Here is a 57,671-nt window from a genome sequence, read left to right on the forward strand (position 1 = left end):
ACCCGGCCCGCTCGGCGTCGGCCTTCTCGACGTCGGCCGCCAACGTGCCGAGGTAGAGCTGGATGACCTTGGGGTCGTCCATGAGCTCGCGGCCGGGGCCGCTGTGCGCGTTCGTGCCCTGGTCCAGCACGTAGGCGCGGTGGCAGATCTGCAGGCACCGGCGCGCGTTCTGCTCGACGATGACGATCGAGACGCCGGCCTTGTTGATCTTCCGCGTGCGGATGAACGTCTCGTCCTGCCGGACGGGGGAAAGGCCCGCCGAGGGCTCGTCGAGGAGGAGGACCTTCGGGTCCATCATCAGGGCGCGGCCCATGGCGACCATCTGCCGTTCACCGCCGGAGAGTGACCCCGCACGTTGCTTCCGGCGCTCGCTCAGCGTGGGGAAGATGTCGACGATCGCCTCGAACCGCTCCGCGAACCGCCGTGGGGCTTGGTACAGCCCCATCTGGAGGTTCTCCTCGATGGTCAGGGTGGGAAAGACGTTGTTGTTCTGAGGCACGAAGCCGATGCCGCGGCGCACGAGCGAGTCTGCGCGGTGGTTCTTGATGTCTTCCCCGGCGAGCGTGACCGTGCCGGAGCGAACCGTCACCAGCCCGAAGAGGGCCTTGAGCAGGGTCGACTTCCCCGCCCCGTTGGGCCCGATGATGCCGACGAGCTCGCCCGGGTGCAGGGCCAGGCTGCACCCGCGCAGGATGTCCACGCCGGGCAGGTAGCCGGCGACGACGTCCTCGGCGAGCAGCAGCGGCTCACCCACGGGGGCGCCCGCGTGCGGGCCGGTCGCAGTGACGGTGGTGCTCATCCGTGCCTCCTCAGTCCTCGAGCAGCGAGTCGTCGCCGAGGTCGGTGTCGTGGTGGGACCCGAGGTAGGCGTCGACGACCGCCTGCTCGTGCATCACGGTGTGGGCGGGGCCCTCCGCGACGATGCGGCCCTCGGCCATGACGACCACCCAGTCGGAGACGTGCCGGACCATGTGCATGTCGTGCTCGACGAAGAGGACCGTCATGCCCTCCTCCCGCAGCCGGGTGATGTGCCCGAGCAGGGACTGCGTCAGGGCCGGGTTCACGCCTGCCATGGGCTCGTCCAGCATGATCAGCTTCGGGTCGCTCATCAGCGCCCGGGCCATCTCCAGCAGCTTGCGCTGGCCGCCGGAGAGGCTGCCGGCGAAGTCGTCCTTCTTCGTGTCGAGCTTGAAGCGCTCGAGCAGCGTCATCGCCTTCTCGGTGATCGCCTTCTCGCGGGCGCGCCACAGCGTGGGCAGGAGGGCGACGGTGAACTTCTCACCCTGCTGCCCGGTGGCGCCCAGCCGCATGTTGTCCAGCACGGTCATCCGGTTGAGCGCCTTGGTCAGCTGGAAGGTGCGGACCATGCCGGCCCGGGCCGCCCGGGCCGCGCTGAGCTTCTCCGCGCGCTGTCCGTCGAAGCTCCACCGCCCCGTGTCGGCCTGGTCGAACCCGGTGAGCAGGTTGAACAGGGTGGTCTTGCCGGCCCCGTTCGGGCCGATGAGTGCGGTGATGGCGTTGCGGGCCACCTCGAGGTGCTCGACCTCGACGGCCTTGATCCCGCCGAAGCTCCGGGAGACGTCGTCGGCGACGAGGATGGGATCGGCCTTTACCGAGCCCGGGACCCGCTCCACGCTCGAGAAGTCCGGCGCCGGTGTCGCCGGCGCGGTCGGCTCGGTCTCAACGAACATTGATCGCCAGCTCCTTCTTGTCGCCGAGGATGCCTTGTGGTCGGAAGATGATCAGCAGCATGAGGGCGATCCCCACGAGGATCCAGCCGAAGGCCTCGATCTCCGCGACGGACATGACATCCTCGGGGACCACGGTGCGCATGATGCCCTTGATGAGCATCAGCGCTCCCCAGAAGAGCATCGACCCCAGGATCGGGCCGAACACGGTGGCCGCGCCCCCGAGCAGCAGGATGGTCCAGACCCAGAACGTGGTGGGTCTCCCCATCGAGTCGGGCTGCACCGCGCGGGGCAGCACGAACAGGACGCCGGCGAGCGCACCGAGCACACCGCCGATGACCAGGGACTGCATCTTGTAGGAGAAGACGTTCTTCCCCAGCGCCCGGACGGCGTCCTCGTCCTCGCGGATGCCCTTGAGCACCCGGCCCCACGGGCTCTTCATGAGCCGCCAGACCAGCAGGCAGGCGAGCAGCACCAGAGCCCACGCCACGATCCGCAGCCACCAGCTGTTGGAGGCGTTGAGCGCGTAGGTGAAGGGCCCGAGCGTGAACCGGCCGTCCGGGAACGGGGAGGCGCCGACGAACGTGTGCTTGAAGGAGTTGCCCAGCAGGCCGTTGGACGCACCGGTGACGTCCGACAGCGCGGTGGAGCGTCCGACGATGCGGACGATCTCCGCGGCGGCGATGGTGACGATGGCGAGATAGTCCCCGCGAAGCTTGAGCGTCGGGATGCCGAGGAGGACGGCGAAGACGACAGCGCTGGCCATGGCCGCCAGCACCGAGGCCCACAGGGGCCAGCCGGCGATGGTGGTGATGGCGAAGCCGTACGCGCCCAGGAGCATGAACCCCGCCTGGCCCATGTTGAGCAGGCCGGTGAGGCCGAAGTGCACGTTCAGCCCGATGGCGGCCAGCGCCAGCGCTGCGGTGGTCGGCGCGAAGAGCTCGCCGGCGACGTTGGTGAGCAGGTTTGCCCAGTCCATGTGGTCGATCCCTTCCGTTACCCGACCCGTTGCGAGCGGCCGAGGATGCCTTGCGGCCGGACCAGCAGCACGAGCACGAGGATGGCCATGGCGGCGGCGTAGCGCATGTCGCTGGGGATGAAGAGCGTGGACAGCTCGACGACGAGCCCGATCACGAGCGAGCCGACCAGGGCGCCGAACGCGGTGCCCAGGCCACCCAGGGTGACGGCCGCGAACATGAGCAGGAGCAGCGCCGTGCCCATGTTCCAGCGGGTCGCGCTGAAGTACAGGCCCAGCAGCACGCCACCCAGGGCGGCCAGCCCGGCGCCGGCCGTCCAGACCATGCGGACGATCCGGTCGACGTTGATCCCCGATGCGGCGGCGAGGGCGGGGTTGTCCGAGACCGCCCGGGTGGCGCGGCCGATCCGGGTGCTGGTGAGGGCGTAGCCGATGCCGCCGAGCACGACGATCGCGATGATGACCGAGACCAGCGACTGGATGGTCAGGCGCACCGGCCCGATCTCGATGATCTCCGGGTTGGAGGTGACGATGCGCAGCACCCCGCCGCCGGCGAAGAGGTTGAACGTGTACTGCAGGGCGAGGGAGAGCCCGATAGTCACGATGAGCTGCTGGACCAGACCCACCCCACGACGGCGCAGCGGCGCCCAGATCCCGCGGTCCTGCAGGTAGCCGGAGATCAGCCCGATGAGGACGGCGAGGGCCCCGGCGACGGCCAGCGGCATGCCGAGCGTCTGGGCGAAGAAGTACGCGAGCAGCGCCCCGAGCGTGACCTGCTCACCGTGGGCGAAGTTGCTCAGCCCGGTGGTTCCGTACAGCAGGGACAGGCCCACCGAGGCCAGCGCGAACAGCAGCCCGAAGATCAGCCCGCTCACGACGAGCTGGGCCACCCGGCCTGTCGTGGAGGCACCCGCCGCGGCGGCGGTCTCGGCGGAGACGGCCACGTCGCCGCCCCCCTCGGCGGTGCCCGGCTCGGCGACGCCGCCCTCACCGGCGTCGCCGCTCCCGGTCTCGGTGGGACCCGCCGACGAGGGAGTGGCACCGCCCCCGGTGGGGGCTCCGAGGGGGAACAGCGCCCCGGCGCTGCTGCCCAGCTCGGCGACGACCGTGCGCGGGTTGTTGGCGGGGTCGCGCAGCGTCTCCCCGGCCGGCAGGGTCGCGGGGTCGACCTCCACCGCGTACTCCCCGGCGGCGGTGACGGCGGCCGTCCACCGGCCGGTGGCGTCGGTGGTGGCCTCGACCGTGGCGCCCTCGCCGGTGACCCTCAGGACGACGCCGACGGCGGGTTCGCCGTCCGCGGTGCGGATCGTGCCGCCCAGGCAGCCGGTCGCGGCGTCCGGGACGCATGCCTCGGCCGTGGCAGCCGCCGCGTGCGGGGTCCACGGCGTCGGTGCGATCGCGAGAAGGGTGCCGGCGATCAGCACCAGGAGGAGCGCGAGCAATCCGGGTCGGGCATGGGTGGATGTGGCACCGGGTGTCACCGGCGGGCTCCGTCCTCTTCGACTATTCCGTCGCCCGGGCGGCCGGAAGCCGTCCGAGTGGTCGAGAGCCTAGAGGAGCGAACCCACAGAGTTGTAACCTTCGTCACACATGTTTGTCGTCGTGTCTGATTCGTGACCCACCACCGGTGTCGATGAGCATGCAGGTCAGGCGCGCCGTGCAGATGCGCTGGCCATCGTCGTCGAGCACCTGGATCTCGTAGCTGGCGATCCGGCCGCCCTCGTGCAGGGCCGAGGCGGTCCCGACGACGTGTCCAGCCCTCGCCCCGCGGTGATGGCTGGCGCTGACCTCGATCCCCACCGCCGCGCGCCCCGGGCCGGCGTGCACGGTGGCGGCGAGGGAGCCGAGGGTCTCGGCCAGGGCCGCCGACGCGCCGCCGTGCAGCAGGCCGGCGGGCGTGGTGTTGCCGGCCACGGGCATGCGTCCGACCACCCGCCCGGGCGCCGCCTCGAGGAGCTCGATGCCGAGACGTTCGGGAAGGGTGCCCGCGAAGGCGGCCTGAAGGCGTGGGAGGAGATCGTCCGTCATGTCGTCAGGGTGGCACGGCCGGGGGCCGGGCTGTGTCGGGGCGCAACGGTCGGGCCCCGGCAGCGCCGGGGCTCGGGTTAGCTCGGTCAGCCCTCGAGGCCCGCGTGACGCCGCTGCTCCTCGGGCGGCTCGAGCTCCTGGAAGAGCGTCACGGTCAGCCCGGCGGGGGAGTGGACGCGGGCGTTCAGCGACCGCCACGGCGTCTGCGTCGGTGGGGCGATGGGGGCCGCGCCGGCCGCGAGGAGCTCGGCGGTGCGGGCCGCGGTGTCGTCGACCTCGAGGGCGAGGCGGACGCGCGGGCCGTCCGGGGAGCCGGTCTCGAGCTCGTCCACCGCACGCCGGTGCGCGGTGTTGGCCAGCTCGAGCGTGGCCCGCCCGGCGTCCAGGATCACCACCCGTTCCCCGGCCGCTCCGTCGTAGGCGATCTCCTCGGCCATGCCGAGCACGTCCCGAAAGAAGGCCACGGCTGCGTCGTGGTCGTCGACCTCGACGACGAGCCGGAGCTGGCGGACGCGGCCCGCCGGCCGTGGCGCCGCAGGTGCGCCGGCCGCGCCTGGCGCGTCAGTCTCGTGGACAGGTCCAGGTTCGACGGGCACGGGTGCTCCTCGGAGACGGTGGTCAGTGCTGCTCCAGCGTGCCACCGGCGCGTCGCGGCGTCCTGGTCGTGCGGTGCCGTCGCGGGCCGCCCCCGGGGTCGAGAGCCACAATCCCTGCGGGCCGACGGCGGGCGGGCCTGTCGTCAAAGCCACCCTCCGGTGCAGCGAGGGCTGTGGGACGGTGTCGGTGGCGCGCCTTAGGGTGTCCTCCGTGACCGACAGCAACCCCGAGAGCCAGTCCCCCCGCCTCCTGCTCGTCGACGGCCACTCCATGGCCTTCCGAGCGTTCTACGCCCTGCCGGCGGAGAACTTCTCCACCAAGACCGGTCAGGTGACCAACGCCGTCTACGGGTTCCTGTCGATGCTCATCAAGCTGCTCGCCGAGGAGCAGCCCACCCACCTCGCGGTCGCGTTCGACGTCTCCGGCGGCACGTTCCGCACGGAGGAGTACGCGGAGTACAAGGGGACCCGCGAGGCCGCCCCGGCGCCGTTCCAGGGTCAGGTCCCGCTCATCCAGGAAGTCCTCCACGCGATGCACGTGCCGGTGCTGGAGAAGGCGAACTACGAGGCGGATGACATCCTCGCCACCCTCACCACCCGCGCCGCGGCCGCCGGCCAGGAGGTGCTCATCTGCTCCGGGGACCGGGACACCTTCCAGCTCGTCTCCGACCAGGTCACCGTGCTCTACCCGATCCGCGGCGTCACGAACCTCTCGCGGATGACACCCGAGGCCGTCGAGGAGAAGTACGGCGTGGGCCCCGCGCGGTACTCCGACCTCGCGGCGCTGGTGGGGGAGACCAGCGACAACCTCCCCGGGGTGCCGGGGGTGGGTCCCAAGACTGCCGCCAAGTGGGTGAACCAGTACGACGGCCTCGAGAACGTCATCGCCAACGCGGACCTCATCGGTGGCAAGGCCGGACAGAACCTGCGCGACAACCTCGACCAGGTGATCCGTAACCGGCGCCTGAACCGCCTGCTCACCGACCTCGAGCTGCCCGTGGGGGTGGACGACCTCGCCCGCCGTCCGCTGGACCGGGAGGCGGTCCACCAGGTCTTCGACTCCCTGGAGTTCGACGTGCTGCGGCAGCGGCTCTTCGAGTCGCTGCCCCAGGAGCAGACCAGTGAGCCCGCCGCGGGCCTCGACGTCGACGTCGTCCCGGTCACCAAGGTGGACGGCGGGTTGCCTGCCTGGCTCGACGCCCGCCGCGGCACCCTCCTCGGCCTTGACGTCACCGGCACCGCGGCGCAGGGCACCGGGGACGCGTGGGCGCTCGCGGTCGCCGACGGCGAGGGCACGGCGGTCACGATGGACCTCACGGCGCTGGATGAGACGGACGAGACCGCGCTGGCCTCGTGGCTCGCCGACCCGGCGTCCCCCAAGGCGTTGCACGAGGCGAAGAACGCCTGGCACGCCCTGGACGGGCGCGGCCTCACGCTCGATGGCGTCACGTTCGACACGGCGCTCGCCGCGTACCTGTGCTACCCGGACCAGCGCCGGTACGCCCTGCCCGACCTGAGCCTGCGTCACCTCAAGCGTGAGCTGCGCGAGGAGGATACGGACGACGGCCAGGGTGTGCTCGACCTGGAGGGCGAGAGCGCCGACAACCACGCCGGCGTACGGGCCAGCGCCGTGGTCGAGCTGGCCGGCGCGCTCGCCACCGAGCTGGCCGACCGGGGCGCCGACGCGCTCCTGGGCGAGCTGGAGCTTCCGGTCCAGCGGGTCCTGGCCCGCATGGAGAAGCACGGCATCGCCGCCGACGTGGCGAACCTCGAGGAGCTGCAGACCGGCTTCGACCAGGCCGTCGAGCGGGCCGCCGCCCTCGCGTTCGAGGCGATCGGCCGCGAGGTGAACCTCTCGAGCCCCAAGCAGCTCCAGGAGGTCCTCTTCGACGAGCTCGACATGCCGAAGACGAAGAAGACCAAGACCGGGTACACCACCGACGCCGACGCGCTGGCCGACCTCTACGCCAAGACCGAGCACCCGTTCCTCCAGCACCTGCTCGAGCACCGCGACCAGATCCGGCTGCGGCAGACGGCGGAGGGCCTGCTGCGGTCGGTCTCCCCGGACGGCCGGATCCACACCACCTTCCACCAGACCATCGCGGCCACGGGCCGGCTCAGCTCTACCGACCCCAACCTGCAGAACATCCCGGTGCGCACCGACGACGGCCTGCGCCTGCGGGAGGGCTTCATCGTGGGGGAGGGGTACGAGGCGCTGCTGACCGCCGACTATTCCCAGATCGAGATGCGCATCATGGCGCACCTGTCGGAGGACGCCGGGCTCATCGAGGCGTTCCGCTCGGGGGAGGACCTGCACTCCTTCGTCGGCTCCCGCGTGTTCGACGTGCCCACCGACCAGGTGACCCCCGCCCAGCGCAGCAAGATCAAGGCGATGAGCTACGGGCTGGCGTACGGGCTCAGCGCGTTCGGGCTCTCCCGGCAGCTCAAGATCGACGTCGCCGAGGCACGGGACCTCATGGAGGGTTACTTCGAGCGCTTCGGCGGTGTGCGGGACTACCTGCACGGCGTCGTCGGCGACGCCCGCAAGACTGGCTACACGCAGACGATCATGGGCCGGCGCCGCTACCTGCACGACCTCACCAGCGACAACCGGCAGCGCCGCGACATGGCCGAGCGCATGGCTCTTAACGCCCCGATCCAAGGCTCGGCCGCCGACCTCATCAAGGTCGCCATGGTCGACACCCAGCGGGCGCTGGACGAGCGCGGGCTTGGCTCACGGATTCTCCTGCAGGTCCACGACGAGCTGGTGCTCGAGGTCGCCCCGGGGGAGCGTGAGGAGGTCGAGGCCCTCGTCCGCGAGCAGATGGGCTCGGCGGCGCAGCTGTCGGTGCCGCTGGATGTCTCGGTCGGCACGGGCCGGTCCTGGCGCGACGCCGCCCACTGATCCCGGAGCGGCCCGGTCACCGAGCCGCCGTCGCTGAGCTGGTACGCGCGAGACGGCGGACGGCGGCCGGCCGTCCTTCGGCTCAGGCCGGCGCCGCGTCCAGGCGTACCGGACACCCGGTCCGGGCCGACTCGTACATGCCCAGGATCAGCGCCAGGGCGGTACGCGCCTCCGGCGTCCCTACCCGGGGTCGCGCCGACCCGTCGCCGCGCTGCCGCGCGCGCACCACCGCCACCAGCTCGTCCAGCTGACGCACGTGCGCCGGCCCGAGCCCACGCTCGTCGTCGGCCAGCCGGTCCGCCGTCGTCACCTGGTTCGCGGCGGCTCCGGACTCCGCCATCCGCACCTCGGGCGCGGCGCCGTCGGTGGCGTGGAGGAAGACGAGCTCGTCGTCGACGATGACGGCCGAGCCGCCGTCGCCGTAGACCCGGAGCGCGGAGTCGACCCCGGGGTACGCCGCGGTGGTGGCGTGGATGGTGGCGAGCGCGCCGGAGACGAAGCGCACCACGGCGACGGCGGTGTCCTCCACCTCGATGCGCTCGTGCGCGAGGGTGCCGGTGTAGGCGAAGACCTCCTCGGGCGTGCCCATCACCGAGAGCAGCAGGTCGATGATGTGCACCGCCTGGTTCATCGCCGCGCCCCCGCCGTCGAGGGCCCACGTGCCGCGCCACGCCCCCGAGTCGTAGTAGGACTGCCCGCGCCACCACGCGCACGACGCCGTCGCCGAGGTCAGACGCCCGAGACCGCCCGTGGCCACCTCGGCCGCCACGCGCTCGGCCGACCGGTCGAAGCGGTGCTGGGAGACGACGGCGACCACGTTGCCGGTGCGCCGTTCCGCCTCGACGATCCGGTCGGCGGCGGCGAGGCTCACGTCCAGCGGTTTCTCCACGAGCACGTGCTTGCCCGCCTCCAGCGCCGGGACCGCCCGGTCCGCATGGGTGCCCGACGGCGTCGCGACGATCACGACGTCGACGTCCTCGGCTGTGGCGAGGTAGCCGTCGAGGTCAGTGCTCCACGCCGCCCCATGCGTCGCGGCCAGCTCGCGCGCCGGGTCCGGCCGGCGGGCGACCACCAGACGCAGCTCCGCGTCCGCCGTCGCGGCGACGGCGTCCGCGAAGACCCGGCCGATCGCACCGGCCCCGACGATGGCGAATCCCAGAGGTCTCATGCCGTGATTGTGCACCGTTGGTGCCCGGGACCGTGCCGACCGGCAACGCGGCTGCCCAGGTCACGGGCGAGAGGAATGCCCTCAGGTGCGCCGGGTGCGGAAGATCGCGGTGCCCGGCAGCAGCGCCCCCCGCTCTGGCCCCCACCCGCCCCACACGTTGGTGTTGACGGCGGGCCACTCAGGCTCCACGAGCTCCTCGATGACCAGACCCGCGCCGACGACGTCGCGTACGTGGTCGGCGAACGTGCGGTGGTACTCGGCGTACAGCGGTGCCCCCGCGGCGTCGGTCTCCACGTAGGGGGTGCGGTCGAAGTAGGAGCGCTGCACGGTCAGCCCGTGGGCGGTCGGGTCGTCGGGGAAGGCCCACCGCACGGGATGGGTCACCGAGAACACCCAGCGCCCGCCGGGGCGCAGCACCCGCGCGACCTCGGCGTGCACGCGGTCGGCGTCCGGCACGAACGGGATCGCGCCGAACGCGGTGTAGGCGACGTCGAAGGAGGCGTCGGCGAAGGGGAGGTCGCGGGCATCGGCCAGGACGGTGGGCACGCTGATCCCGGTCACGGCATCGAGCTCCGCGGCCCGCTCCAGCATGCCGGCGGCGACGTCGGTGGCCACCACCTCCACGTCCTGGGCGCGCAGCCACCGCGCGCACTGCGCGGCCCCGGAGCCCACCTCGAGCACTCGCGATCCGCGAAGCTCCTCGAGCGGGCCGAGGAGATGCGCGTCGGCCTCCCGCAGTCCCTCGGGGCACCAGCAGAAGTCGGCGTCGCCGAGGAAGGCGCCGTGCTCGGCGAGATACTGGCTCGCTGCGTCGCTCCACCAGGCAGCGTTGGCCCGGGCGGCGGCTGCGGCGTCGACGTCGTGGTACCCGGCGCCTCCGACGGGAGGCTGGGGCGCGCTCATGCGGCAGACTGGAGTGCGGTCATGCGACCAGTGTGCGCCAGCGTGCGGCTGAGCCGGCCGCCAGGCGGTGACCGGTGAGCCGGCGGGTGACCGGTTAACCAGCGGGTGTGAGCCAGCCCTCGCCCGGAAGGGTCGGAGGTCGGTTGCCGGGGCGGAACCAGGCTCGGTAGGATCGCCTGCGGCGCACGTATGCCTCCGGGCTGCACCCGTCGAGCACGACCCATCCTGTCCGTACTATCCCTGTCCGCATCGGAGTCCATTCCTCAATGACCACTACTACGCCCACGCAGCCGACGTCCCCCCAGGTCGCCGTCAACGACATCGGCTCGGCCGAGGACTTCCTCGCCGCCGTTGACGCCACCATCAAGTACTTCAACGACGGGGACATCGTCGAGGGCACTATCGTCAAGGTCGACCGGGACGAGGTCCTCCTCGACATCGGTTACAAGACCGAGGGCGTCATCCTCTCGCGCGAGCTCTCCATCAAGCACGACGTCAACCCCGACGAGGTCGTCGCGGTCGGCGACCAGATCGAGGCGCTCGTCCTCCAGAAGGAGGACAAGGAGGGCCGCCTGCTCCTGTCCAAGAAGCGCGCGCAGTACGAGCGCGCCTGGAGCACCATCGAGAAGATCAAGGACGAGGACGGCGTCGTCACCGGCACCGTCATCGAGGTCGTCAAGGGCGGCCTGATCCTCGACATCGGTCTGCGCGGCTTCCTGCCGGCCTCCCTGGTGGAGATGCGTCGCGTCCGCGACCTCCAGCCCTACGTGGGCAAGGAGATCGAGGCGAAGATCATCGAGCTCGACAAGAACCGCAACAACGTGGTCCTCTCCCGTCGCGCCTGGCTCGAGCAGACCCAGTCCGAGGTCCGCTCGCACTTCCTGCAGACCCTGCAGAAGGGGCAGGTCCGCCCCGGTGTGGTCTCTTCGATCGTCAACTTCGGTGCGTTCGTCGACCTTGGCGGCGTGGACGGCCTCGTGCACGTCTCCGAGCTGTCCTGGAAGCACATCGACCACCCGAACGAGGTCGTCGAGGTCGGCCAGGAGGTCACCGTCGAGGTTCTCGACGTCGACATGGACCGCGAGCGCGTGTCCCTGTCCCTCAAGGCCACCCAGGAAGACCCGTGGCAGGCTTTCGCCCGCACGCACGCCATCGGCCAGGTCGTGCCCGGCAAGGTCACCAAGCTCGTCCCCTTCGGTGCGTTCGTGCGCGTCGAGGACGGCATCGAGGGCCTCGTGCACATCTCCGAGCTGGCCCAGCGCCACGTCGAGGTGCCCGAGCAGGTGGCCAAGGTCGGCGACGAGGTGTTCGTCAAGGTCATCGACATCGACCTTGAGCGTCGCCGCATCTCCCTGTCGCTGAAGCAGGCGAACGAGGGTGTGGACCCGGCCAGCGAGGACTTCGACCCGTCGATGTACGGCATGGCCGCGGAGTACGACGAGCAGGGCAACTACAAGTACCCCGAGGGCTTCGACCCGGAGACCAACGAGTGGCTCGAGGGTTACGACACCCAGCGCGAGGCCTGGGAGGCCGAGTACGCCCAGGCGCACGCCCGCTGGGAGGCGCACAAGAAGCAGGTCGCCGCGGCGATCGACGCCGACACCGAGGCTGCCGAGGTCGGCACCCCGGGTGCCGGGACCGCCGGTCCGACGTCCTACACCTCGGCCCCGGTCGAGGCGCACGGCACGCTGGCCTCGGACGAGGCCCTCGCTGCCCTGCGCGAGAAGCTCACCGGTCACTGAGCCGGCCCGCGGGTCTGACCCGCTGAGCACGTACGAGGCCCGTCGCCCCATCCCGGGGCGGCGGGCCTCGCCGTCTCCTCACCCTTCGCACCCTTCGCCCGCGAGATGTCATCTTTTCCGCGACATGTCAATGACATCTGATGGAGAAGATGACATCTCGCGGGTTGGGGGTGGGCGGCTACTCGGGCCGGTTCCCCGCCTCGCCGCCGAGTACGTACGGCGTGGTCACGCCCGCGTAGGCCAGGTGGGCCAGCATGCCGTCGGCGGCGTGCTGGAGGTTGTGGCAGTGGTCGAGCCAGATGCCGGGGTTGTCCGCGACGAACGCGACCTCGTAGGTCTCACCGTCGCGCACGTCGAGGGTGTCGGTCCACCACTGGCTGCCCGTGGACGGCACGCCGTCGCGGCTGAGGACCAGCACGTGGTGGCCGTGCAGGTGCATGGGGTGCACCGTGCCCGAGGAGTTCGAGATGGTCATGACGACCAGGTCGCCCTCCTCCAGCATGTACATCGGCACGTCCGGGTAGAGGTGCCCGTTGATGGTCCACCACAGGCCCGGCCGGCCGTCGACGAACCCCGGCCTGCGGCCGATCGCGTACTCGTAGCGCCGGTCCGCGGCCGCGGGGTCGAACGGCAGCGACGACGGCGTCCCGTAGGTCAGCAGGTCGACGACGGCGTCCGGGCCAGCTGTCGCGGGCAGACTCCCGGGGTCCTGGCCGCCCACCGCGACCGCCGCCCCACCGCCGGCGTGCAGGACGACGCCGTCGGCCGGGACCACCAGCCCGAGGTCGACGCGGCCCCCGCCGGGCACCGTGAACGCGACGTCGGTCAGCGGTTCGGGCCCGTCGACCTCGTGACCGTCGACGGCGAGGAGCCGGTACTCGGCGCCGGCCACCCAGACGTTCGTGGCGGCGCTGTCGGTGTTGACGACCCGTAGCCGCGCCTGGGTCCCGGCGACGAGTGGCACGTGGTGGGTGCGAGCGTGCCCCGCGATGGTGCGCACGCCGTCGTAGGTGTGCACCGGCAGCACCAGGTCCCCGGTGGCCATGGGTGCGTCGTCGGGCCGGACGACGACCGTCCCGAAGAGCCCGCCGACCACTTGCTCGTGGGAGACCTGGTGGGAGTGGTACCAGTACGTGCCGGCGTCCTCGACCACGAACCGGTAGACGTGCTCACCGCCCACCGGGACCGCGTCCTGGGTCACGCCCGCCACGCCGTCCTCCGCGTTGGGCACGTCGATGCCGTGCCAGTGGAGCGCGGCGCCGTCGGCGACCGACTCGTTGACGAGGGTCACCTCCACCAGGTCGCCCTGGGCGGCCTCGATGGTGGGGCCGGGCGACGTCCCGTTGACGGTGAAGCCCGGCACCCGCTCGCCGGACGCTAGCTCGATCGTCCCCGCACGCGCGGTCAGCGTCACGGCGACGTCGGGCGTGCCCTCGCGTGGCCCCGCGAGGTCCGGGACGGTGCGCTGGGCGCCGCCCGGTGCGACAGTGCCGGTGGCCCGGGCCGCGGCGCCCGCGGCCGGGGCTGCCGCGGCGACCTGCCCGTGGTGCCTTTCCGCGACGGCGCCGGCGCCTTCGTCGGGGCCGTGGGCGACGGCGGAGCCCCCGCCGTAGTCGGGGTAGCCCATGTCCATCACCGAGATCGTGCCGGGCACGAGCGAGGTCCACCAGGCAGTGCCGAGGACCGTCAGTACCACCACGAGGAGGAACAGTCCCCACGTCGCGGGCCGGCGCAGCAGCGAACGCCCGGGAGCACGGCTCACAGGGCGGCGGGCGCCCGGGCCGGGACCGTCGTCGCGCGCTGGTCGGCGCGGTGGGCGGCGCGGAACGCCAGCAGGGCACAGGTGAAGATGGCCAGCGCGTTGAGGCCGTGGAGGTAGCCCACGGACACCACCTCGAACGCGGTGAAGGCGAGCACCCACTGGAGCACGACGAGGGCGAAGGTGATGGCCGCCCACATCTTCGCCCCGCGGAAGCGGTTGAAGAAGGACGCCACGAGCAGGATCAGGCCGAGCGAGGCGACGACAATGGCGCCGTACCAGTGCAGCGCGGAGCCGAGGTTGTCCATGGGGTCGTAGCTCGAGTCGAGCACGCCGCCGCCCTCGACCATGTCGACGATCGTGAAGACGGCCAGTGCGATCGCCGCGGCCTGGGCGGCGACGCCCAGCGCGGTGAGAAGTGCGAATGCCTTGTAGACCGTACGCATGACTACCTCCGGGCAGCCCGCGGGGTCGGGGGACGACCCCTGACGGTGCGCAACGCTACGCCGCAGAACCGCCCCCCAACTGCCCCCAGTTGTGCGGGCTCAGACGTCCACCGAAGCGGTGCGGCGCGTACGCACCGGCTCCGCCTGCGCCGTGCGCCCCGCGGCGCGCGCAGCGAGCAGAGCCAGCGCGAAGATCGCGAGGGCGTTGGCGCCGTGCAGGATCCCGATGGCCGGGGTCTCGAAGGCGAAGATGCCGAAGGCCCACTGCAGCAGCACGGCGACGAACGTCCACGCCGCCCACGTCTTGGCGCCCGGGAAGCGGGTGAGGAACGAGGCGATCAGCAGCAGGATGGCGAGCGCGCCGACCACCATGGCACCCATCGAGTGGGTCGCGAGCCCGGGGTTGGCGAACGTGTCGTAGCTGGCATCGATGACCGTGCCGCTCTCCACCTCGTTGACCATGGTGAACACGCCGAACGCGATGGCGGCGGACTGGATGAGAACGCCGGCTGCGACCAGCACAGCGAGAACCCGGTAGACGGTGCGCATGGACCTGACCTCCGCTCGGGCACCCGATGGTGCCGTTTTGCGCGAACACTACGGTGCGGGGTGTTGCCCGAAACATCCCAGTTTGCTGGGAGGTGGCACCCCCCGAGTGCGCTGCGGCGTGCTGCACCGGGCACGATGAGCACCGACATCCGGCGGCCGAACCCGCGGCCCGTCCGACGGCCGAACCCTCGCCCGACCGCCGGACGTGAACGTCTACGCCAGGGAGGCGGTCAACGTGACCTCGGTGCCCTTGAGCGCCTGGCTGACGGGGCAGCCCTTGCTGGCGGACTCCGCGATCCGCTGGAAGTCCTCCGCGGAAATTCCCTCCACCTCGCCCTCCACGGTGAGATGGATGCCGGTGATGCCCTCGCCCGCGACGAAGGTGGCCTCCGCGGAGCTGCGCAGCTCTGCGGGCGGGGTGCCGTTCTGCGCGAGCTCGAGGGAGAACTGCTGCGCGAAGCACGTCGCGTGCGCGGCGGCGATGAGCTCCTCGGGTGAGGTGGTGCCGCCGCCGGACTCCTCCGCACGAGCCTTCCAGTTCACGTCGAAGGTCCCCAGCCCCGAGGTGTCCAACGAGGTGCGGCCGGAGCCGGAGAACAGGTCCCCGTTCCAGGTGGTGCTGCCCTTGCTCACGATGGGCGTCGGCATGGTTGCTCCTCCTTCGCAGCCCGGCTGGTCCGGGCCTGCTCGCGAACCTCCATCCTGCCCGCGCCTGCGCCCACCCGCAGCGTGACGGCCGGTTAAGGTCGGGGCATGACCGACGGCGCCGCTCCCGGCACGGCCACGCTCCCGCCGAGCCTGACCAGGCTGGATTCGGCCCTGCAGGTGGTCGGCGCCGAACGGTCGTACGGGTGAAGGTCGGGCTGACGGGCGGCATCGCCTCGGGCAAGAGTTCCGTGTCGGCCGAGCTCGCGCGCCTCGGTGCGGTGATCGTCGACGCCGACCAGATCGCCCGCGACGTGGTGGCGCCCGGCACGCCAGGACTGGCCGCGGTGGTGACCGAGTTCGGACCCGCGGTGCTGCTGCCGGACGGCTCCCTGGACCGGCCCGCCCTGGGGCGCCGGGTGTTCGCCGACCCGGCCGCGCTGCAGCGACTCGGCGCACTCACCCACCCGCTCGTGGCCCAGGAGAGCGCCCGCAGGCAGGCGGCCGCGCCGCCGGACGCGGTCGTCGTCCATGACGTCCCGCTCATCGTCGAGAACGGGCTCGCCGACAGCTACGACCTCGTCGTCGTCGTCGCCGCCGACGAGGCGGTGCGGCTCGAGCGGCTGGTGCGCGACCGGGGCATGTCCCGCGAGGACGCGCTCGCCCGCATCCGGGCCCAGGCCACGGACGAGCAGCGCCGCGCCGTCGCCGACGTGTGGCTGGACAACTCCGGCACGCCCGAGGAGCTGCTCGGCGCCGTCGGCCGCCTGTGGCGCGAGCTGCTGGCCCCGAACAGCACAGGCCCGGGCACCACCGGGCGTCCCTAGCGCGGTTCCGGCGGCGGCGCACCCTCTTGGCCGGGCCCCTGCGGCGTGGGCGGCTCGGCGAACGGCACCTCGGTGGGCACCACCGTGGCGGACCGGACCGGGCCGGGCCTGCGCCGCCGCAGGGGGTCGCGGCGCAGATCCACGTAGAGCGCCACGCACAGGCCGAGCATGATCAGCACGAACGGTGTCGAGGCCAGGATGGTGAACGTCTGCAGGGCGCCGAGCCCGCCGACGAACAGCAGGACGGCTGCGACGGCGCCGGTGAGGATAGCCCAGACGATGACCAACGGCGTCCACGGGGTGGTGCGCCCCCGGGAGGACAGCGTGCCCATGACCAGCGAGCCGGCGTCGGCCCCGCTGATGAAGAACACCGCCGTCAGGACCATCACGACCAGGGTGGCCCCCGTGAAGAATGGGTACTGGTTGAGCATCGCGAAGAAGCCGGCCGCCTCGCTGCCGGTGCCGGCGATGTCGACGCCGTTGTGCTGCAGGTTGATGCCGGCGCCGCCGAAGACCGCGAACCAGATCACGCTGACCCCGGTGGGGGCCAGGATCACGCCGAGGACGAACTCTCGGATGGTGCGCCCCCTGGAGATCCGCGCGATGAACGTGCCGACGAACGGCGTCCAGGAGATCCACCACGCCCAGTAGAAGATGGTCCAGCTGGCGAGCCAGTCGCCGCCGCCGAAGACGGCGGACTGGAGGCTCATGGGCACCAGGGTGGAGAAGTAGGACCCCAGCGACTGGGGCACCAGGTCCATGATGAAGACGGTGGGCCCGACGACGAAGACGAACACCAGCAGTACCGCGGCGAGGACGACGTTGGTGTTGCTCAGCCACTTGATCCCGCGCGAGACGCCGCTTGCCGCCGAGATGATCACGCCGACGGTCAGGATGCAGATGATGATCACCGGCGCGGCCGCGCTGGGGTTCTCCTCGAACTCCCCGGTGCGCAAAAGCGACAGGCCGGCCGCGATCTGGAGGGCGCCCAGGCCCAGCGACGTGGCGGACCCGAACTTCGTGCACAGGATCGCCAGGATGTCGATCGGCCTGCCCCAGCCCCTCTTCTCGATGCGCTCCTTGCCGAAGATCGCCTGGAACGGCGAGCTCATGAGATTGCCGCGTCCCATCCGGTGCGTGGAGTACGCCAGGGCCAGCCCCACGACGGAGTAGATGGCCCACGGGTGCAGACCCCAGTGGAAGAGGGTGTACGCCATGGCGGTCTCGGCCGCGTCCGCGCTGCCAGGCACCGAGTCGACGAACGGTGGGGGACTGGCCATGTGGGTGACGGGCTCGTAGACGCCGAAGAACATCAGGCCGATGCCCATCCCGGCGCTGAACATCATCGCGATCCAGGACAGCGTGGAGAACTCCGTCGCCTCTCCGGCGCGGGCGATCGGGATGCTCCCGAACCGCCCGAAGGCGAGCACCAGGGAGAACACGACGAAGGCGCTGGCCGCCAGGATGAAGGCCCACCCGAAGGTGGTGGTCACCCAGGTGAGGGCCGACCCGGCCACCTCCTCGACGGCATCGGTGAAGAGCACACCGAGCAGGCAGATCACGACGACCAACGCGACCGCGACGCCGAAGACGACCTTGTCGACGGACGCCCAGCCGCCCGGCCCGGAGTCCACCGGCAACGGGTCGGCCGGCGTCACCACCACGTGCTCGTCCGGTTGGTCGATGTCCATGGTGATCCCGCCTCTCGATCGGCCGGCGGACCTCGGGTCCGAGGACGCGTCGTCGGGACGGGCGACTGTGGCGGCACCGGCGGAAGTATGGTGGCACCCATGAACGGCGGCGGCGAGCCAGGGCTGGAGCACCACGACGGCGACACCGGGCGTATCCGTCTGGGAGGTCGCGGCGTGCTGCCGAAGACCGACCTGCGGGTGTCGGCCTACGTCGAGTGCGACGCGGCGAACGCGGCGATCGGCGTGGCGATGGCGGCCGCGCCGCTGCCCCGGGACGTCGCCACGATGCTGGTGAGCGTGCAGAACGACCTGCTCGACCTCGTCTCGGACCTCGGGGTGCCCGCCGTCGGGGCGCAGCCCGTGCAGTGCCGGATCGTGCCTGCTCACGTGGAGCGGCTGGACCGCGCCGTCGGATACTTCGCCGAGCAGGCCGGGGACCTCAGCGGCATGGTGCTGCCCGGCGGCACGGTGGGTGCGGCCCTGCTGTACCAGGCCCGGGCGGCGGTGCGGCGCGCGGAGGTGGCGGTCTGGCGGGCGATCGAGGCGCACCAGGACGACGTCAACCGGGACATCGGCCGGTACCTCAACCACCTGTCCACGCTGCTGTTCGTCATCGCCCGCGGCGCCAACGCCGAGATGGGTGACGCGGCGTGGGTGCCGGAGTTCTCCGTGCGGCCCGCACCCGAGGCCTCGGACGGCGAGGCCGCAGGCGGCCACTGAGGTCGCCGTCACCGCGCCGTGGGTCCAGGTGTGGCCCAAGGTTGGTTGGGGTAGCCTCACTAATGACTGCGACGGAAGGGGTTGAGCCTCGGCGATGGCTGCGAACCAGGCGCGGGACGGCGTGCTGCAGCGCCACGGCGTCGTGGAGCGCGATGCGGCCCTCGAGCGTGAGGTCGCGGACGACATCCATGCCGCGTTCGTCTCGGTCCTCCGGTGGGCGAGCCGCTCCGCCGTCCGCGGGCGGTTGTGGGCCGACGGCGGGGTCGAGCTCACGCCCACCGACGCGTGGCTGCTCGAGGCGCTGGCCACGCACAGCCCCATGCGGGTGACGATGCTCGCGACCTGGCAGGGCGTGGACAAGTCCACCGTGACGCCGCAGGTCCGCCGGCTGGAGCAGGCGGGGCTCGTCGACAGGCACCGCGACCCCGTGGACGGGCGCGCCTCCCTGCTCACCCTCTCGGCCGCCGGACGCGAGGTGCGTGAGCGGGTGCGTGCCGTCGGCGGCGACGTCCTCTCCGAAGGCATGGCCGACTGGACCGAGAGCGACCGTCGGACGTTTGCCCGGCTGCTCGGCCGTTTCGCCCAGACGCTCGACGGCGGGCCTCGCCGGGAGGCGGCCGCCGCTGGTCCGGCAACAGGCGCGCACGCGGACTGACGTCCGCCAGTAGTCGCGCACGCGGACCGACGTCCGCCGGTAGCAGACCGGGCGCCTGCGTGTCTGTGGGGCGACGTACCGTTGACACATGCGCCCAGTGACCGACCTGCAGCGTTCGGTAGCCCCCTTCGAGGTGATCTCGGAGTACACCCCCTCCGGTGACCAGCCCACCGCCATCGCCGATCTCACCGAGCGGCTGCGCGCGGGTGAGAAGGACATCGTGCTCCTCGGCGCCACCGGCACCGGCAAGTCCGCGACCACGGCGTGGCTCGTGGAGCAGGTACAGCGCCCCACGCTCGTGATGGCGCCCAACAAGACTCTGGCCGCCCAGCTCGCCACGGAGTTCCGCGAGCTGCTGCCGAACAACGCGGTGGAGTACTTCGTCTCGTACTACGACTACTACCAGCCCGAGGCGTACATCGCCCAGACGGACACGTACATCGAGAAGGACTCGTCCATCAACGACGAGGTCGAGCGGCTGCGGCACAGCGCCACCAACTCCTTGCTGACAAGGCGCGACGTCGTCGTCGTCGCCTCGGTCTCGTGCATCTACGGCCTCGGCACCCCGCAGGAGTACGTCGACCGGATGGTCCAGCTCCAGGTGGGGCAGCAGGTCGACCGGGACGAGCTGCTGCGCCACTTCGTGTCGATGCAGTACACCCGCAACGACATGGCGTTCACCCGCGGCACGTTCCGGGTGCGGGGGGACACGATCGAGATCATCCCGGTGTACGAGGAGCTCGCCATCCGCATCGAGCTGTTCGGGGACGAGATCGACGCGCTCAGCACGCTGCACCCGCTCTCCGGGGACGTGGTGCGCACCGAGGAGGCGGTGCACCTGTTCCCGGCCACGCACTACGTGGCGGGGCCGGAGCGGATGGAGCGCGCGATCGGCGGCATCGAGGCAGAGCTCGCCGAGCGGCTCGACGAGCTCGAGCGGCAGAACAAGCTGCTCGAGGCCCAGCGGCTGCGTATGCGCACCACGTACGACATCGAGATGATGCGCCAGATCGGCACCTGCTCAGGTATCGAGAACTACTCACGGCACATCGACGGCCGCGGAGCCGGCACGGCACCGAACACGCTGCTCGACTACTTCCCCGAGGACTTCCTCCTGGTCATCGACGAGTCGCACGTGACCGTCCCGCAGATCGGGGCCATGTACGAGGGCGACATGTCCCGCAAGCGCACTTTGGTCGACTTCGGTTTCCGGCTGCCCTCCGCGATGGACAACCGGCCGCTGCGGTGGGAGGAGTTCCTCGAGCGGATCGGCCAGACGGTCTACCTCTCCGCCACTCCGGGGCCCTACGAGCTGAGCCAGTCCGACGGCGTGGTCGAGCAGATCATCCGGCCCACCGGCCTCATCGACCCCGAGGTGGTCGTCAAGCCGACCAAGGGCCAGATCGATGACCTTCTCGGCGAGATTCACGACCGGGTCGAGCGCGACGAGAGGGTGCTGGTGACCACCCTGACCAAGAAGATGGCCGAGGACCTCACCGACTACCTGCTCGAGCGGGACGTGCGCGTGCGGTACTTGCACTCCGACGTGGACACGCTCCGCCGCGTCGAGCTCCTGCGCGAGCTGAGGCTCGGGCAGTTCGACGTGCTCGTCGGGATCAACCTGCTGCGTGAGGGCCTCGACCTGCCGGAGGTGTCCCTCGTCGCGATCCTGGACGCCGACAAGGAGGGTTTCCTGCGCTCGTCCACGTCGCTGATCCAGACGATCGGCCGCGCCGCCCGCAACGTGTCGGGCCAGGTGCACATGTACGCCGACACCATCACGGCGTCGATGGCGCAGGCGATCGAGGAGACCACCCGCCGGCGCGAGAAGCAGGTGGCCTACAACACCGAGCACGGCATCGAGCCCACCGCCCTGCGCAAGAAGATCGCGGACGTCACCGACATGCTCGCCCGCGAGGACATCGACACCGCCGAGCTGCTCGAGGGCGGCTACCGCGGCTCGGGCAAGGGTGCCGGTGCGAAGGACCGCCGTAAGGCCGGGGAGGGCGTGCGGGAGAAGCTCGCCGGTGCGGCGGCGAGCGATCTCGCCGAGCTCATCCAGGACCTCTCGAGCCAGATGCACGCCGCCGCCGAGGAGCTGAAGTTCGAGCTCGCGGCGCGGCTGCGCGACGAGATCGCCGACCTGAAGAAGGAGCTGCGGCAGATGGCCGCCGCCAACTCCTGACCGGAGTCCAGTCTGATGACGCGGGTGCCGGTCTGCGGGGGATGTCCGGATCTGCGACTTCGGTCACCACGCCGGGTCGGGGTATCGCGGCGGCCCCGTCCGTGCCGTATTGTGCTGGCAGCGGAGGGGAGTATTCCCCCAACAGTGGTGCCGTCATCACGGTGGGTGACGCAGCTCGCTCGGTACCACCGGCCCGGACCATGGCGGTCATCCACCCCAGGTACCGGTGGATCGTCCCGCCCGCCCTGGCGGAAGAGACCTCCGGTACTCGGCCCTACGTACCGGAGGAAAAGACGTGGAAGTCCACGCAATTGGCTGGATCGCCCTCGCAGCGGTGGTCGTCGTCCTGATCACCATCGACATCGTCGGGCACGTCAGGACTCCGCACGCACCGACAATTCGCGAGGCTGCCCGCTGGACGACGTTCTACGTCTCCCTCGCCATCGTGTTCGGCCTGATCCTGTGGGCCATCTACGGCGCGCAGTATGCCGGGGAGTACTTCGCCGGGTACATCACCGAATACAGCCTCTCGGTGGACAACCTCTTCGTCTTCATCATCATCATCGGCGCCTTCCGGGTGCCGCGAGAGTTCCAGCAGAAGGTGCTCCTCTCCGGCATCATCATCGCGCTGGTTCTGCGCCTGATCTTCATCCTCGTCGGCGCCGCCGTGATCGCGAACTTCTCCTGGGTCTTCTACCTCTTCGGCGCATTCCTGCTCTACACCGCCTGGTCGCAGGCTCGCCAGGGCACCGACGCTCCGTCCGAGGAGGACGAGACCTACCACGAGAACCCCGTCGTGCGGCTGATCCGTCGTGTCATGCCGGTGACCGAAGGCTTCGTCGGCGACAAGGTGGTGCACCGCGCCCACGGCAAGACCTTCATCACGCCGCTCCTGATCTGCATCTTCGCCCTGGGCACCGCCGACCTCATGTTTGCGGTGGACTCGATCCCCGCGGTGTTCGGTCTGACCAAGGAGCCGTACATCGTGTTCGCGGCCAACGCGTTCGCGCTGCTCGGCCTGCGCCAGCTCTACTTCCTCATCGACGGCCTGCTCGACAAGCTCGTGTACCTCCACTACGGCCTCGCGGCCATCCTGGGGTTCATCGGCGTCAAGCTCGTCATCCACGCCCTGCACGAGAACGAGCTGCCCTTCATCAACGGCGGCCAGAACTGGGACGCTATCCCCGAGCCGACGATCATCATCTCTCTCGCGTGGATCCTGGGCGTGCTTGCGCTCGTCGTGGTCACCAGCCTCGCCAAGAACAAGAAGGACGCCCGCCTGGCGTCCGCGGAGCGCGCCATCGCCGGAGCGCCCGCCGGCACGCAGCCCCACACCATCCCGCCGGTCGACACGACGCACCGGCCGGCGACGGACGACACCGGCGCCGGTTCCCACGCCACCGGGCCGGGGGAGACCGACCCCGCCGGCGACGACCGGACGATCGCCCACACGGCCGACTGAGCCGACAGGCCCCACCTCCCGGCCCGCCCCTCGCCACCGCGAGAGGCGGGCCGGCTTGCTTGACGGGCAACCTCCTGGGCACCCGGCGGGGCCTGCCCCGGGCGCCCGGGTGACGGCCAGTAGCATCGGCGAGCGTGAGTACTCTCGACGACGCGGCCCGGGACGGTGGCGCCCTGCGGGACGCGGCCGACGACGCGGAGCGCGCGACTGAGATCGTCCGCTCCCTCGAGCGCGGGCTCGCGATCATCCGCGTCTTCGACGCGGAGCACCCGCGCCTGACCCTGAGCATGGCGGCGGCGCTGTCCGGCATGCCCCGTGCGGGCGCGAGACGCGCGTTGAACACCCTCGTGGAGCTGGGGTACGCCGGGCAGGACGGCCGGGACTTCTACCTGCGCCCGCGCCTCCTCGAGCTTGGCTTCGAGCTCCTGGCCGATCTGACGCTCGCGGACGTCATCACCCCACACCTGCAGGCGCTGTCCGGGAGGCTGGGGGAGTCCGCCTCCGCCTCGGTCCTCGACGGTGGCCAGATCGTCTACATCGCCCGGGTGGCGACCCGCTCCATCATGCGGGTGCACATCCGCACGGGCACCCGGTTCCCCGCCGAGTCGACGTCCATGGGCCGGGTGCTCCTCGCCTCTCGGTCCGCGGAGTGGCTCGAAGGGTTCATCTCCTCGGTGCGCGTCGAGCGTCGCTCGGCGTACACCACTACCGACACCGGCCAGCTCCGGGCCGTCCTCGCGGGGGTCCGGGAGCAGGGATTCGCCCTGGTCGACCAGGAGCTAGAGGAGGGACTGCGCTCGCTCGCCGTGCCCGTGCACGGCCGCGAAGGGCGGGTGGTTGCCGCGATCAACGTCGCCACCGCCGTCGTACCGGGCCGCGCCGACGACATGGTGGCGCGCGTGCTCCCCGAGCTTCGCCGCGCGGCGGAGGCGATCGACGCCGATCTGCGCCCCTTCGCGCACATGGACACCTGAACCGCACGGACGTGAGCGGGTCGCGGCCCCGGTGCCTTGTCCGCCCCCCGGGTGTCGGTGCGTAGAGCGAACAGCCCTGGGGCAGAATGGGGCGAAGGTCACCCGCATCGTCGGGCCGATCAAACCGCCTTCGCGATCGCGCGGAGCGTGGACGATCCCGCGGAGGTTGCCGTGTTCGACGACGAGCTGTTCGGCTACGGTCCCGGCGGCGCGGATGCCGACCACCGCGTCGTGGTCGACGACGCCGCCGTCGTCGCCGCCATGCTGCGCGCCGAGGTGGCCCTGCTCCGTGCGCTGCAGACCTGCGGCGTGGTGCCCGATGCCGACGGCGGCCCGGCCCTCGCCCTGGCGGAGGCGGCCGCGCGGCTCACGATCGACGTGGCGGACCTCGGCCTGCGCGCCCGGGGTGCCGGCAACCCCGTCGTGCCGCTCGTGAAGACCCTCCTGGTCGCGGTGCCCGAGGACGCCCGACCCTGGGTGCACTACGGCGCCACCAGCCAGGACATCGTGGACACCGCGCTCATGCTGCTCGCCCGGGACGTCTCGGCCGTCGTCGCCGCGGACCTGCGGGCGGCCACCGAGGCCGCAGCCGCGCTTGCGGCAGACCACCGCGGCACCGTGATGGCCGGGCGGACCCTCGGCCAGGTGGCCGTGCCGACCACCTTCGGTCTCAAGGCCGCCGGCTGGGCCGCCGGGCTGGCGGCAGCCGCGGCCGACGTCGAGCGGGTGAAGAGCCGGCTCGCCGTGCAGCTGGCCGGCGCGGCGGGCACCCTGGCCGTCTACGGTGCCAAAGCGTCCGACGTCGTCGCCGCCTTCGCGGCCGAGCTGGGCCTGGCCGTGCCCGCGGGCCCCTGGCACACGGAACGTTCCCGCGTGCGCGAGCTCGCGGGCGCGTTCGCCGGGGCCGTCGCCGCACCCGGCAAGGTCGCGACCGACGTCGTCCTCATGGCCATGAGCGAGGTGGGTGAGCTGCGTGAGGGCGGCGGCCCCGGGCACGGCGGGTCCTCGGCGATGCCGCACAAGCAGAACCCGGTGACCTCCGTGCTGCTGCGGGCGGCGGCGGTGCGCGCACCCGGCCTCCTCGGCACCGTCCACGCCGCCGCGCTGCAAGAGCACGAGCGTGCCGCGGGTGCCTGGCACGCGGAGTGGCAGCCCCTCGAGGAGCTCCTGCGGCTGGCCGCGGGCTCCGCCCGCCGGGTGCGCGAGCTGCTCGAGGGGCTTGACGTGGACGCGGCCAGGATGGCGGCCAACCTCGACGCCGCCCGGCCGTGGGTCATGGCCGAGGCGCTGGCCACCCGGCTGGCCCCCCGGCTGGGCCGGGCCGAGGCACAGGACCTGGTCAAGCACGCCCTCGAGGACGCCGCCCGCGACGGCGTCCCCACCGACGACGCGCTGCTCGCCGAGCTGCGGCGACACCCGGCGGCCGCGGACCTGCCGGCCGCCGCGCTCGACCCCCGCGCCGCGCTCGAGGGCGTGGACCCGCTCATCGACGCCGCACTGGCCGCCGTGCGCGGCTGAGCACCTCACCCCACGAAAGGACCTGCGCCCGTGGCCAGCCGCACCGCCCCGTACCTGCCCGCCCACGACATCACCGGCCCCGAGGACGCCCCGGTGGTCGTCCTCGGCTCCTCCCTCGGCACCGACCGGCACATGTGGGACGCGCAGGTGCGGCTCCTCGAGCGGCGCTACCGCGTGGTCCGATACGAGCTGCGCGGGCACGGCCGTTCCGGCGCGCCCCGGGCCGGTGCGGCGCCGACGACGATCGCGGACCTCGGTGAGGACGTCGTGCGGCTCCTGGACCACCTGGGCATCGGCAGGGCCCACCACGTGGGCCTCTCCCTCGGCGGGATGATCGCGTTGTGGCTCGCCGAGCACCGCCCCGAGCGGGTGGGCCGGCTGGCCGTGGTGTGCAGCGCCGCCCACTCGCCCACCGAGGAGAGCTGGCTCACCAGGGCCGCGACGGTGCGCGAACAGGGGATGGGCGCCATCGTCGACGCCGTGACCGCCCGCTGGTTCACCGACACCTACGACGACGAGACCACCCGCGCCCGCCTGCGCCAGACCTTCCTGGCCGTGGACACTGAGGGGTACGCCCAGTGCTGCGAGGCGATCGCGGGCATGGACCTGCGCCCGGACCTGTCCGCCGTCGCCGGGCCGGTGCTGGTGGTCGCCGGCCGGCAGGACACCGCGCTGCCGCCCGCCCTGGCGGAGGAGGTGGCCGCCGGCATCCGTGCCGGCGGCGCCGACGTGCGGTACGAGACCGTCGACGACGCCGCGCACATCGCCGCCGTCCAGCAGCCCGCCACGGTCACCCGGCTCCTCCTGGACCACCTCGACGCCGACCGGCCCGGGCACGCGACCGGCATGCGGGTGCGCCGCGAGGTGCTCGGCGATGCCCACGTGGACCGCGCCCAGGAGGCCACCACCCCGCTCAACGCGGACTTCCAGGACTTCATCACCCGTTACGCCTGGGGCGACGTGTGGTCCCGGCCCGGGCTCGACCGCCGCACCCGCAGCGCGGTCACCCTCGCCTTGCTGATGACGCTCGGCCACGACGGCGAGTTCGCCATGCACGTGCGCGCGGCGCTGCGCAACGGGCTCACCGTCGACGAGATCCGCGAGGTGCTCCTGCACGTCGGCGTCTACGCCGGGGTGCCGGTGTCCAACCACGCCTACGCGCTCGCCACAGAGGTGCTCCGCGACGAAGGGCTGCTCTGAGTGGCGGCCGGCACCGACCCCGACGCCCCCACGGAGGGGCTGCAGTCGCTCGGCCGGGGCCTCGCCGTCATCCGGGCGCTGGCGGCAGCCGGTGAGCCGCTCACCCTCGCGCAGGTCGCCCAGGCCACCTCGCTCAACCGGGCGGTGGCCCGCCGGGTGCTGCTCACCCTGGTCGAGGTCGGCTACGTGCTCGCCCGCGGTCGGGAGTTCAGCCTGCGGCCCCGGGTGCTGGAGCTGGGGGAGGCCTACCGCACCGCGCTGCGCCTGCCCGAGCTCGCGCTGGGTCCGATGCGCGGGCTGGTGGAGACGACCGGGCAGTCGTGCTCGATGGCGGTGCTGGACGGCGCCGACATCGTCTACGTCCAGCGCGTGCCGGGCCGGCGCATCATCGACGCCGTCATCCACGTCGGCACCCGCCTGCCGGCCGCCGCCACCGCCATGGGACGCGTGCTCCTGGCGGCACTCGACGACGCCGAGCTCGACGCGGTGCTCGACCGGGACACGCTCGAGGGTCCGACGAGCCCGGCCATGCCCGGACGCACCGTCGAACGCGCCGCGCTGCGGGCGGCGGTCGAGGAGGTGCGCCGGAAGGGCTACTGCCGCGTCGACCAGGAGTTCGAGCGGGGCCTGACCACGCTCGCGGCGCCGGTCCGGGACGTGACCGGCGCCGTCGTCGCGGCGGTCAACCTGCCGCTGAGCACCTACACGCTGCCGGACGGGCAGGTGCCGGAGGAGCTCGTCGACGCCATTCGCGCCACGGCGGCGCAGGTCACCGAGCTGGCGGTGCGCGCCCAAGTCTCCAGGTAGCGCGAGACCTGCGAGTAGCGCGAGACCGGCGAGTAGCGCGAGACCGGCGAGTAGCGCGAGACCTGCGAGTAGCGCGAGATGTCATCTTCTCCGTGAGATGTACGTCTCACGGAGAAGATGACATCTCGCGGGTGGGGTTAGGCCTCCAGGACGACCGCGAGCCCCTGGCCCACGCCGATGCAGATGGCCGCTACGCCGATGCCGCCGCCGCGGGCTTTGAGCGCGTGCGCGAGGTGGCCGATGATCCGCCCACCGGAGGCGCCCAGCGGGTGCCCGATAGCGATCGCGCCGCCGTCGACGTTGACCTTCTCCGGGTCCAGGTCCGGCCACTGCTTGAGGCAGGCGATGGACTGCGAGGCGAAGGCCTCGTTCAGCTCGACGAGGTCGACGTCGTTCCAGGTCTTCCCAGCCCGGCGCAGCGCGATGTTCGCCGCCTCGACGGGCCCGGCGCCGAACAGCTGGGGCTCCAGGGCCGAGACGCCGCGGGAGACGACGCGGGCCAGCGGCTCGCCGTCGAAGTCCTCGCCGGCGAGCAGGACGGCGGAGGCGCCGTCGGTCAGCGGTGAGGCGTTGCCGGCGGTGACCGACCCCTCCTCGACGGACCGGAACGCCGGCTTGAGCTTGCCGAGCGACTCGAGGGAGCTGTCAGGGCGGATGTTCTCGTCGCGCTCCAGGTCGACCCCGGGCACGGCGACGAACTCGGCGTCGTACCGGCCCTCGTCCCAGGCCTTCGTCGCGAGCTGGTGGCTGCGCAGCGCGAAGGCGTCCTGCTCCTCGCGCGAGACGCGATACAGGTCGGCGAGGATCTCGGCGCCCTCACCGAGGGAGACGGTCCACTCCTTCGGCATCCGCGGGTTCACCAGGCGCCAACCGAGCGTGGTCGACACGAGCGTCTGATCGCCCGCGGGGAACGGCCGGTCGTTCTTGAGCACCACCCAGGGGGCGCGGGACATGGACTCCGTTCCACCGGCGAGGATCACGTCGGCGTCCCCGGTCTCGATCGCGCGTGAGCCTTGGATCACCGCCTCGACACCGGAGCCGCACAGCCGGTTGACCGTCACGCCGGGCACCGTGACGGGAACCCCGGCCAGCAGGGCGGACATGCGGGCGACGTCGCGGTTCTCCTCGCCGGCGCCGTTGGCGTTGCCGAAGATGACGTCGTCGATCCGGGCCGGGTCCAGGCCGGGGTTGCGCTCGAGCACCGCCTGGATGACGGTGGCGCCGAGGTCGTCGGGCCGCACCTTGGCCAGGGCCTTGCCGTAACGGCCGAACGGGGTGCGGACGGCGTCGTAGATGAAGCTGGCGGTCATGCGGATCCTCCTGAGCCGACCGGGACGGTCGCGTCGATCAGCGCCAGGCCGGTGGTCTCGCGCAGGGTGTCGATGGTGTCCTCGCCGTAGATCTCCAGCACGGCGACGCCGTCGGCGGTGATGTCGAAGACCGCGACGTCGGTGTAGACGCGGGACACGCAGCCCACCCCGGTCAGCGGGTAGGTGCACGCCTCGACGAGCTTGGACTCGCCCTTCTTGGTGAGCAGCTCCATCATCACGTAGGTCTGCTTGGCCCCGATGGCCAGGTCCATCGCGCCGCCGACGGCGGGGATGGCGCCGGGCTTGCCGGTGTGCCAGTTGGCCAGGTCACCGGTGGCGGAGACCTGGAAGGCGCCCAGCACGCACAGGTCGAGGTGCCCGCCGCGCATCATCGCGAAGGAGTCGGCGTGGTGGAAGTAGGCGGCGCCGGGCAGCTCGGTGACCGGGATCTTGCCGGCGTTAATGAGGTCGAGGTCGACATCGGCCCCGCGTGCCTCCGGGCCCATCCCCAGCATCCCGTTCTCGGTGTGCAGGGTGACGCGGCGCTCGGCCTCGAGGTAGTCGGAGACCTTCGTCGGCATCCCGATGCCGAGGTTGACGTAGGCGCCCTGCGGGATGTCCCGGGCGACGCGCTCGGCGATCTGGTCGCGGGTCAGCGGCTCGCTCACTGTCCGGCCTCCTCGTGCGCCGGTGCGGGCAGGACCTGCACGACGCGGTTGACGTAGATGCCCGGGGTGACGACGACCTCGGGGTCGAGGGCGCCGGTCTCGACGACCTCGCTCACCTGGGCGATGGTGGTGGTGGCCGCCGCAGCCATGATGGGCCCGAAGTTGCGGGCGGTCTTGCGGTAGACGAGGTTGCCGGCGCGGTCGGCGCGCAGCGCCTTGATGAGGGCGAAGTCGGCGCGGATGGGGTGCTCGAGGACGTAGTCGCGCCCGTCGATGCGACGGGTCTCCTTGCCCTCGGCCAGGAGCGTGCCGTACCCCGTGGGGGTGAAGAAGGCGCCGATGCCGGCGCCCGCGGCGCGGATGCGTTCGGCCAGGTTGCCCTGCGGGACCACCTCGAGCTCGATCTCGCCGGCGAGGTACCGCTTGTCGAAGTGCCAGGAGTCCTTCTGCCGCGGGAAGGAGCAGACGATCTTGCGGACCCGGCCGAGGCGGATGAGCTCGGCGAGGCCGACGTCGCCGTTGCCCGCGTTGTTGTTGATGACCGTCAGGTCGGTCGCGCCCTGGGCGATGAGGGCGTCGATGAGCTCGACCGGCTGACCGGCGGTGCCGAACCCGCCGATCATGACGGTGGCCCCGTCGGGGATGCCCTCGACCGCGTGGGCGGTGTCCTCGGTGATCTGCAGCATCCTCGCCGCCGCTCCTCAGTTGTTCGTCATGCGCACAAGTGGCCGCTTCTTGAACACATCATCGCGGGGGCCGAGCAGGGGTGTCAAGGGAGCCTGAGGCGTGACGGGTCGCCGCGAGCCGCCGCGCGAGCACCGCGCACACCATCAGCTGCAGCTGGTGGAACACGATCACCGGCACGGCCACCGCGGCCGCGGCCGCCCCCGGGAACAGCACGGCCGCCATGGGCAGCCCGGTGGCGAGGGACTTCTTCGACCCGCACATGAGCAGGGCGATCCGGTCGGGCACGTCGAGCCCGAGCACCCGACCGCCCTCCCAGGTGGCGGCGAGCACCACGGTGAGGAGCACCGCGCACAGCGCCAGTAGTGCCACCAGCATCTGCCAGGACACCGCCGCCCACACCCCGGCCGCGGTGGCCGCGGTGACGGCGGCGAGGACCACGAGCAGGATCGTGCCGCGGTCCACGGCCAGAGTGAACGACCGGTGCGCCCGGACCCGGGTGCCCACGAAGGGCTGCACGAGCTGGCCGACGACGAACGGCAGCAGCAGCTGCAGGAGCACCTCGCGCAGCCCGCCGAGGCCCACCGACCCGCTCCGGCCCATGAGCGCGAGCACCAGCAGCGGCGTCAGGACCATGCCGAGCACGTTCGAGACCGTCGCCGCGCAGATCGCCCCGGCCACGTTGCCCCGCGCGACGGACGTGAAGGCCACCGAGGACTGCACGGTGGAGGGCAGCAGCGTCAGGTACAGCACCCCCGCCGCCAGGGCCGTGCCGAGCGCCGGGCCGGTGACGGCGTGCAGTGCCAACCCCAGCAGCGGATACAGGGCGTACGTGGCGAGCAGGATCCCGCCCTGCAGCCGGACGTTGCGGAGCCCGCCGAGCACCTCCCGCGTGGACAGCCGCGCGCCGTAGAGAAGAAACAGGACGACGACGGCGACGTCCGCGGCGACGGCCACGCCGGCACGCGCCGCGGCGGGCAGTGGCACCACGAGGCCCACCACCATTGTGGCCGCGAGGGCCAGGAGGAACGGGTCGACCCACGCGCGCAGGGCGCGCACAGTCAGGAGAGCTGGCCGATGACCGGCTGCCAGGCGCGCGCGGTCCGCCGCACGATCAGGTGCGCCCGGTGGAACGGGTCGGCGTCCAGGGTCTTGAGGACCTCGTCGTGGTTCGTCGCGTGCACCAGCAGCAAGGCGCCGGGGGCCGCAGCGTCGAGCCAGGGCCCGTAGGCCACGAGCACACCCGCCTCGTGCAGCCCGGTCAGGAACGCCCGGTGCTGCGGGCGCAAAGTCTCGGTGTCCTGAGTACGGGCGATGTCGTAGGCGTACTCGACGGCGAAGAGCGTCATGGGGTCAGCGTACCGAGAACCGGACCCGCTCCCACCCGGCTGCCCACCCGGCTGCCCGCGCGGCTGCCCGCGCAGGGAGGCCGTGCCTCACCCGCCGCACCGCTCGCCGACGCGCGCGCCGGTGCGCCGCGCTACCCGCCTGCACGCCGCGCTACCAACCCCGCGCCCACCACTCGGCCAGGTGCGGCCGCTCGCGGCCGAGGGTGGTGTCGTCGCCGTGGCCGGGGTAGACCCGGGTGTCGTCGGCGAACCGGTCGAACACCCGGCGCTCGAGGTCGGTCATCAGCGACCGGAAGTCCGCGGGCGACCGGGTCCGCCCGGGCCCGCCCGGGAAGAGCGAGTCGCCGGTGAACAGGTGCACCCGGCCGGGGGAGGGACCGTCGTCGGGCTCGGTCAGGGCGAGCGCCACCGAGCCGGGGGTGTGCCCGCGCAGCGCGACGACCTCGAGGGTGAGCGTCCCGACGGCGACGCGGTCGCCGTCGGCCAGGGTGCGGTCGACCGGCGCGGGCAGGGCGGCGGCGTCCGCGGCGCCGGCGAGCGCGAGCGCCCCGGTGGCGGCGAGCACGTCCGGCAGGGCGCGGTGGTGGTCCCAGTGCTGGTGGGTGGTGACGACGGCGTCGAGCCGGCCGGTGCCCTCGGCGACCAGGGCCAGGAGCCGGGGGCTGTCGAAGGCGGCGTCGACGAGCAGCTGGGCGCCGTCGGCGGCGGTGACGAGGTAGGCGTTGTTGTCCTCGGGGGAGACGCTGGCCTTGCGCACGCTGACCGCGCCCAGCCGGTGCACGGTGCTCGGGCCGCCGTGCGCGACGTGGGCGCCGGGGAGGGGGTCGGTCATGGTCGGGCGGGCTCCTTCTCGGCGACGCCCGGAGCGGCGACGTCGTCCCGGGTGCGGGTGCCGCGCTCGGACGGCGCTACCTCGTCGGTGGGGGCCGCGGCGCCCACGGGCGCCGCGGCGGCGCGGGCCGCGTCGAGGGCGTGCGCGGCGCGGACCAGGGTCAGGTGCGAGAAGGCCTGCGGGAAGTTCCCGGTGAACCGGTCGCCGACCGGGTCGTACTCCTCGGCCAGCAGCCCGACGTCGTTGATAACGGCGCACAGCTGCTCCATGTGGTGATGGGCGGTCGCGACGTCGCCGGTGCGGGCGAGGGCGTCGACGAGCCAGAAGCAGCACGCCAGGAATGGGTGCTCGTCCCCGGCGAGCCCGTCCACCCCGGTGCTGGTCAGGTACCGGCGCACCCACGGGCCGTCGGCGAGCTCCTGGCGGATGCGGGCGATGGTGCCGTGCAGGCGTGGGTCGTCCGGTGGCAGGAAACCCACTTGGACCATCTGGAGCAGGGACGCGTCGGTGTGCTTGGCGCCGTAGTACTGCACGAACGAACCCAGCTCGTCGTCCCAGCCGTGGGCCAGCACGTCGGCGTGGACCTGCGCGCGGGCCTCACGCCACTTCTCCACCGGCCCGCTGCAGCCGTAGTCCTCCACCGCCCGCACCGCGCAGTCCAGCGCCGCCCAGCACATGACCTTGGAGTGGGTGAAGTGCCGCAGCGGGCCCCGGATCTCCCAGATCCCGTGGTCCGGCTCGGTCCAGCGCGCCAGCAGGCTGTCCACGAGGTGGCGCTGCAGGGCCCACCCGTCGTCGTCGGCGCGCAGCCCGGCCCGGCGGGCGAGGTCGAGGGCCAGCATGACCTCGCCGAGCACGTCGTTCTGGTGCTGGTCCACCGCGGCGTTGCCCACCCGCACGGGCCGGGACCCGGCGTATCCGGGGAGGTGGGCCAGCTCCCGCTCGGGCAGCTCCCGCGAGCCGTCGAGGCGGTACATGATCTGCAGGTGCTCGGGCTCACCGGCCGCGGCGCGCAGCAGCCACTGGCGCCACGTCTCGCCCTCGCCGCGGAAGCCCAGCTCGAGCAGCGCCTCGAGGGTGAGGGCGGCGTCCCGCAGCCAGGAGAAGCGGTAGTCCCAGTTCCGTTCGCCGCCGATCTCCTCGGGCAGCGATGTGGTCGCGGCGGCGGCGATGCCGCCGGTCGGATCCTGGGTCAGCAGGCGCAGCACGAGCAGCGAGCGGCGCACCTGGTCGTCGAACTCGCCGTCGTACGTGCTCGTGCGTGCCCAGCCCGCCCAGATCTGCTCCGTGCGTACCAGCTCGTCGTCCACGTCCGGCAGCCGCGGCACGGGCTCCCAGGAGTGGTTCCAGGTGAGCACCAGGTCGTGCGCCTCACCGGCGGTGATGTCGAAGTGGTCGAGGTGGCGGCCGTTGTCGGCGCGGGGCAGCCGGTCACCGTGCATGGTGAGGGCGTCCGGGCCGGCGACGGCGCGGATCACCGTGCGGCCGTCAGGGTCTTTCTCCCGGTGTACCCAGGGCCGTGTCTTGCCGTAGCCGAAGCGGACCACGAACTCGTGGACGAACGTCACGGTCCCCGACACGCCCTCGATGCGGCGGATGATGTCCGATCGCTCGTCCCGCAACGGCATCGCCTCGATCACCCGGGCCTGGCCGGTGGGCGTCGTGTACGTCGTCTCCAGCACCCAGCTGTCCCCGAGGTAGCGCCGCTCGACCTGCACCTCGCCGTCGTCCTCGCTGACCGCCGTGAGCAGCCACCGCCCGTTCTCAGGGGTGCCGAGAAGGGCGGCGAAGCACGCCTCGGAGTCCAGCCAGGGCAGGCAGAGCCAGTCGATCGAGCCCCGCCGGGAGACCACGGCGACCGACCGTCCCCGAGCACCGCGTACTCCTCGATCGGCGTGGTGCCGGCCCCGTCGGTCGTCGCGACGTCGTGTGACCTCATCTGCGTCATCCTCCCACCACACGTACGCTGGCCGCCGTCCGGGGGATGTCTGGCTCGCCGAAGAGGCGCTCTGCTAGGGCTGGGGCGACGGCCCCACGCGCTCACGGGACGCCGCCTACGTGCAGCGTTGGACGCCGCGCCGCTCAACGTGCGGTGGTGACATCCGCCACGAGCGATCGAACAGATGTGCGGCGTGTCGGTGGGGCCGCATATCATCACCGGGTGAGCGACCAGCTTCTTGTGCGCGGCGCGCGCGAACACAACCTCCGCAACGTCAGCATCGACCTTCCCCGGGACCAGCTCATCGTCTTCACGGGGCTGTCCGGATCGGGGAAGTCGTCCCTGGCGTTCGACACCATCTTCGCGGAGGGGCAGCGCCGCTACGTCGAGTCGCTGAGCTCGTACGCCCGGCAGTTCCTCGGCCAGATGGACAAGCCCGACGTCGACTTCATCGAGGGCCTGTCCCCGGCGGTCTCCATCGACCAGAAGTCCACGAGCCGCAACCCGCGCTCGACGGTCGGCACCATCACCGAGGTGCACGACTACCTGCGCCTGCTCTTCGCGCGCGCCGGCACCCAGTACTGCCCGGTGTGCGGGGAGCGGGTGACGGCCCAGACGCCCCAGCAGATCGTCGACCGGTTGCGCGAGATGCCCGAGGGCACCAGGTTCCAGGTGCTCGCCCCGATGATCCGCGGACGCAAGGGCGAGTACGCCGAGCTCTTCCGAGACCTGCAGTCCCAGGGGTTCGCCCGCGCCCGGGTCGACGGGGAGGTCGTGCCGCTGGCCGACCCGCCCAAGCTCGAGAAGAAGATCAAGCACGACATCGATGTCGTCGTCGACCGCCTGGTGGTGCGGGAGAACGTGCGGCAGCGGCTGACCGACTCCGTGGAGACCGCCCTGCGCCTCGCCGAGGGCCTGGTGGTCGCCGAGCTGGTCGACCTCCCCGCCGACGACCCCGACCGGGAGCGGCGCTTCTCCGAGAAGCGTGCCTGCCCCAACGACCACCCGCTGACGCTCGAGGAGATCGAGCCGCGGACCTTCTCGTTCAACGCCCCGTACGGCGCCTGCCCGGATTGCACCGGCCTCGGCTCCCGCCTCGAGATCGACCCCGAGCTCGTCGTGCCGGACGAGGAGCTCAGCCTCGCCGATGGCGCGATCGCGCCCTGGGCGGCGCAGAGCGAGTACTTCCTGCGCCAGCTCCGTGCCCTGGGTGAGCAGCTCGACTTCTCCGTGGATGTGCCCTGGCGCCAGCTGCCGCAGCGGGCGAAGCAGGCGGTCCTGCACGGCAACGACTACGAGGTGAAGGTCCGGTACCGGAACCGCTGGGGACGAGAGCGTGCGTACACCTCAGGCTTCGAGGGCGCCATCGACTTCATCAAGCGCAAGCACACCGAGACCGAGTCCGAGTGGTCGCGCGAGCGGTACGAGGGGTACATGCGCGAGATCGCGTGCCCCACCTGCAAGGGCGCCCGGCTCAAGCCCGAAGTGCTGGCCGTGCGGTTGGGCGAGCTCAGCATCGCCGAGCTCAGCGACCTGTCGATCTCCGAGGCGAAGACCTACCTCGACGGCCTCCGGCTCGGCGTGCGCGAGGCGGCCATCGCCGGTCAGGTGCTCAAGGAGATCCACGCGCGCCTGCAGTTCCTTCTCGACGTCGGCCTGAACTACCTCTCCCTGTCCCGGGCGGCGGCCACGCTGTCCGGCGGGGAGGCGCAGCGCATCCGGCTGGCCACCCAGATCGGGTCCGGTCTGGTCGGCGTGCTGTACGTCCTCGACGAGCCGAGCATCGGCCTGCACCAACGCGACAACCATCGCCTCATCGACACCCTGACGCGGCTGCGCAACTTGGGCAACACCCTCATCGTGGTCGAGCACGACGAGGACACCATCAAGGCCGCGGACTGGATCGTCGACATCGGCCCCGGTGCCGGCGAGCACGGCGGCAAGGTCATCCACTCCGGCGACCTCGCTGGACTTCTCGCCACCGAGGAGTCCGTCACCGGGGCCTATCTGTCCGGGCGGCGGGCCATCCCGACACCGGCGAAGCGGCGCAAGATCGACAAGAAGAACCAGATCACCGTCGTCGGGGCGCGCGAGAACAACCTCAAGAACGTGACCGCGTCGTTCCCCATCGGCACCTTCGTGGCCGTGTCCGGTGTGTCGGGCTCGGGGAAGTCGACTCTGGTGAACTCGATCCTCTATCGCGTCCTCGCGGCGGAGCTCAACCGCGCCCGGTCCGTGCCGGGCCGGCACACCCGGGTGACCGGGCTGGACGGACTGGACAAGGTCGTCCATGTCGACCAGTCGCCCATCGGCCGCACCCCTCGGTCCAACGCCGCCACCTACACCGGTGTGTGGGACCACGTCCGCAAGCTCTTCGCCGAGACGACCGAGTCCAAGGTCCGCGGCTACGGGCCGGGCCGGTTCTCGTTCAACGTCAAGGGCGGGCGTTGCGAGGCATGCAAGGGCGACGGCACCATCAAGATCGAGATGAACTTCCTCCCGGACGTCTATGTCCCCTGCGAGGTGTGCCACGGGGCGCGGTACAACCGCGAGACCCTCGAGGTCCACTTCAAGGGCAAGACCGTCGCCGAGGTCCTCGACATGCCTATCGCCGAGGCGGTTGAGTTCTTCGGCGCGGTCCAGAAGATCACCCGGTACCTGCAGACGCTCGTCGACGTCGGGCTCGGCTACGTGCGCCTGGGCCAGTCGGCTACGACCCTGTCCGGCGGCGAGGCGCAGCGCGTCAAGCTCGCCGCGGAGCTGCAGCGACGCTCGAGCGGGCGGACGGTCTACGTGCTCGACGAGCCGACCACCGGGCTGCATTTCGAGGACATCCGCAAGCTGCTCATGGTCCTGCAGGGTTTGGTGGACAAGGGCAACACCGTCATCGTGATCGAGCACAACCTCGACGTCATCAAGAACGCCGACTGGGTGATCGACATGGGGCCCGAGGGTGGCTCTGGCGGCGGCACGGTGGTGGCCACCGGCACACCTGAGCACGTGGCGCAGGTGCCGGAGTCGTACACCGGGCAGTTCCTGGCCGAGGTGCTGGCCGGGCGCCGCGCGCCGGTGGCGGTCGGCTGAGGCCACAGCCCCAACCTCCGCGAGATGTCATCTTCTCCGCGAGTCATCTCCTCGGTGAGACGTGGTCTTCTCCGCGGGACGTCAACCAGATCTCGCGGAGACGGTGACATCTCGCCGCTCGGGCGACTGGCACGGGAGGGGTCACCGTCGCGAATGCCTCGCCCACCCCTCGGCGTGCGGCTAGCGTGGCTGCCATGGGAGCGCTCCAGACGTACAACGTCACCGTCGACTGGACCGGCGCCGACGAGCGCGGGACCGCGAGCTATACGAGCTACTCCCGCGACCACGAGGTGCGGGTGGAGGGCAAACCCACGCTGCTGGCGACCTCCGACCTCAAGGTCCGCACCGACGTGAGCCGATACCGCGCCGAGGAGCTCTTTGTCGGCGCCATCTCCCAGGCCCAGATGCTCTGGTTCCTGCGCACGGCCGCCAAGCACGACGTCGTGGTGCTCGGGTACGCGGACAAGGCCACCGGTACCCAACGCGTCGAGGGCGCCGGCTCCGGCCCCTTCGTGGAGGTCGTGCTCCGCCCGCGCGTGACCTACGCCGATCCGGGCGTCAGCGCCGAGCTCGCCGCCCGCCTGCATCACGAGGCCCGGGAGCACAACCACATCGCCCGGTCGGTCCACTTTCCGGTGCGGGTCGAGCCCGCTGTGGTGGCGCCCCAGGCTGAGCGAGCCGCGGTCCCCGCCGAGTAGCCCTGCGTCGAGCGCGCCGCGGTCCCCGCCGAGTAGACCTGCGTCGAGCGCGCCGCGGTCCCCGCCGAGTAGACCTGCGTCGAGCGCGCGCGGATCCTGCGCGGAGCGTGCGTGATGGCGGCTGAGACGAAATGGCGAAATTGGCTGGTACGGCGACCACTTTGACCATGTCGTTGGTCGGTACCGGCGGACCGAGACGGTGATGTCCTGTGAGGCTGCGGACCAGCACGGAGTCAGCTTCGTACCGCTGGCTTGCCGCTATCCGTGCATGCTCGGAGGCGCAGCGCCGGAACGGACAGGGAAGCGCCGACTGTGACGCTGTAGCTGTGTCGCGGGGATGTGAGTCAGCACCAACGTCGCACCAGGGGTCGCGTCAGCGGCACTCAGGTCGGGTGTGACATGTGTGAGGTGTGGCGGGCCGATGGGAGGCCCGCACCGTCGCGGCCGCAGTAGCCAGGACAAGTCCAAGCCCCCGGCGCCGACCGTGACGCCGTCGCGCCCCGGCAGACCGCCGTCGGCCCTGACGTAGGCTTGCCGATCATGGCCGACCCGTCCACGTACCGCCCGCGGCCGGGTGAGGTGCCCGACTCCCCGGGCGTCTACCGGTTCCGCGACCCCCACGGCCGCGTCATCTACGTCGGCAAGGCGAAGAGTCTTCGCAGCCGGCTCGGGAGCTACTTCCAGGACCTGTCCGCGCTGCACCCCCGCACCCAGCAGATGGTCACCACCGCCGCGTCGGTGGAATGGACCGTGGTGAGCACCGAGGTCGAGTCCCTGACGCTGGAGTACGCCTGGATCAAGGAGTTCGACCCGCGGTTCAACGTCAAGTACCGCGACGACAAGTCCTACCCCTTCCTCGCCGTCACGATGGGCGAGGAGGTGCCCCGCGTGCAGGTGATGCGCGGCGCCAAGCGGAAGGGCACCCGGTACTTCGGGCCCTACACCCACGCCTGGGCGATCCGCGAGACGGTCGACCTCCTGCTGCGCGTCTTCCCGGTGCGGACCTGCTCCGCGGGCGTCTACAAGCGCGCGCAGGCGTCCGGCCGGCCGTGCCTGCTCGGGTACATCGACAAGTGCTCCGCGCCGTGCGTGGGCCGCATCTCCACCGACGACCACCGTGCACTCGCCGAGGAGTTCTGCCGGTTCATGGAGGGCGAGACCGGCCCCCACCTGCGGCGCCTGGAGAAGGACATGCGCGCGGCGGCCGGGGTGCAGGACTACGAGCGCGCCGCCCGGCTGCGCGACGACGTCGGCGCCCTTCGCCGGGTGGTGGAGAAGAACGCGGTCGTCCTGTCGGACGGCACGGACGCGGACATCTTCGCCCTGGCAGGGGACGAGCTCGAGGCCAGCGTGCAGGTCTTCCACGTGCGCGGAGGGCGCATCCGCGGCCAGCGCGGCTGGGTAGTGGAACGGGTCGAGGAGCTCGACGACGCAGGTCTCGTCGAGCACCTGCTCCAGCAGGTCTACGGCGACGCCGAGCGTGAGCCCATGGCCCCGAGGGACACCCGGAGCGTGGGCAAGGCCCGCGCCCGCGCCGCCGACGGCCAGGCCACCAGCGTGGACGACCGCCCGCACACGCCCACCACCGCCGTCCCGCGCGAGATCCTGGTGCCGGTCCTGCCCACCGACGTCGAGGGCATGACCACGTGGCTCAGCGGGCTGCGCGAGGGCCGGGTGAGCATCCGGGTGCCGCTGCGCGGCGACAAGAAGACCCTCGCCCAGACCGTCCACACCAACGCCGAGCAGGCCCTGGCGCTGCACAAGGCCCGCCGGGCCGGCGACCTCACCTCCCGGTCCAAGTCCCTCACCGAGCTGCAGGAGGCCCTCGAGCTCGTCGAGCCGCCGCTGCGCATCGAGTGCTACGACATCTCCCACACCCAGGGCACCCACCAGGTGGGGTCCATGGTGGTCTTCGAGGACGGGCTGCCCAAGAAGTCCGAGTACCGGCGCTTCGTGATCCGTGGCGAGAACGGCGAGGGCGCCCGGGACGACACCGCGGCCATGGACGAGGTGCTCCGCCGCCGGTTCAAGCGCTACCTCGCCGAGCGCGAGGCCCTCGAGGCCGGCCCGGACGCGGCGGCCGCCGCCACGGACCCGGTCGCGGCGGCCCTGGAGGGCGAGGACCCCAACCGTGGCCCGGACCTGGATGCGCTCGACGAGGACGGCGTGCCCCTGCGGTCCGGTCCGGTCGACCCCGCCACCGGCCGGGCACGGAAGTTTGCGTACCCGCCCAACCTCGTCGTCGTCGACGGCGGCCCGCCGCAGGTGGCCGCCGCCCAGCGGGTGCTCGACGACCTCGGCATCGACGACGTCGCCCTCGTGGGCCTGGCCAAGCGGCTGGAGGAGGTGTGGGTGCCCGGCGACGACTTCCCGGTCGTGCTCCCGCGCACCAGCCCGGCGCTGTACCTGCTCCAGCACCTGCGCGACGAGTCGCACCGCTTCGCGATCACCCACCACCGCTCCCGCCGCGCCAAGGCCATGACCCGCTCCGTGCTCGACGACGTCCCCGGGCTCGGTCCGGCCCGGCAGGCGGCGCTGCTCAAGACGTTCGGGTCCGTGAAGAACGTCCGTGCCGCGAGCGTCGCCGAGATCGCCGCCGTGAAGGGTTTCGGGCCCCGGACGGCCCGGGCCGTCCTGGCCGCGCTGGGTGGGGACGTCCAGGCGCCGGACGGCGAGAGCTCCGAGGCCGCCATGCACGACGGCGCCGGCTCCGCCGTCGTGCCTCCCGATGCCCCCACCCCGTCCGGCGAATCGGACGAAGCCCGCACCGGAAACGCGCACCTGGCATCCTGAGGGCATGACTGCAGGCAGCGACGAGACCAGGCCGCCGACCGTCCCCGAGGGCATCCCGATGCTCGACGACGCCGCGCGCCTGCCGGAGGCCGAGCCGCCCGAGCTGCTCATCCTCACGGGCATGTCCGGCGCGGGCCGCTCCCGCACGGCTGCGGCCCTGGAGGACCTCGACTGGTACGTCGTGGACAACCTGCCGCCGCGCATGCTCGGCGCGCTCGCCCGCATGATGACCCCCACCGGCGGGGGCGTGCACCGGCTCGCGGCCGTGGTCGACGTGCGCAGTGGCGAGTTCTTCGCCGAGCTCGTCGCCGTCCTGGACGAGCTTCGGCTGCAGGGCACCGACTACCGCATCGTGTTCCTGGACGCCACCGATGAGACGCTCGTGCGCCGGTACGAGTCGGTGCGCCGCCCGCACCCGCTGCAGGGCGACGGCCGGCTGCTCGACGGCATCACGGCCGAGCGGCGGCTGCTCACCCACCTGCGGCGCCGCGCCGACGTCCTCATCGACACCACCGACCTGTCGGTGCACGACCTTGCCCGCAAGGTCCGCGAGGTCGTGGCGGGGGAGTCGGCGAGGCCGCTGCGGCTGAGCGTGGTGTCCTTCGGGTTCAAGTACGGCCTGCCGCTGGACGCCGACCACGTCGTCGACGTCCGCTTCCTGACGAACCCGTACTGGGTCACCGAGCTGCGCCACCTCACCGGGCAGGACGAGGCGGTGCGCCAGTACGTGCTCGGGCAGGACGGCGCCAGCGCGTTCGCCGACCGCTACGTCGACGCGATCGCCCCCGTGCTGGACGGGTACATCAACGAGCTCAAACCCTTCGTCACCATCGCGGTGGGCTGCACCGGCGGCAAGCACCGCTCCGTCGCCATGGCCGAGGCCATCTCGGCCCGCTTGCGCGAGCGGGGCCAGTCCGTGCGCACCCTGCACCGTGACCTGGGGCGCGAATGACCCCTCAGCCGTCCCCGGAGCGGACCGGGGCCACCGAACCCCTGCCCGACCGGCCGCCCGACCCCGTCCTGCCGGGGCGGCCGCCCGACCCCGTCCTGCCGGGGGTCCTGCCCGGCCGGCCGCCCGACCGCGGGGTGCTTCAACCCGGCGTGCGGGGACCCGCCGTCGTCGCCCTCGGCGGCGGCCACGGGCTCTCCGCCACCCTCGGCGCTCTGCGGCACCTCACCCAGAACCTCACCGCGATCGTCACGGTCGCGGACGACGGCGGATCCTCCGGCCGGCTGCGCGAGGAGCTCGGCGTACTGCCTCCCGGGGACCTGCGCATGGCGCTGTCGGCCCTGTGCGACGACGGCGAGTGGGGCCTGACGTGGCGCGACGTGCTCCAGCACCGCTTCACGTCCGACGGCCCGCTGAACAACCACGCGGTCGGCAACCTGCTGATCGTGGCGCTGTGGGAGCTGCTCGGCAGCGAGGTCGCCGGCCTGGACTGGGTGGGCCGGCTCCTCGGCGTGCGCGGGCGGGTCCTGCCGATGGCCGCCGTCCCGCTGGAGATCGAGGCCCGCGTGGCCGACGGCGAGGGCACCCGCACCGTCCGTGGCCAGTCGCTCGTGGCCGTGACCCACGGCGTCGAGCACGTGCGGATCCTCCCGGAGGACCCGCCGGCGTGCCCCGAGGCCGTGGCCGCGGTGCGGGCCGCCGACTGGGTCGTGCTCGGACCCGGCTCCTGGTACACCTCCGTCCTGCCGCACCTGATGGTGCCTGCGCTGGCGACGGCCCTGCACGAGACGAAGGCGCGCCGCGCCCTGACCCTGAACCTCTCCGCGCAGGTGGGGGAGACCGAGGGCATGACCGCCGCCGACCACGTCCGCTCGTTGCACGAGCACGCCCCGGACCTGCGGCTCGACGTGGTGGTGGCCGACCCCGCCGCGGTGGAGGACCTCGACGCCCTGTCCGCCGCCGTCCGTGACTGCGGGGCCAGCCTGCTGCTGCGGCAGGTGGGCGTGGGCGACGGCACCGCACACCACGACACCCTGCGTCTTGCCGCGGCATTCCGCGACGCGTTCGCGGGTGTGCTGGGGGACGTCGGCACGGGCGAGGCGGGAACCACTCCCCGATGAGTGCGAAGATGGCCGGCATGTCGTTGACCTCTGCCGTGAAGGATGAGCTCGCCCGGTTGCGTGTGGACAAGGTTTCCGCCCGCAAGGCGGAGGTGGCCGCCACGCTGCGCTTCGCCGGTGGGCTGCACATCATCTCGGGCCGCATCGTGGTCGAGGCCGAGCTCGACACGGGCATCGCGGCCCGCCGCCTGCGCCAGACCATGCAGGAGGTCTACGGGCACTCCAGCGACATCATCGTGGTCTCCGGTGGCGGACTGCGCCGCGGCAACCGCTACGTGGTGCGGGTGGTCCGCGACGGTGAGTCCCTCGCCCGGCAGACCGGCCTGCTGGACAACCGCGGCCGCCCCGTGCGCGGGCTGCCGCCGCAGGTGGTGTCCGCCGGCGTCGCCGAGGCGACGGCGGCCTGGCGCGGGGCGTTCCTCGCGCACGGCTCGCTGACCGAGCCGGGCCGGTCGAGCTCGCTCGAGGTCACCTGCCCGGGCCCCGAGGCCGCCCTCGCGCTGGTCGGCGCCGCTCGCCGGATGAGCATCGCTTCGAAGGCTCGCGAGGTGCGCGGCATCGACCGGGTGGTCATCCGCGACGGCGACGCGATCTCCGCGATGCTCACCCGGATGGGCGCCCACGACGCCGTCCTGGTGTGGGAGGAGCGGCGGATGCGCCGTGAGGTGCGCGGCACCGCCAACCGGCTGGCCAACTTCGACGACGCGAACCTGCGCCGCTCCGCCCGCGCGGCGGTCGCCGCCGGCACGCGCGTGGAGCGGGCCTTCGAGATCCTCGGCGAGGACGTCCCCGAGCACCTCGTCCAGGCCGGCCGGCTGCGCCTGGAGCACAAGCAGGCGAGCCTGGAGGAGCTCGGGCAGCTCTCCAGCCCGCCGTTGACCAAGGACGCCGTCGCCGGCCGCATCCGCCGTCTGCTCGCCATGGCGGACAAGCGCGCCCGCGAGCTCGGCATCGCGGACACCGAGGCGGCACTGACCCCGGACATGCTCGACCTCTGAGCAGGCCGAGGGTGCGCCGTCGCGCTCGACGGGGCCGAGGGTGCGCCGCGCGCTCCGGCCTGTGAGTGGCCTCACAGCGGGTGCCCGGACCATGGTCCCCAGGTGTTTTGTCCGCTCATTGGTTAGACTTTGAGTGCTGGCGACGAAGCCCCACGGGCGCGCGCCGCTCGTCGGGCAGCCTCAGCCAGGAGCACCATTGCGGTGCTGATCGAATCCGGACAATGCGTGCGCCCGTCCCGGCGCACTCCAGGAGGACATAGTGACCATCCGCGTCGGCATCAACGGCTTCGGCCGCATCGGCCGTAACTTCACCCGCGCCGTGCTCGAGTCGGGCGCTGACATCGAGATCGTTGGCGTCAACGACCTGACCGACAACAAGACGCTCGCCCACCTGCTGAAGTACGACTCCGTGTTCGGCGTCCTCAAGGAGAACGTGTCCTTCACCGAGGACTCCATCACCGTGGGCAAGCAGACGTTCAAGGCGCTGGAGGAGAAGGACCCGGCCAAGCTGCCGTGGGGCGAGCTCGGCGCGGACATCGTCATCGAGTCCACCGGCCGCTTCACGGACGCGACCAAGGCGAAGGCCCACATCGACGCCGGTGCCAAGAAGGTCATCATCTCCGCGCCCGGCACGAACGAGGACGCCACGTTCGTCATCGGTGTCAACCACACCGACTACGACCCGGCGAACCACCACGTCATCTCGAACGCCTCCTGCACCACCAACTGCCTGGCCCCGATGGCCAAGGTGCTCGACGAGCAGTTCGGGATCGTCCGCGGCCTCATGACCACGATCCACGCCTACACCGCCGACCAGAACCTCCAGGACGGCCCCCACAAGGACCTGCGCCGCGCCCGCGCCGCGAACCTGAGCATCATCCCGACCTCCACCGGCGCGGCCAAGGCCGTCTCCCTCGTGCTCCCGCAGCTCAAGGGCAAGCTGGACGGCTACGCGCTGCGTGTGCCGACCCCCACCGGCTCGGCGACCGACCTCACCTTCACCGCCGGCCGCGAGGTCACGGTCGAGGAGGTCAACAACGCGATCAAGAAGGCCGCCGAGAACGAGATGAAGGGGGTCCTGGAGTACACGGAGGACCCGATCGTCTCCAGCGACATCGTCGGCAACCCGCACACGAGCATCTTCGACGCGGGCCTGACCAAGGTCATCGGCGACCAGGTGAAGGTCGTCTCCTGGTACGACAACGAGTACGGCTACTCCAGCTCGCTGGTGAAGCTGGTCGAGTACGTCGGCGAGCGTCTCTGATCGCAGTCGCACCCCAGCAGTGACGGACGTCCGCGTGCGCAGCACCTGCTCGCGCACGCGGACGTCCGCGCGTCCGGGCCCAGGTGGCCCGGGCGCGCCCACGACGACGTAAAGGAGAAGCTCGTGAAGACCATCGAGGACCTCGGCGACCTGCGCGGCAAGCGCGTGCTCGTCCGCTCCGACTTCAACGTCCCGCTCGACGGGACCACCATCACCGACGACGGCCGCATCCGCGCCGCGCTGCCCACCCTGCAGGCGCTGACCGGCGCGGGCGCCAAGGTCGTCGTCACCGCACACCTCGGCCGTCCCAAGGGCGCTCCCGACCCCAAGTACTCCCTCGCCCCGGTCGCCGACCGCCTCGGTGAGCTCCTCGGTGCCGCCGTCGTCCTGGCCAAGGACACCGTCGGCGAGGACGCCAAGGCCGTCGTCGCCGCCCTGGCCGACGGCGAGGTCGCGCTGCTGGAGAACATCCGCTTCGACGCCCGCGAGACGTCCAAGGACGACGCCGAGCGCGCGGCCCTCGCCGACGAGCTCGCGGCCCTGGCCGACGCCTACGTCTCCGACGGGTTCGGCGTGGTTCACCGCAAGCAGGCCTCCGTCTACGACGTCGCCAAGAAGCTCCCGCACGCCGCCGGCAAGCTGGTCTTCAAGGAGATCGACTCCCTGAGCAAGGCCACCGAGAACCCCCAGCGGCCCTACGTCGTCGTCCTGGGCGGCTCGAAGGTCTCCGACAAGCTCGGCGTCATCGCCAACCTGCTGGGCAAGGCCGACCGCCTGCTCATCGGCGGCGGCATGGTCTTCACGTTCCTGGCCGCCAAGGGCTACCAGGTGGGCAGCTCGCTGCTCGAGAAGGACCAGATCGACACGGTCAAGGGCTACCTGACCGAGGCCGAGGCCAAGGGCGTCGAGATCGTCCTGCCCACGGACATCGTCGTCGCGCCGGAGTTCAAGGCCGACGCGCCCGCCACCACCGTGGCCGCCGACGCCATCCCGGCCGACCAGATGGGCCTGGACATCGGCCCCGAGTCCGGGCAGCTGTTCGCCACGAAGATCGCCGACGCGAAGACCGTGGTGTGGAACGGGCCCATGGGTGTGTTCGAGTTCGACGCCTTCGCGGCCGGCACCAAGGCCGTGGCGCAGGCGATGAGCGAGGCCGACGGCTTCACCATCGTCGGCGGCGGCGACTCCGCCGCGGCCGTGCGCACGCTCGGCTTCGACGAGTCCACCTTCTCCCACATCTCCACGGGCGGCGGCGCGTCCCTGGAGTACCTGGAGGGCAAGACCCTCCCCGGCATCGCCGTCCTGGAGGACTGAATGACCACTCGCACCCCGCTGATGGCGGGCAACTGGAAGATGAACCTCGACCACCACGAGGCCATCGCACTGGTCCAGAAGCTCGCCTGGACGCTCAAGGACGCCAAGCACGACTTCGGCGCCGTCGAGGTGGTGGTGGTCCCGCCGTTCACGGACCTCCGCTCCGTGCAGACCCTGGTCGACGGCGACAAGCTGGACGTCCGCTACGGCGCCCAGGACATCTCCGCGCACGCCTCGGGCGCCTACACCGGTGAGATCTCCGCGGCGATGCTGGCCAAGCTCGGCGTGAGCTACGCGGTCGTCGGCCACTCCGAGCGGCGCCAGTTCCACGCCGAGGACGACGCGCTCGTGGGCGCCAAGGCCAAGGCCGCGCTGGGCGCCGGCATCACGCCGATCATCTGCGTCGGCGAGGGGCTCGACGTCCGCAAGGCCGGCGACCAGGTGTCCTACACCCTCGCCCAGGTCGACGGCGCGTACGACGGGATCTCCGCGGAGGACGCCGCGAAGACGGTCATCGCCTACGAGCCCGTGTGGGCCATCGGCACCGGTGAGGTCGCCACGCCTGAGGACGCGCAGGAGGTGTGCGGCGCGATCCGCGGCCGTCTGGCCGAGCTGTACTCCGCCGACGTCGCCGACGCCGTGCGGGTGCTGTACGGCGGCTCGGTGAAGTCCTCCAACGTGGCATCGATCATGGCCCAGGAGGACGTCGACGGCGCCCTCGTGGGCGGTGCGAGCCTGAAGGCCGAGGAGTTCGCGGCGATCGCGCGCTTCCGCGACCACCAGGTCTGACCCACACGCGTACGGCCGCCGAGATGTCATCTTCTCCGTGAGATGTCATCTCCTGCTAGAGCGGTCACGACGACGACGGGCCAGGACGCCGCGCGGCAAGCCTTTCGCCGCGCGGCGTCCGCGTGTTGGGGCGCCGTCGTATAACAGCGCTGCGACCACGGCCCGCCTGAGTTGCCGTGCCCGATGGGGCCATGCTCACCCTGCGTGTGCCGACGCGCCCGTCGCGGCGCCCCGAACGGACCGAAGCATCGCTTATCCTTGACGCGGCGCCCCAGCGCGCCGGTAACGACACGACGACGAACGGATACTGCCCCGTGGATGCACTGCGGATCATCCTGCAGGTGCTGCTGGTACTGACCAGCGTGTTCCTGATCCTGACCATCCTCATGCACAAGGGCAAGGGCGGCGGCGTCTCTGACATGTTCGGAGGTGGCTTCTCGAGCAGCGTGGGGTCATCCGGCGTGGCGGAGCGCAACCTCAACCGGATCACGATCGGCATCTCGCTGGTCTGGATCACGTGCATCGTGCTCATCGGGCTTATCCAGAAGTTCGAGCTGTAGGGAGACTGACGTGGCTGGTGGAAGTGCGATCCGCGGCTCGCGTGTCGGCGCAGGACCGATGGGAGAGGCCGAGCGGGGCGAGGCAGCCCCTCGGGTCTGGGTGTCCTACTGGTGCTCACAGGGCCACGAGGTGCGGCCGAGCTTCGCCAAGGAGCCCGACATCGTCATCCCGGCGACATGGGACTGCCCGCGGTGCGGCCTGCCCGCTGGGCAGGACAAGGAGAACCCTCCGATGCCGCAGAAGACGGAGCCGTACAAGACCCACCTGGCTTACGTGAAGGAGCGACGCTCCGACGAGGACGGCGCCGCACTTCTCGACGAGGCCCTGGCCGCCCTGCGCGAGCGTCGCGGGGGCTGATCGGCGGCGGGAGCCGACCGTGGGAGAGTGCGGGGCGCTCCGCGGCACACACAGGCGGATAGAAAACGAGAAGGCCGGGCGGCGATGACGCTGCCCGGCCTTTCGCGTGCCCTGCATGTTGTAGGCCCGGCCTCTGTGTGCCCGCCCCTTGTCCGGGGCCGGGCCGTCGAGTCAGTCCATCTCCACCAGCCGCAGCCCCTCGGTGAGCACCTCGCCGTAGGTGATGTCCGGGTCGAGCCGGCGCAGCTCCTCCATGAGGGAGTTCTCGAGCTCACGCTGGGGCAGGTTCACCGGCTGGTCGGGTCGGCCGGGCCGGGAGAGCAGCGCCACGGTGGACCCCTGTGCCCGGGTCAGACTGATCGGTCCCGACTCCCGCTCGAGGATGACGCCGCTGATCGCGTCGTGCCCGTCCGCGACCATGGTGACCGGCACCTGCAGCCGCAGCGCCAGCCAGCCGGCCAGCAGCGCGATCGACGGGTGCGAGGACGAGCCGGAGACCGTGACCGCGGTGACGGGCTCGTACGGTGGCTCGTCTAGCGAGGCGGCCAGGACCGTGCGCCACATCGTCAGGCCGGCCCAGGCCAGGTCGGTGTCTCCGGGGGAGTAGTTCTCCCGGAGCGTGGCCAGGACCGCGCCGGGGTCGGCGCAGTGGATGCTGTTGGTGATCCGGCGGTGCGCCATCTGACCGATCGGGTCCTTCGACGGCGCCTCCGGCGGGGTGTTGGCCCACCAGGTCACGATCGGGGCGTCGGGCAGCAGCAGCGGCATGATCAGCGTGTCGGGCCGGGAGCCGGCACCGCCGTACGGGCGCAGGACCACCACCTCGGACGCGCCGGCGTGCGCACCGACGCGGATCTGCGCGTTGAGCCCGGCCCGGCCGCCGCCGTCGGCGTCGGGCAGCACCGCCAGCACGCGGGCCGGGTGCTCGTGCGAAGCCACGTTGGAGACGCGGATGGCCTGCTCCGCGGAGCGCTCGTCGTCGGCGAGGATCACCAGGGTGAGCACCCGCCCGAGGGCGACGGCGCCGCCCTCCTCGCGCAGCGAGACAAGCCGGCTGCCCACGGCAGCTGACGTGGTGTCGTTCAGCGTGACGATCATCGGTTTCCTTCGGACGGACGGCCGGGGGAGTGGCTCACAGTGCGGCGAGATGTCATCTTCTCCGTGAGATGTACATCTCACGGAGAAGATGACATCTCGCGGGCGAAGGGGTGGGGTCAGGGACGGCGCCAGGCGCGCCCATCGAGGGCGAGCATGTCGTGCGAGCCGGGCGGCCCCCACGAGCCGGGCATGTATGTCTCCGGCTGCCCGCTGCGCGCCCAGGCCTCCATGACCGGGTCGAGGATCTGCCAGGACAGCTCGACCTCCTTCTGGCGCGGGAACAGCGGCGGGTCACCGAGGAGCACGTCGAGGATGAGCCGCTCGTACGCCTCGGGAGAGTTCTCCGTGAACGCGTGGCCGTAACCGAAGTCCATCGTGACGTCGCGGACCTCCATCGCGGTGCCCGGCACCTTCGCACCGAACCGGATGGTCACGCCCTCGTCCGGCTGCACCCGGATCACCAGGGCGTTCTGCCCGAGCTCCTGGGTGTCGGTGAGGTCGAACGGCAGGTGCGGGGCCCGCTTGAAGACGACGGCGATCTCGGTCACCCGGCGGCCCAGACGCTTGCCGGCGCGCAGGTAGAACGGCACACCCGCCCAGCGGCGGGTGTCCACGTCCAGGCGCATCGCGGCGTACGTCTCGGTGTTGGAGTCGGCCGGGATGCCGTCCTCCCCGAGGTAGCCGCGCACCTGCACCCCGCCCTGCCACCCGGCGGCGTACTGCCCGCGGGCGGTGTGCAGCGAGAGGTCCTCGGGCAGGGTGACGGCGGCGAGGATCTTCTCCTTCTCCGCACGCAGCGCGTCGGAGTCGAAGGAGACGGGCTCCTCCATCGCGGTGAGTGCGAGGAGCTGGAGCAGGTGGTTCTGGATGACGTCCCGCGCCGCGCCGATACCGTCGTAGTAGCCGGCCCGGGTGCCGATGCCGATGTCCTCGGCCATCGTGATCTGCACGTGGTCCACGTAGTGCGCGTTCCACACGGGCTCGAAGAACTGGTTGGCGAACCGCAGCGCCAGGATGTTCTGGACGGTCTCCTTGCCCAGGTAGTGGTCGATGCGGAACACCGAGTCGGGCGGGAAGACCTCCGAGACCACCCGGTCCAGCTCCTGCGCCGAGGCGAGGTCGTGGCCGAACGGCTTCTCGATGACCACCCGCCGCCAGCCCTCCGCGCGACGTCCGGACAGGCCGGACCGGGCGAGCTGGCGCAGCACCACGGGGAAGGCGTCCGGCGGCACGGAGAGGTAGAACGCGTGGTTGCCGCCGGTGCCGCGCTGCTCGTCGAGCGTCTGGACCGTCTCGGCGAGCCGGTCGAAGGCGTCGTCGTCGCCGAACTCGCCCTGGACGAACCGGAACCCGGAGACCAGCTGGTCCCAGGTCCGCTCGTTGAACGGCGTGCGAGCGTGCTCCCGGACGGCGTCGTGCACGACCTCCGCGAACTCCGCGGTGCTCCACTTCCGCCGGCCGAACCCGGTCAGCGCGAACGAGGGCGGCAGCAGGCCGCGGTTGGCCAGGTCGTAGATGGCGGGCATGAGCTTGCGCTTGGCCAGGTCGCCGGTGATCCCGAAGATCACCAGTCCCGCGGGCCCGGCGATGCGCGGCAGGCGCCGGTCCCGCCGGTCCCGCAGGGGGTTCGCCGCCGTGGTGGGCGCACTGCTCATGCGAGGCGACCTCCGAGGACACCGGCGAGCCAGGCGAGGGCGTCGGAGGAGGTGACGTGCAGGCGCAGCACGGGCCGCCCCAGCTCGGCGAGCACCCGGGCATCTCCGGCCGCCTGGGCGGCGATGAGGGTGGCGAAGTCGAAGTCCCGGCCCGGGATCTGCACCAGGTGCTTGGCGGCCCCGGTGATCTGCAGGAACACCCCGACGGCGGGGCCGCCCTTGTGGAGCTGCCCGGTCGAGTGCAGGAACCGTGGGCCCCAGCCGAAGGTCACCGGCCGGCCGGTGCGGGCGGCCAGGGCCGCGCGGACCCCGCCGAGCGCCTCGGCCGGCCGGCCCTCGCGGTCGAGGTAGGCCATGACGGCGAGGTAGCCGTTCTCGGGCAGGGTGGCGAGGAGGTTGTCCACCGCCTCCGTGACGGAGGTGGCGCCGCGCAGGAGGTCCGCGGGGCCGCGGACCTCGACGCCGGAGTCGGCGAACGCAGCAGGCTCTGGGGCCGGGGTCTCCTCGAGCAGCCCGCGGGTGGCCGCCTTGGCGGATTCCACGTTGGGCTGGTCGAACGGGTCGATGCCCATGAGCCGGCCGGCGACGGCGACCGCGTACTCCCACAGCAGGAGGGTGCCGCCGAGCGTGCCGGAGACGGTGACCTCGACGGCGGCGCTCTCGCCGTCGTCGTCGGCGTCCTCGGGCTCGTCGGTCAGCGGGGTGAGCAGCACGGGCAGGACGTCCGCGGCGACGGGCTCCGTGAGCTCGGGGGCGTCGGCGCCGGCGACCACCGGCAGCAGCCCGGTGCCGTTCTTGCCGGTGGACTCCGCAACCAGCTGCTCGGCCCAGTCGCCGAAGTGGAACAGTCCGGAGCCGGCGTCGCGGATGACGATCTTGTCCCGCAGTGGCTTGGTGCCGCCCAACGCCGCGCCGAGCACCAGGGCCGGGTTGGCCTCGGAGTCCTCGGCGAAGAACGGGGCGACGGCGGCGGCGTCGTCGAGCAGCTGCTCGACGTCCACGCCGGCGAGCGCGGCCGGGACCAGCCCGAACGCCGTCAGCGCGGAGAACCGGCCTCCGACCTCGGGGTCGGCCGCGAACACGGCCCGGTACCCGGCGTCCTTCGCGACAGTCTCCAGGGGCGAGCCGGGGTCGGTGACGACGACGATGTGCCGGGCGGCGTCGAGGCCGGCTGCGGTGAACGCGGCCTCGAAGGTGCGGCGCTGGGAGTCGGTCTCGACCGTGCCGCCCGACTTCGAGGAGACCACCAGGACGGTGGCCGTCAGGTCACCCTCGAGGGCCCGGTGCACCTGCCCGGGGTCCGTGGAGTCCAGGACCACGAGCTGGGCGCCGGCGGTGCCGGCGAGGACCTCGGGCGCGAGGGAGGAACCGCCCATCCCGGCGAGGACCACCCGGTCGATGCCCTCGGCGGCGAGCTCGTCCCGCAGTGCCTTGAGCGGGGCGAGCAGCGGGCGGGAGGTCTCGTGCAGCGCGGTCCAGCCGAGCCGGATCGCGGCCTCGGCCTCGGCGGCCTCGCCCCACAAGGTGGCGTCCCGCGCGGCAAGGCGGCTGGCCACCTTGTCCGCGACGAGGGTCGGGACGTGGGTCTGGACCGCGTGCGCGGCGTCACCCGTGGCGCTGACCTCGATGAGGGCGCCGTCCTCCGGGCCCGCCCAGGCCACCGTGCCGGCCGGGGCGCTCATCGGGCCACCCCGGCCCGCGCGAGGGCGGCGGTGACTGTGTCGGCGAGCTCCGCCCAGCTCTTCTCGAACTTGACCACGGCCTCCTCCTCCAGGGTGTCGGTGACGTCGGTGTAGGAGACGCCGAGGCGTTCGAGCTGGTCGAGCAGCCGACGGGACTCCTCGTAGGTGCCGTGGACGGTGTCGCCGCGCAGGTTCGCGTGGTCGGCCACCGCGCGCATGGTCTTCTCGGGCATGGTGTTGACGACGCCGTCCACGACCAGCTCGTCGACGTACATGGTGTCCGGGTAGGCCGGGTCCTTCACACCGGTGGAGGCCCACAGCGGACGCTGCACATGGGCGCCGGCCGCGGCCAGCTCCTCCCAGCGCGGCGTGGAGAAGATCTCCTCGAAGGCCTGGAAGGCCAGCCGGGCGTTGGCGATGCCCGCCTTGCCCTTCAGGTCTTTCGCCTCGTCGGTGCCGATCGCGTCGAGCCGCTTGTCGATCTCGGTGTCCACCCGCGACACGAAGAAGGAGGCCACCGAACGGATGCCGCTCAGGTCGATCCCGGCGCGCTGGGCGAGCTCGAGCCCGTCGAGGTAGGCGTTGGCGACGGCGCGGTAGCGGTCCAGGGAGAAGATCAGCGTCACGTTGATGCTGATGCCCTCGCTGATCGCCTTGGTGATGGCGGGCAGCCCCTCCTTGGTGGCGGGGATCTTCACGAAGATGTTCGGCCGGTCGACGGTGGACCACAGCAGGCGGGCCTGCTCGATGGTCTTGTCGGTGTCCTTGGAGAGGCGTGGGTCGACCTCGATGGACACGCGCCCGTCCTGGCCGCCTGTCCGGTGGTAGACGTCGGCGAACAGGTCTGCCGCGTCCCGGACGTCGTCCGTGGTCGTCGCGATGACGGCGTCGTCCACGCCGCTGCCGGCGGCGGCGAGCATGCCCATCTGCTCGTCGTAGTCGTGGGCCTTGGCCAGGGCGCCGGCGAAGATCGTCGGGTTGGTGGTCACGCCCACCACGTGCTTGGTCCCGACCAGGTCGGCGAGGAACCCGTCGCGCAGGTGCCCGCGGGAGAGGTCGTCGAGCCAGATCGACACGCCGTGCCCGCTGAGCTCTGCGAGCCGGTCGGTTGCGGTGTTCTCGGTCATTGCTGCTCCAGTCGGTCGTGGGTGGGTGGTGGGCGTGACCAGGGGTTACTTGGGCAGGTCGCCGGTGCCTGCCTGGGTCGGCGTGGTGCCCTGGGTCGGGGCGGCGTCACCGGCGGTGGCGGCGATGGACTCCTTCGCGGCGGCGGCGACCGCCTCGGCGGTGATCCCGAACTTCTCGTAGATCACCTTGTAGTCGGCGGACGCGCCGTAGTGCTCGAGGGAGACGGACCGGCCGGCGTCGCCGACCAGGTGGCGCCAGCTCATGGCGAGGCCGGCCTCGACGGAGACGCGCGCACGGACGGCGGCGGGCAGGACCTGCTCGCGGTACGCCTCGTCCTGCTCGGCGAACCACTCCTGGCTGGGCACGGAGACCACCCGGGCCTGGACGCCCTCGGCGGCGAGCTGCTCGCGGGCGGCCAGCGCCAGCTGCACCTCGGAGCCGGTGCCCATGAGGATGACGTCGGGGCGACCGGACGCGGCCTCGGCGAGCACGTAGGCGCCGCGCAGGGTGCCGGCCGCGGAGGCGAGGGTCGCGCCGTCGGCCGCGCCGTCCCCACGGACGGGGTTGGGCACGTCCTGGCGCGTGAGCACGATGCCGGCGGGCCGGTCGATGCGCTCGAGGATGCCGCGCCAGGCGTAGGCGGTCTCCGCGGCGTCGGCCGGGCGGACGACGTCCAGGCCCGGGATGGCGCGCAGCGCGGTGAGGTGCTCCACCGGCTGGTGGGTGGGGCCGTCCTCGCCCAGACCGATCGAGTCGTGCGTCCACACGAAGGTGGACGGGATGCCCATGAGCGCGGCCAGCCGCACGGCGGGGCGCATGTAGTCGGAGAACGTCAGGAACGTGCCGCCGTAGGGGCGGGTCAGGCCGTGCAGCACGATGCCGTTGAGGATCGCGCCCATGGCGTGCTCACGGATCCCGAAGTGCAGGGTGCGCCCGTACGGGTGGCCGGGGAACATCTCCGTGGAGCGCTCCTCGGGCAGGAAGGACGGCTCGCCCTTCATGGTGGTGTTGTTCGAGCCGGCGAGGTCCGCGGAGCCGCCCCACAGCTCGGGCAGGGTCTCGGCGAGAGCGGAGAGCACCTCGCCGGAGGCCTTACGGGTGGACACGGCCTTGCCGCCGTCGAACGTGGGCAGCGCCGCCTCCCAGCCGACGGGCAGGTTGTGCGTGCGCAGCCGGTCCAGCAGTGCGGCCGCCGCGGGGTTGGCTTCGCGCCACGTCGCGTACGCGGTGTCCCAGGTCTGGCGTGCCTCGGCGGCGCGGGACCGGGCGTTGTCGCGGGTGTGGGCGATGACCTCGTCGGTGACCTCGAAGGAGGCCTCGGGGTCGAAGCCGAGCACCTTCTTCACCGCGGCCACCTCGTCCGCGCCCAGCGCGGAGCCGTGGATCGCGCCGGTGTTCTGCTTGTTCGGGGCGGGCCACCCGATGATGGTGCGCAGCGAGATGATCGAGGGCCGTCCGGTCTCGGCCTTGGCGGCCTCGACGGCGGCGTGCAGCGCCGGGACGTCCTCGGCGTACTCGCCCCCACCGTGGGTCCAGTCCACCCGCTGGGTGTGCCAGCCGTACGCCTCGTACCGGGCGAGGACGTCCTCGGTGAACGCGATGTTCGTGTCGTCCTCGATGGAGATGTGGTTGTCGTCGTAGATGACGACGAGGTTGCCCAGCTGCTGCGTGCCGGCCAGCGAGGACGCCTCGCCGCTCACGCCCTCCTGGAGGTCGCCGTCGGAGACGATGACGAAGATGTGGTGGTCGAACGGGCTGGCGCCCGGCGCGGCGTCGGGGTCGAGCAGGCCGCGCTCCTTGCGGGCGGCGAAGGCCATACCGACGGCGGAGGCCACACCCTGCCCGAGCGGGCCGGTGGTGATCTCCACACCGGTGGTGTGCCGGTACTCCGGGTGGCCCGGGGTCTTCGAGCCCCAGGTGCGCAGGGCCTTCAGGTCGTCGAGCTCGAGACCGATGCCGGCCAGGTACAGCTGGATGTACTGGGTCAGCGAGGAGTGGCCGGCGGACAGGACGAACCGGTCACGGCCCAGCCAGTGCTCGTCGGCGGGGTCCACGCGCATGACCTTCTGGTAGAGCAGGTACGCGGCCGGGGCGAGGGACATCGCGGTGCCGGGGTGTCCGTTGCCGACCTTCTGGACGGCGTCGGCGGCGAGAACACGGGCGGTGTCGACGGCGCGCTGGTCCAGCTCGGTCCACTCCAGCGCCGTGGCGCGGTCGGTTGCGGCGGGCGTTGCGTTCACAGATCCTCAATTCTCTCCGGGGAGCTCTCCCCGAACTTCCTGGACGTGGCGCCTGCGGAGCGACGCGGCGCGGCACGATCTCTACCTTCGCGACCCTACCGTCGGCGCCCCGGCGGGGAACCTCGAGGTCGGCTGTCGTGCCGGTCACGGTTGTGGTGCTGGTCACGGGCGGCGGGTGGAGCCGGTGACGGGTCCGGCCGCGACGGACATGGGCCGCCTCGTGCGCAAGGCGGCGGCGACCCGTCCACGTGGCCACGTACGATGGAATGACCGGGGGCGGAAGGATATTCCGCCCATACGAGTCTCGGAGGCCAGCTCCGGGAGATGGGGAGCAGGGATCCGCGTGCACAGTGCCCACCCAGCCGCCGAGCGGCCCGTCGACCGTACCGGCGACGGCGGCACGCGCGACGGCGGGCCCACCGGGGCCGCGGAGACGACGACCGCCGGACCGCTGCACCCACAGGCGACCGTCTCGGGCCGGCCGGCCCGGTCGAAGCTGCGCGCCTACGTGGCCCTGACCAAGCCCCGGATCATCGAGCTGCTGCTCATCACCACCGTGCCGACGATGATCGTGGCCGCCGACGGCTGGCCGGGCTGGTGGTTGACGCTGGTGACGCTGGTCGGCGGCGCGTTCGCCGCGGGGTCGGCGAACGCGTTCAACATGTACCTCGACCGGGACATCGACCGGTTGATGAACCGGACGAAGCAGCGTCCGCTGGTCACCGGCGAGCTGACCCCGCGCCAGGCGGTGGTGTTCGCCACGGCGCTGGGCGCGGTGTCCATCGGCTGGTTCGCGCTGCTGGTCAACGCCGTGTCGGCGTGGCTGACGCTGGCCGCGATCCTGCTGTACGTGGTCTTCTACACGATCATCCTCAAGCGCCGCACGTCCCAGAACATCGTGTGGGGCGGGGCCGCGGGGTGCATGCCGGTGCTCATCGGCTGGTCGGCGGTGACCGGGTCGCTGGACTGGGCGGCGCTGGTGCTGTTCCTCATCATCTTCTTCTGGACGCCGCCGCACTACTGGCCGCTGTCGATGAAGTTCAAGAAGGACTACGCCCGCGCCGGGGTGCCGATGCTTCCGGTGGTCGCGGACGACGTCCGGGTGGCCCGGCAGATCCTCCTCTACGCCGCCGCGATGATCGCTTGCACCTTCGTGCTGGCGCCGGTGGCGTCGCTGGGCTGGGTGTACGTCGCGGCCGCGGTCGTCGCCGCGGCGTGGTTCCTGTCCGCGTGCGTGCGGCTGTACCGCCGGGCCCTGCACCCCGAGCGGGGCAAGCTGGCGGCGATGAAGGTCTTCCACGTCTCGATCACGTACCTGACGATCGTGTTCGTCGCCGTGGCCGTCGACCCGCTCCTGCCCTACTGAGGCGAGGGTGCGGGCGGTGACGTGGTGACGGCGCTGGGCGTCGCCCTGCGTGACTACCTCGCGCACCTGGGCGTCGAGCGCGGGATGAGCTCCCACACCATCGCCGCCTACCGGCGTGACCTCGAGCGGTACACCGCCTACCTGACCGCCCGGGGCATCGCCACGCTTGCCGACGTGCGCGAGCCCGACGTGGCCGGCTACGTCGAGGTCGTGCGGTCCGGCGCGGACGGGCGCAGCGTGCTCGCGCCGTCCTCCGCGGCCCGCGCCGTCACCGCGGTGCGCGGCTGGCACCGGTTCGCTCTGGAGGAGGGGACGACGACGGCGGACCCCAGCGCCGCCGTCCGCCCG

At 71.9% G+C, this 57,671-nt stretch carries 49 protein-coding genes (2 of these 49 only partly in view); 24 read left to right on the top strand and 25 right to left on the bottom strand.

All coding sequences use genetic code 11. The features are described 5' to 3' along the window. The 6 genes from FE374_RS07530 to FE374_RS19135 all read right to left on the bottom strand — a co-directional run. Positions 1-799, bottom strand: the 5' portion of a protein-coding gene (locus FE374_RS07530; RefSeq protein WP_139927936.1) for an ABC transporter ATP-binding protein. It extends 20 nt beyond the left edge of the window; 799 of the gene's 819 nt are visible here — the first part of the coding sequence; its start codon is at positions 797-799; its stop codon lies off the left edge, out of view. A 10-nt stretch (positions 800-809) separates the two neighbouring features. After that, a complete protein-coding gene (locus FE374_RS07535; RefSeq protein WP_139927937.1) occupies positions 810-1,691 on the bottom strand; it encodes an ABC transporter ATP-binding protein in 882 nt (293 codons plus the stop codon). Beyond that, the gene (locus FE374_RS07540; RefSeq protein ID WP_139927938.1) at positions 1,681-2,667 is read right to left on the bottom strand and encodes a branched-chain amino acid ABC transporter permease; all 987 of its coding nucleotides are present in this window, start codon (positions 2,665-2,667) and stop codon (positions 1,681-1,683) included. The genes FE374_RS07535 and FE374_RS07540 overlap by 11 nt, the downstream gene beginning before the upstream one ends. A gap of 17 nt (positions 2,668-2,684) precedes the next feature. Next, a complete protein-coding gene (locus tag FE374_RS07545; protein ID WP_139927939.1) occupies positions 2,685-4,145 on the bottom strand; it encodes a branched-chain amino acid ABC transporter permease in 1,461 nt (486 codons plus the stop codon). Between the two features lie 103 nt (positions 4,146-4,248). Continuing rightward, on the bottom strand, positions 4,249-4,692 hold the full coding sequence (locus tag FE374_RS07550; protein ID WP_139927940.1) for a PaaI family thioesterase: 444 nt from the start codon (positions 4,690-4,692) through the stop codon (positions 4,249-4,251). Positions 4,693-4,778: 86 nt separating this feature from the next. Beyond that, a complete protein-coding gene (locus FE374_RS19135) occupies positions 4,779-5,288 on the bottom strand; it encodes a VOC family protein (protein WP_230978506.1) in 510 nt (169 codons plus the stop codon). 211 nt (positions 5,289-5,499) lie between these two features. On the opposite strand from FE374_RS19135, the gene polA reads away from it, so the two are divergent. Next, complete coding sequence (gene polA / locus FE374_RS07560; RefSeq protein ID WP_168205511.1) at positions 5,500-8,193, top strand: DNA polymerase I; 2,694 nt, start codon at positions 5,500-5,502, stop codon at positions 8,191-8,193. 82 nt (positions 8,194-8,275) lie between these two features. Here polA and FE374_RS07565 read toward each other — a convergent pair whose 3' ends face one another. Both FE374_RS07565 and FE374_RS07570 read right to left on the bottom strand, forming a co-directional pair. Further along, positions 8,276-9,361, bottom strand: coding sequence for a Gfo/Idh/MocA family protein (locus tag FE374_RS07565; protein WP_139927943.1), 1,086 nt, complete (start codon positions 9,359-9,361; stop codon positions 8,276-8,278). A gap of 81 nt (positions 9,362-9,442) precedes the next feature. Further along, on the bottom strand, positions 9,443-10,264 hold the full coding sequence (locus tag FE374_RS07570; protein ID WP_139927944.1) for a class I SAM-dependent methyltransferase: 822 nt from the start codon (positions 10,262-10,264) through the stop codon (positions 9,443-9,445). 266 nt (positions 10,265-10,530) lie between these two features. On the opposite strand from FE374_RS07570, the gene rpsA reads away from it, so the two are divergent. Further along, a complete protein-coding gene (rpsA, locus tag FE374_RS07575; protein WP_139927945.1) occupies positions 10,531-12,006 on the top strand; it encodes a 30S ribosomal protein S1 in 1,476 nt (491 codons plus the stop codon). A 178-nt stretch (positions 12,007-12,184) separates the two neighbouring features. Here rpsA and FE374_RS07580 read toward each other — a convergent pair whose 3' ends face one another. The 4 genes from FE374_RS07580 to FE374_RS07595 all read right to left on the bottom strand — a co-directional run bounded on the left by FE374_RS07580 (position 12,185) and on the right by FE374_RS07595 (position 15,408). Beyond that, positions 12,185-13,768, bottom strand: a complete 1,584-nt coding sequence (locus FE374_RS07580; RefSeq protein WP_230978507.1) for a multicopper oxidase family protein — start codon at positions 13,766-13,768, stop codon at positions 12,185-12,187. Beyond that, a complete protein-coding gene (locus tag FE374_RS07585) occupies positions 13,765-14,211 on the bottom strand; it encodes a hypothetical protein (protein ID WP_139927946.1) in 447 nt (148 codons plus the stop codon). The genes FE374_RS07580 and FE374_RS07585 overlap by 4 nt, the downstream gene beginning before the upstream one ends. A 99-nt stretch (positions 14,212-14,310) precedes the next feature. After that, positions 14,311-14,760 (bottom strand): hypothetical protein, encoded by a 450-nt coding sequence (locus FE374_RS07590; protein WP_139927947.1) that lies wholly within the window; start codon positions 14,758-14,760, stop codon positions 14,311-14,313. A 213-nt stretch (positions 14,761-14,973) separates the two neighbouring features. Next, positions 14,974-15,408, bottom strand: coding sequence for an OsmC family peroxiredoxin (locus tag FE374_RS07595; RefSeq protein ID WP_139927948.1), 435 nt, complete (start codon positions 15,406-15,408; stop codon positions 14,974-14,976). A 203-nt stretch (positions 15,409-15,611) separates the two neighbouring features. On the opposite strand from FE374_RS07595, the gene coaE reads away from it, so the two are divergent. Further along, positions 15,612-16,232 (top strand): dephospho-CoA kinase, encoded by a 621-nt coding sequence (gene coaE, locus FE374_RS07600; protein ID WP_139927949.1) that lies wholly within the window; start codon positions 15,612-15,614, stop codon positions 16,230-16,232. Here the strand turns inward: coaE and FE374_RS07605 are convergent. Beyond that, positions 16,229-17,923 (bottom strand): BCCT family transporter, encoded by a 1,695-nt coding sequence (locus tag FE374_RS07605; RefSeq protein WP_139927950.1) that lies wholly within the window; start codon positions 17,921-17,923, stop codon positions 16,229-16,231. The two genes, coaE and FE374_RS07605, sit on opposite strands and share 4 nt — an antisense overlap. Positions 17,924-18,022: 99 nt before the next feature. Between FE374_RS07605 and FE374_RS07610 the strand changes: the two genes are divergently transcribed. The 8 genes from FE374_RS07610 (at position 18,023) to FE374_RS07645 (ending at position 27,444) form a co-directional block, all read left to right on the top strand. Continuing rightward, positions 18,023-18,643, top strand: coding sequence for an ATP:cob(I)alamin adenosyltransferase (locus FE374_RS07610; RefSeq protein WP_168205619.1), 621 nt, complete (start codon positions 18,023-18,025; stop codon positions 18,641-18,643). Between the two features lie 94 nt (positions 18,644-18,737). Continuing rightward, entirely contained in the window at positions 18,738-19,298 is a 561-nt protein-coding gene (locus FE374_RS07615) for a MarR family winged helix-turn-helix transcriptional regulator (RefSeq protein ID WP_139927952.1), read from the top strand. A gap of 88 nt (positions 19,299-19,386) precedes the next feature. Next, positions 19,387-21,483, top strand: coding sequence for an excinuclease ABC subunit UvrB (gene uvrB / locus FE374_RS07620; RefSeq protein ID WP_139927953.1), 2,097 nt, complete (start codon positions 19,387-19,389; stop codon positions 21,481-21,483). A 295-nt stretch (positions 21,484-21,778) separates the two neighbouring features. Continuing rightward, positions 21,779-22,945: a TerC family protein gene (locus FE374_RS07625; protein WP_139927954.1), complete on the top strand. Its 1,167-nt coding sequence runs from the start codon at positions 21,779-21,781 to the stop codon at positions 22,943-22,945. Between the two features lie 134 nt (positions 22,946-23,079). Beyond that, positions 23,080-23,919: an IclR family transcriptional regulator domain-containing protein gene (locus FE374_RS07630; RefSeq protein WP_230978508.1), complete on the top strand. Its 840-nt coding sequence runs from the start codon at positions 23,080-23,082 to the stop codon at positions 23,917-23,919. Between the two features lie 147 nt (positions 23,920-24,066). Further along, positions 24,067-25,437 (top strand): lyase family protein, encoded by a 1,371-nt coding sequence (locus FE374_RS07635; protein ID WP_139927955.1) that lies wholly within the window; start codon positions 24,067-24,069, stop codon positions 25,435-25,437. 30 nt (positions 25,438-25,467) lie between these two features. Further along, positions 25,468-26,637 carry a bifunctional 3-oxoadipate enol-lactonase/4-carboxymuconolactone decarboxylase PcaDC gene (gene pcaDC / locus FE374_RS07640; RefSeq protein WP_223173665.1) on the top strand — a complete coding sequence of 390 codons (1,170 nt, stop codon included), beginning with the start codon at positions 25,468-25,470 and terminating at the stop codon, positions 26,635-26,637. Further along, positions 26,638-27,444 (top strand): IclR family transcriptional regulator domain-containing protein, encoded by an 807-nt coding sequence (locus tag FE374_RS07645; RefSeq protein WP_139927956.1) that lies wholly within the window; start codon positions 26,638-26,640, stop codon positions 27,442-27,444. 137 nt (positions 27,445-27,581) lie between these two features. Here the strand turns inward: FE374_RS07645 and FE374_RS07650 are convergent, their stop codons facing one another. The 7 genes from FE374_RS07650 to FE374_RS07680 all read right to left on the bottom strand — a co-directional run bounded on the left by FE374_RS07650 (position 27,582) and on the right by FE374_RS07680 (position 34,140). Further along, complete coding sequence (locus FE374_RS07650; RefSeq protein ID WP_139927957.1) at positions 27,582-28,754, bottom strand: thiolase family protein; 1,173 nt, start codon at positions 28,752-28,754, stop codon at positions 27,582-27,584. Further along, a complete protein-coding gene (locus FE374_RS07655) occupies positions 28,751-29,422 on the bottom strand; it encodes a 3-oxoacid CoA-transferase subunit B (RefSeq protein ID WP_139927958.1) in 672 nt (223 codons plus the stop codon). The genes FE374_RS07650 and FE374_RS07655 overlap by 4 nt, the downstream gene beginning before the upstream one ends. Beyond that, positions 29,419-30,108 (bottom strand): 3-oxoacid CoA-transferase subunit A, encoded by a 690-nt coding sequence (locus tag FE374_RS07660; protein WP_139927959.1) that lies wholly within the window; start codon positions 30,106-30,108, stop codon positions 29,419-29,421. Before FE374_RS07660 ends, FE374_RS07655 begins: the two co-directional genes overlap by 4 nt. Before the next feature lie 58 nt (positions 30,109-30,166). After that, on the bottom strand, positions 30,167-31,165 hold the full coding sequence (locus tag FE374_RS07665) for a bile acid:sodium symporter family protein (protein ID WP_139927960.1): 999 nt from the start codon (positions 31,163-31,165) through the stop codon (positions 30,167-30,169). 2 nt (positions 31,166-31,167) lie between these two features. Continuing rightward, the gene (locus FE374_RS07670) at positions 31,168-31,455 is read right to left on the bottom strand and encodes a YciI family protein (protein ID WP_139927961.1); all 288 of its coding nucleotides are present in this window, start codon (positions 31,453-31,455) and stop codon (positions 31,168-31,170) included. Between the two features lie 151 nt (positions 31,456-31,606). Beyond that, positions 31,607-32,287 (bottom strand): MBL fold metallo-hydrolase, encoded by a 681-nt coding sequence (locus FE374_RS07675; RefSeq protein WP_139927962.1) that lies wholly within the window; start codon positions 32,285-32,287, stop codon positions 31,607-31,609. Next, positions 32,284-34,140 carry a glycoside hydrolase family 15 protein gene (locus FE374_RS07680; protein WP_330998443.1) on the bottom strand — a complete coding sequence of 619 codons (1,857 nt, stop codon included), beginning with the start codon at positions 34,138-34,140 and terminating at the stop codon, positions 32,284-32,286. Before FE374_RS07680 ends, FE374_RS07675 begins: the two co-directional genes overlap by 4 nt. A gap of 308 nt (positions 34,141-34,448) precedes the next feature. On the opposite strand from FE374_RS07680, the gene uvrA reads away from it, so the two are divergent. The 11 genes from uvrA (at position 34,449) to FE374_RS07735 (ending at position 48,154) form a co-directional block, all read left to right on the top strand. Beyond that, positions 34,449-37,310: an excinuclease ABC subunit UvrA gene (gene uvrA / locus FE374_RS07685; RefSeq protein ID WP_139927963.1), complete on the top strand. Its 2,862-nt coding sequence runs from the start codon at positions 34,449-34,451 to the stop codon at positions 37,308-37,310. Between the two features lie 194 nt (positions 37,311-37,504). Continuing rightward, positions 37,505-38,008 (top strand): OsmC family protein, encoded by a 504-nt coding sequence (locus FE374_RS07690; protein WP_139927964.1) that lies wholly within the window; start codon positions 37,505-37,507, stop codon positions 38,006-38,008. A 540-nt stretch (positions 38,009-38,548) separates the two neighbouring features. After that, complete coding sequence (uvrC, locus tag FE374_RS07695) at positions 38,549-40,801, top strand: excinuclease ABC subunit UvrC (protein WP_139927965.1); 2,253 nt, start codon at positions 38,549-38,551, stop codon at positions 40,799-40,801. A gap of 4 nt (positions 40,802-40,805) precedes the next feature. Then, positions 40,806-41,753, top strand: coding sequence for an RNase adapter RapZ (gene rapZ, locus FE374_RS07700; protein ID WP_139927966.1), 948 nt, complete (start codon positions 40,806-40,808; stop codon positions 41,751-41,753). Then, positions 41,750-42,871: a gluconeogenesis factor YvcK family protein gene (locus FE374_RS07705; RefSeq protein WP_139927967.1), complete on the top strand. Its 1,122-nt coding sequence runs from the start codon at positions 41,750-41,752 to the stop codon at positions 42,869-42,871. Before rapZ ends, FE374_RS07705 begins: the two co-directional genes overlap by 4 nt. Positions 42,872-42,888: 17 nt before the next feature. After that, positions 42,889-43,869, top strand: a complete 981-nt coding sequence (gene whiA / locus FE374_RS07710) for a DNA-binding protein WhiA (RefSeq protein ID WP_139927968.1) — start codon at positions 42,889-42,891, stop codon at positions 43,867-43,869. A 259-nt stretch (positions 43,870-44,128) separates the two neighbouring features. Beyond that, complete coding sequence (gap, locus tag FE374_RS07715) at positions 44,129-45,133, top strand: type I glyceraldehyde-3-phosphate dehydrogenase (protein WP_139927969.1); 1,005 nt, start codon at positions 44,129-44,131, stop codon at positions 45,131-45,133. Between the two features lie 123 nt (positions 45,134-45,256). Beyond that, positions 45,257-46,447, top strand: coding sequence for a phosphoglycerate kinase (locus tag FE374_RS07720; protein WP_139927970.1), 1,191 nt, complete (start codon positions 45,257-45,259; stop codon positions 46,445-46,447). Beyond that, on the top strand, positions 46,448-47,236 hold the full coding sequence (gene tpiA, locus FE374_RS07725; protein WP_139927971.1) for a triose-phosphate isomerase: 789 nt from the start codon (positions 46,448-46,450) through the stop codon (positions 47,234-47,236). Positions 47,237-47,550: 314 nt separating this feature from the next. Beyond that, a complete protein-coding gene (gene secG, locus FE374_RS07730) occupies positions 47,551-47,796 on the top strand; it encodes a preprotein translocase subunit SecG (RefSeq protein ID WP_139931451.1) in 246 nt (81 codons plus the stop codon). 10 nt (positions 47,797-47,806) lie between these two features. Then, positions 47,807-48,154, top strand: coding sequence for an RNA polymerase-binding protein RbpA (locus FE374_RS07735; protein ID WP_139927972.1), 348 nt, complete (start codon positions 47,807-47,809; stop codon positions 48,152-48,154). A gap of 171 nt (positions 48,155-48,325) precedes the next feature. On the opposite strand, the gene FE374_RS07740 is transcribed toward FE374_RS07735, so the two are convergent. The 5 genes from FE374_RS07740 to tkt form a co-directional block, all read right to left on the bottom strand. Further along, on the bottom strand, positions 48,326-49,252 hold the full coding sequence (locus FE374_RS07740) for a glucose-6-phosphate dehydrogenase assembly protein OpcA (protein WP_139927973.1): 927 nt from the start codon (positions 49,250-49,252) through the stop codon (positions 48,326-48,328). A gap of 116 nt (positions 49,253-49,368) precedes the next feature. Next, positions 49,369-50,907: a glucose-6-phosphate dehydrogenase gene (gene zwf, locus FE374_RS07745; RefSeq protein WP_139927974.1), complete on the bottom strand. Its 1,539-nt coding sequence runs from the start codon at positions 50,905-50,907 to the stop codon at positions 49,369-49,371. After that, positions 50,904-52,589 carry a glucose-6-phosphate isomerase gene (locus tag FE374_RS07750; RefSeq protein WP_139927975.1) on the bottom strand — a complete coding sequence of 562 codons (1,686 nt, stop codon included), beginning with the start codon at positions 52,587-52,589 and terminating at the stop codon, positions 50,904-50,906. Before FE374_RS07750 ends, zwf begins: the two co-directional genes overlap by 4 nt. Beyond that, positions 52,586-53,716, bottom strand: coding sequence for a transaldolase (gene tal / locus FE374_RS07755; protein WP_139927976.1), 1,131 nt, complete (start codon positions 53,714-53,716; stop codon positions 52,586-52,588). The genes FE374_RS07750 and tal overlap by 4 nt, the downstream gene beginning before the upstream one ends. Before the next feature lie 45 nt (positions 53,717-53,761). Then, positions 53,762-55,957, bottom strand: coding sequence for a transketolase (tkt, locus tag FE374_RS07760; RefSeq protein ID WP_139927977.1), 2,196 nt, complete (start codon positions 55,955-55,957; stop codon positions 53,762-53,764). Between the two features lie 451 nt (positions 55,958-56,408). On the opposite strand from tkt, the gene FE374_RS07765 reads away from it, so the two are divergent. Next, the gene (locus FE374_RS07765; protein WP_230978554.1) at positions 56,409-57,323 is read left to right on the top strand and encodes a heme o synthase; all 915 of its coding nucleotides are present in this window, start codon (positions 56,409-56,411) and stop codon (positions 57,321-57,323) included. Between the two features lie 24 nt (positions 57,324-57,347). After that, a protein-coding gene (gene xerD / locus FE374_RS07770) for a site-specific tyrosine recombinase XerD (protein ID WP_223173666.1) crosses the window boundary here: on the top strand, positions 57,348-57,671 show its start. It continues 606 nt past the right edge of the window; the window shows 324 of its 930 coding nt (coding positions 1-324); its start codon is at positions 57,348-57,350; its stop codon lies off the right edge, out of view.

It is taken from the genome of Georgenia yuyongxinii (assembly GCF_006352065.1).
GTDB lineage: Bacteria > Actinomycetota > Actinomycetes > Actinomycetales > Actinomycetaceae > Georgenia > Georgenia yuyongxinii.

Bases quoted from the DNA above. Each gene is read 5' to 3' on its own strand.
- FE374_RS07535 (WP_139927937.1), bottom strand. From the start codon at position 1,691: ATGTTCGTTGAGACCGAGCCGACCGCGCCGGCGACACCGGCGCCGGAC.
- FE374_RS07540 (WP_139927938.1), bottom strand. From the start codon at position 2,667: ATGGACTGGGCAAACCTGCTCACCAACGTCGCCGGCGAGCTCTTCGCG.
- FE374_RS07550 (WP_139927940.1), bottom strand. From the start codon at position 4,692: ATGACGGACGATCTCCTCCCACGCCTTCAGGCCGCCTTCGCGGGCACC.
- FE374_RS07565 (WP_139927943.1), bottom strand. From the start codon at position 9,361: ATGAGACCTCTGGGATTCGCCATCGTCGGGGCCGGTGCGATCGGCCGG.
- FE374_RS07570 (WP_139927944.1), bottom strand. From the start codon at position 10,264: ATGAGCGCGCCCCAGCCTCCCGTCGGAGGCGCCGGGTACCACGACGTC.
- rpsA (WP_139927945.1), top strand. From the start codon at position 10,531: ATGACCACTACTACGCCCACGCAGCCGACGTCCCCCCAGGTCGCCGTC.
- FE374_RS07585 (WP_139927946.1), bottom strand. From the start codon at position 14,211: ATGCGTACGGTCTACAAGGCATTCGCACTTCTCACCGCGCTGGGCGTC.
- FE374_RS07590 (WP_139927947.1), bottom strand. From the start codon at position 14,760: ATGCGCACCGTCTACCGGGTTCTCGCTGTGCTGGTCGCAGCCGGCGTT.
- FE374_RS07595 (WP_139927948.1), bottom strand. From the start codon at position 15,408: ATGCCGACGCCCATCGTGAGCAAGGGCAGCACCACCTGGAACGGGGAC.
- FE374_RS07605 (WP_139927950.1), bottom strand. From the start codon at position 17,923: ATGGACATCGACCAACCGGACGAGCACGTGGTGGTGACGCCGGCCGAC.
- FE374_RS07610 (WP_168205619.1), top strand. From the start codon at position 18,023: ATGAACGGCGGCGGCGAGCCAGGGCTGGAGCACCACGACGGCGACACC.
- FE374_RS07615 (WP_139927952.1), top strand. From the start codon at position 18,738: ATGGCTGCGAACCAGGCGCGGGACGGCGTGCTGCAGCGCCACGGCGTC.
- uvrB (WP_139927953.1), top strand. From the start codon at position 19,387: ATGCGCCCAGTGACCGACCTGCAGCGTTCGGTAGCCCCCTTCGAGGTG.
- FE374_RS07650 (WP_139927957.1), bottom strand. From the start codon at position 28,754: ATGACCGCCAGCTTCATCTACGACGCCGTCCGCACCCCGTTCGGCCGT.
- FE374_RS07660 (WP_139927959.1), bottom strand. From the start codon at position 30,108: ATGCTGCAGATCACCGAGGACACCGCCCACGCGGTCGAGGGCATCCCC.
- FE374_RS07670 (WP_139927961.1), bottom strand. From the start codon at position 31,455: ATGACGCTCTTCGCCGTCGAGTACGCCTACGACATCGCCCGTACTCAG.
- FE374_RS07675 (WP_139927962.1), bottom strand. From the start codon at position 32,287: ATGACCGACCCCCTCCCCGGCGCCCACGTCGCGCACGGCGGCCCGAGC.
- FE374_RS07690 (WP_139927964.1), top strand. From the start codon at position 37,505: ATGGGAGCGCTCCAGACGTACAACGTCACCGTCGACTGGACCGGCGCC.
- uvrC (WP_139927965.1), top strand. From the start codon at position 38,549: ATGGCCGACCCGTCCACGTACCGCCCGCGGCCGGGTGAGGTGCCCGAC.
- rapZ (WP_139927966.1), top strand. From the start codon at position 40,806: ATGACTGCAGGCAGCGACGAGACCAGGCCGCCGACCGTCCCCGAGGGC.
- FE374_RS07705 (WP_139927967.1), top strand. From the start codon at position 41,750: ATGACCCCTCAGCCGTCCCCGGAGCGGACCGGGGCCACCGAACCCCTG.
- whiA (WP_139927968.1), top strand. From the start codon at position 42,889: ATGTCGTTGACCTCTGCCGTGAAGGATGAGCTCGCCCGGTTGCGTGTG.
- tpiA (WP_139927971.1), top strand. From the start codon at position 46,448: ATGACCACTCGCACCCCGCTGATGGCGGGCAACTGGAAGATGAACCTC.
- FE374_RS07740 (WP_139927973.1), bottom strand. From the start codon at position 49,252: ATGATCGTCACGCTGAACGACACCACGTCAGCTGCCGTGGGCAGCCGG.
- zwf (WP_139927974.1), bottom strand. From the start codon at position 50,907: ATGAGCAGTGCGCCCACCACGGCGGCGAACCCCCTGCGGGACCGGCGG.
- FE374_RS07750 (WP_139927975.1), bottom strand. From the start codon at position 52,589: ATGAGCGCCCCGGCCGGCACGGTGGCCTGGGCGGGCCCGGAGGACGGC.
- tal (WP_139927976.1), bottom strand. From the start codon at position 53,716: ATGACCGAGAACACCGCAACCGACCGGCTCGCAGAGCTCAGCGGGCAC.